This window comes from Paenibacillus xinjiangensis (genome assembly GCF_059686975.1).
Map to the genome: position 1 here is coordinate 115,343 of NZ_JCAALS010000011.1, position 57,671 is coordinate 173,013.

Genomic DNA, 57,671 nt, shown 5'->3' on the forward strand with positions numbered 1-57,671 from the left:
ACCTAAGAAGAGGCTGATGAACGACACGATGCCTGAACGGGATTGAGCTTTATCCATTACGCCTCCACCTCCATCTTCTTGCTGAAATACACTTGAAGCAGCGTAATTGTTGCGACGAGCAGGAACAATACGAAGGCTTCAGCTTGCCCCACACCATAATCTCTGGACAGAAAAGCCTTCTCATATACATGCATGGATACCATCTCTGTGCTCTTGAACGGTCCGCCTTTGGTCAGGGAAATGTTCAGGTCATAGACCATGAAACAGCGCTGCAGCGATAGGAAAATACAAACGATGAACGAAGGCACCATGAGCGGCAATACCATCTTTCTTAGTCTCGTCCATGCGTTAGCTCCATCAATGCTTGCGGCCTCTAAAATATCCTTAGGCACGTTCATGAGGCCAGCGACATAAATAACCATCATATAGCCTGCATACTGCCATACCGTTACAACAATGATGGACCAGAACGCTTTGCTTGGATCAGCAAGCCACGAAGTGCTGAACAACGGAATAGATAGCTGCTGCCCTACATAAACAAGCACATTGGAGAAAATAAACTGCCAGACAAAGCCTAATACGATACCACCGACAAGATTCGGAATGAAGAAGCCCGCACGGAAGAAGCTCTGACCTTTCAACCCTCTAGATAAAACATAGGCCAGTAAAAAAGCCGCAGCGTTAATTAAGAAGACACTGATGAATACATATTTAAGGGTCAAATAAAAGGATTGCCAGAATACTTTATCCTGAAAGACGGATATATAGTTCTGCAGGCCAACCAGACTGCTTGTCGTTGAAATGCCATCCCAATTCGTAAAGGTCAAATAAATGCCGTAGAGGAACGGAATAATCATGACAGACAAGAAAGCAAACAACGTAGGGCCTGTAAATAATAAGCGCAAGCGAAGCCGATTCCAAATTCCTTTTTCAGTTATCATCCATGATCCCTCGCTAACTTGATTGAAGACATACGATGAATCAGGCACGAAGCCTCATCCATCGTATATCGACTTTAATAACTGCTGATTACTTAACGGTTGTCCAATATTCTTGAATTTCCTTAGCCAGAACAGTACGATCGGCTACGCCAGCCAAATACTTCTGCATGGATGCGCCAAGCTTCGACCAGTGATCCGCTGGCAGCGTGCTGATTGAATCCTCAGTCTTACCATTGGAGATATATGATTGAATCGATTTGGACAGCGGGTCCTGCGCTTCCAGCGTAATGTTCTTAAATGCCGGAATAATGTTAGCCTTATTCACCAGAAAATCTTGACCCTTCTCGCTATATACCATCCATTCCAGGAAGGTTTTCGCTGCAGCCTGCTGTTCTGGGCTGTTCTTTTCTTTATCCAGAACAAGACGTTTGGACACCGCTGATGAAATTTGCGTATTACCGAAATCATCGGCGTTATTGCTTATCGGTACCGGCAGGAACCCGTACTGACCGCTTGCTGTATCAAAGCTGCTTATTTGCGGCCATGCCCAGTTCCCCTGGAACCAAATGCCTACTTCTCCTTTGCCAAGCACTTCTGGTCCTCTCTCATAGGTACCGGCAAGCGGTGAAGCTTTGTCGATGTTGTACTTCGCCATCACATCGAAGGTGTCCATTAAGCCATTAAATACTTGGTTAGCTCCGATATCGACCTGGCCGGATTTCAAATCTGCAATGAACTTGTCAACTGCTGCTGTATCTGAGGATTGGCCTGCATAGGCAAGCGGCAAATAATGCGCACCCAAGGACCAGTCCATAGGAGATACAATTAATGGTGCAGTACCGGATTCTTCAATCTTCTTGAAGAGGTCCTCTAATGCCTGCGTTGTCGTAATGGTAGCCGGGTCGAAGGTTCCTCCTACCGCTTTATCAACAACGACTTTATTGTAAATGAATCCGTAGCCTTCAATGGATAAAGGGAACGCGAAGTTTTTACCATCGAATGTCGTCAGATCCGTACTACGGTCTACCGCATCCGCCATCCACTTCTCGCCGCTTAAGTCTAGGATACGATCCTTAAACTTCTCTACATCACCGGTATCAAGCATTGTAATTGCTGCCGGATTTCCCGCTGCATACAAGGCAGATGCTTTCTCGAATGGCGATTGGCCCGCCGGCACAGGAATGATCTCAAGCGTGATATTCGGATAATCTTCTTTAAAGGCCTTTGCTGCTTCCTCTAGCTGTGATTGAATTTCACCTTTGGAGTTAAGAAGGGAAATTTTAACAGCCTTGCCTTCGCCGGATTCTGCGGAATCCCCACCTGTATTCGTACCGGAATTGCCGCATGCGGATACCACCATAACGATAACAACCGAAATAATTATTGTGTGAAGCGCTTTCCAAGATCTCATCTGTAAGTCCCCCGATTCATGAGAATATTGTTTAATCAACTGAATGTAAACCGCTTTCATTGCCTATTATAAGTGAGAGAAAATAGTATGTCAATCGTTTGACATGTTAAACGATTGACATACTTTTAAAAAATAAAAAATCCCCGCTTCTATAAGGGATTTCGCTGACTTAAGTTAAGTCGTTGCTCGCTCCACTAATTCCACTTTCAATATGTTGTCCTTATCAAAGGCCTCATTATTCATTTGCTTAATAATAAGATCGACAGCTGTTTTTCCGATCTCTGCTATCGGCTGTTTGATTGTTGTGATCGAGGGTGTAATCCATTGAGCCGCATTCACGTCATCATAACCGATAATCCGAACATCCTCAGGTATCCGTCTGCCGGTCTTGAAGCACTCCTTCACAGCAAACGCCGCGATAATATCGCTTGTCGCGAATACGCCATCAATATCCGGATGCTGCTCGAATAACCCTTCCATAATACGTTCATATTCCACCTGATCGAACACATTCCTATCTGTTTGGACGATAATATGTTCAATCTGGCTAGCATCCATAACCTCTTTGAACGCTACCGTACGATGGTTCGAAAGCATTTGAAGCTCCTGATTACCACATATATGTGCGACTTTGACACAGCCTTTGTCAACTAGCAATTGAGCTGCCATCCTGCCTCCACTATAGTTATCTGAAGAAATATAAGGGATATCTGGACTGATCTGCCTGTCGATAGTCACAATAGGCGAGTTCAAATTCATATACTCTTCCACCTGCAGCGTGTGGCTCCCCATAATAATGCCATCTACCCGATTACGCTTAAGCATCTCAACATAGTCCTTTTCCTTGATCGGGTCGAGCTGGGAATTGCACAGCAGCAATTTGTATCCAAGCTCGTAGGCATAGTTCTCCACATGGTTAGTGAGCTCGCTAAAAAAAGGATGAGATACATTAGGAATAATCAATCCAATAACATTGGATTGCTTTCTGAGCAGAGAGCGAGCAATTTCATTGGGCTGATAGTTCAACTCCGACATCGTCTTGAATACTTTGGCTTTTGTCGCTTCACTAATATAGCCTCTGTTGTTCAATACACGAGACACCGTTGTAACAGAGACATTCGCTTTCTTAGCCACATCATGTATCGTTGCCATAATAACTCCTTTACAAAGAAACTTTCATCTGTCTCATTATAGCGAAACCTCTCCAATAAACAAACAAAAACGTTGCGCTCGGCACAAGAAGAAACGGCTTCTCCATCCTCTGCAAGAGGAGGGTTTCCGTTTCTCGTAGAAATAGAAGACTCCTTCGTGTAGAACATATACAGTCTTATATTTTGAAAAGAACCTTTTCCCTTAAGCCAGTTAAGGCTTTAGGGAAAAGGTTCTTTTCTTCCGTTACATTTCCTAGACCTACGCCCAGGTTGGTTGAATTTTCAGTACAGCTACTTCCTTCTCACGCTTGTAGGAGCTTACTGGCTCTGGCTCAACAGCAGCAACTGCAATCGCTGGAGCTTCGCTTTCTACAGTCGCTTCTGACTCTGTCTCTACCCGGCTTACGATAGCTCCAAGAGAAGCAAGCTTGCCGGTAATATTAACATAGCCACGGTCTACGTGATGAATGCCCGAAATTTCTGTATCGCCGTCCGCACGCAGCGCTGCGCAGATAAGGGCTGCACCCGCACGCAGATCTGTTGCCGTTACTTTGGCGCCTGTAAGCGGTACGTTGCCACTCACGATTGCTGAACGCCCGTCGACCTTGATCTGAGCGTTCATCTTGTGGAATTCTTCCACATGCATGAAGCGGTTCTCAAATACGGTCTCCGTAACGACTGCTGTTCCTTCCGATACGAGCAGCAGAGCCATCATCTGGGACTGCATATCTGTAGGGAAGCCCGGGTGAGGCAAGGTTTTCACATCAACCGACTTCAGCGTCGTGTTCGCTATAACACGAATACCGTTATCCGATTCTGTAACCTCTACACCCATTTCCTGAAGCTTCGAGATCACAGGGGTCAAATGATCACCAATAGCACCTTCGATGAACACGTCGCCGCCTGTAATAGCTGCAGCAATCATGAACGTTCCGGCTTCAACACGGTCAGGAATAACATTGTGCGTAACGCCATGCATGCGTTCCACGCCTTCAATACGAATCATGCCTGTTCCGGCACCACGAACTTTGGCTCCCATTGCATTGAGATAGTTGGCTAAGTCAACGATCTCCGGCTCTTTGGCCGCGTTCTCGATCGTTGTTGTGCCTTCTGCCAATGCAGCAGCCATCATAATGTTCTCTGTCGCCCCGACGCTTGCCACGTCAAGATATATTTTGGCGCCTTTCAGACGCGTACTTGTACTAGCCTCAATAAAACCATGTCCAAGTGTAATCTCGGCTCCCATTGCCTCGAAGCCCTTCAAATGCTGGTCAATCGGTCTCGTGCCAATTGCACATCCACCTGGAAGAGAAATACGCACCTTGCCAATACGAGCCAATAGAGGTCCCATCACAAGGAAGGATGCCCGCATTTTGCGAACAAGCTCGTAAGGGGCTTCATAGGATGTAATGGCTCCCGCGGAAATCCGCATCGTTTCATTGTTGTAAGTTAGTGTAGCACCTAAAGAAGCCAATACCTTCTGAATGGTCATTACATCGTCGAGGAGGGGAACGTCACAGATGACGCTATCTCCTTCTGCCGCAAGTAATGAGGCTGCCAAAATGGGAAGTACTGCGTTTTTTGCACCACTGACACGAACCGTTCCCGACAGACGCTGGCCTCCGCGGACGATAATTTTGGTCATCTTATAGTTCCCTCCGCGAACTGAATTTCTTACAGCTCTATTCAAGCTATCTTTTTGAAAAAATTGGTTTCCGACTCTTTATCCAACCCTCATCTTAACATTCATTTACACGAATCGACAAGCGTTAAATTATTTCCATTTATTTCTCTTGCAACTGCCACATTTAAAAGTGTACTGATGAGGAATAATACCGTCGAATAGGGTCGTCAGATCACGTTTGCAAACGAAAAATGGCAGTAATATATACCTATTCGCAGCTGTTTTTTATTTTCGTACCGTATAGTACCCATTGTTGACTTATTTCACATTTGTTATTCGACAAACGTCTTCAGCATCCTGGACCAGTTCCAGTAATCTAATATAAATCCTGCAAATAAATGACCGATTGCAACGGCAATAACCATCTGGAGCATACGCGCCTTCGGACTCCGCGGAAATTTGAAGAATGCTTCGAGCTTCACTTCCTGAAGAAGATACCAGATAAAGACAATACTAAGCAAGGTGACGACGATGGAGAATAGTCCCGTCATCCCTGTAGCTGCTTGCAGATCACTAAACATTTGTTCACTTGAGCTCATCGCTTGTGTTGTTTCCTTTCCTTACTTATATACTCGGTACAGCAATGTGGTGAATTCGGCTCTGCTTGCTTTGCCGCTTGGCTCATAAGTACCGCTATCCGTACCGGACACGAGCCCCTTCTGCTTCATCGCGTACAGCATAGGAGCCGCCCAGTGCCTTCTTGGAACGTCTGCAAAAGGCTTCACCGAGGGCTGGAGCGGTCTAATCTCATCGGCGGAGCCGATAATGACTGCCATCTCTGCTCTCGTGATTGGCTGCTCCGGCTTAAAGGTGCCGTCTGGGAAGCCTTTGATCCATCCCTGCTGTACGGCTTTGTACACGGCGCTGTAAGCCCAATGCTTCGAGTTCATGTCTTTGAATTGAACCTGCTTAGGTATGTTGAAGCTGATCGGCTTATACGCCTTCACCGCCATCACAACCGCTTCTGCACGGGTAATCGACCGATTCGGTTCAAAAACATAACTGCCAGTGCCGCTTACAATTTGCTTCTGATTCATGGCGACGATTGCATCCTTCGCCCAATGTCCGCCAATATCACGGAAGCCTGCAATAAGCTCATCTGCCACAATTCGCAAGCGGTAATACTGTTTATCGAACGGTTCATCTGAAGTAAGTTTAACATAATAGACGCCAGCTTCAAAAACCTTGCCGGTAATCTGAAGCTGTCCTGAGCTCCCTGTTTTGTTCGTGAACAGCAGCTTCTGCTTTTTATCGTATGCCTCTAGCTTCATTACCTTTCCTGACGGAATATCAAACAGCTTCATATCAACGATGCTCTTCTTATCAATGCGTAGCTGGAACCAGTCTACATCAGATGCGCTCCCCATAACGCCGACATACTCCGTCCCTGAACTTACCCGAAGCGCCTCATAATACTTGTCGTTCGGTTCATTCGGATCCTCATATTTCGGTACATACGACAGCTTAAGCGTATAGGTCCCAACCGTCGGACTAGCTTCGGAAGAGACGGCATTATGCACCCTGATATAATATTTGCCCGGCCTAACGGAAATCTCGGGCGTCTGCTCGGTCTTCCCTTCCTGCTCATCATCATATGTGATTAAAGTCTGTCCTGCCCTCTGAATAGCAAGCCCCGGATCAATTCTAACGCTATTCGTACTTAAGCGAACATTCAACGTTCCGCTCTGCGTGAAGTTAATGACGAACCAGTCACGATCGGCAGTCTGATGGAAGGTGCCATTGATCGTCTGGCTCCGCGGCTCGAGCGTGAACGCCTCGTACGACTTGTCATTCGCCTCATAGGCATCAGCCGCTATCCTGAAAGTCGCGGTCAGCAAATAAGGCAGATCAAAATCAATATCCACATTCATATGCTGAATGAGAATGAATTGACGACCTTTTTTCACTTTAAATTCAACATTCCTGCTCCCAAGCTTCGTCTCTGCCGAGCTTTGCTGCTTATCTCCTGCATAGTGAGATAGTCGAACAGGCGGTGCGGAGCGGCCGGCGGGGGTTAGACCCTCGAAGTGTATCTGCAGAACGCCATCATAAGGAGCTTCAATTGCATACCAGTCTCGATCTCCATCCTCTCCAAGCACAGCAGATATTTGCTTCTCTAGGGGAAACCGAGTGGCTTGGCTCCGATTCTCATTAGGCTCAAAGTTATCTGCCTTCCATGAGGTCGTTACTGCTGTGTGGATCTGCAGAAGTCCGTAGCCGCTCTGTGAATCGAACCCTGCCGCTCCAATATTGCGGGCAGTCTGTCGCAGCAAATCACGAACCTGATAAGGCTTAAGCGCTGGATAACGCGCCCACACGAGGGCTGCTGCGGCTGCCACCTGCGGCGCGGCCATTGATGTACCTTCTTCTTTCTTGTACTTGCCCCCTATTGCAGTCGTATACACATTCCATGGTGCTACTATATCCAGCTCTGACCCTGGATTAGAACGAGGATCTTGCGTATTATCCGAACGTACGCCGCCCACAGCAATAACTGTCGGGTAGGCCGCCGGATACTTCACACTGGCTTTCTCGCCATTCGTTACGCCGTCATTGCCTGCGGCTGCAACAAGCAGCACGCCCTGGTTCTCCGCATACTGAACAATATCCTGCATGTAAGGGGATTGCCGGTGGAGTCCGACAGACAGCACGACAATCTTCGCTCCTTTGCGAACGGCATACAGAATGCCCTCTCCAAGATCCTGCTCTGTGCCATCTCCTCTGTAATCCAGAGCTTTGATCGGCATGAGCTTCGCTCTCCACAAAATGCCCGAGCCTCCGATGCCATTATTGCCTAGGGCAGCAATAACGCCGGCTACACTCGTGCCATGCCCATTATCATCGTCTGCCGATTCATTCGGATCTACCAGATTCGTGCCCGTCACTAGATTCTTCTGCAGATCAGGATGATCCAGATCAATCCCCGTATCCACAATCGCGATGGTCAGATTCGTCTGATCACGGACAGTGTTCCAAGCCTCAATAGCGCCAATCTGCTTAAGATGGGACTGCTTCGACAGCTCCGGGTCATTCGCCTCCGCCTTAGCCGTTGCCGTTGCAGCTATCCGCTGTACAGGCGCAGCCTCTGGTGCAGGAGTAGCGGCGGCGGCCCGGTCAGCCTCAGGCTGAGGGTCAAGAGCAGGGGCGGCAGCTTGCGGCGCTAGCTCGGTTGGGTGAGCAGCGACGGGGGCGGATACGGCAGCGGACGGCGCTGAGTGGGCTGCATCGGCAGCAGTAACGGCCGCGGACGACGCTAGCTCGGTTGAGTGAGTAGCGGCGAGTGGGGTGGGGGCGTCCGTTGGCTGTGCGGACGGCTCGCCCAAGATGTGCACCGAATAATTCGGGTGCACATATTCGATGCCCGGCGTGCTGCGCAGCCGGTGCAGCCATGAAGCGATGTCCGTGCCCGGGTCAGCGGGCTGGACGAGCTCTACCGCCGCCTCACTCTGGCGGCGGAGCACATGCGTCCCGCGCAGAGCGTGAGCTTGCGCGGGGTCGCTCCATTTGAGGAGCCAGCTGTGCGGCTCCTCTTCCATTGCGGCAGCTGCGGCTGCGGTACGCGCCGCCGTCGCCGCTGTGTTCTCGCCAGCGGGGGCGACAGCCCCGCAGGCGAAGGCCGCCAGAAGCATGATGGCGGCTATTCTTTTATGTATATGAAATAGGAATGGGCTCATTCTATTCTGCCTTTATCTTCATATTTGAATTGCCATGTTGAGCTTGCAATTGTATAGATGTGTATACGTTCCAATAACTAGTAAAGTTCTCTTCCAGATCCTATATTTCCTTGTTTTTGACAAACAAAGCGACAAAAGGCCTAGTCTATAAGACTAACCCTTATATTTATACTGTGAAACATATTTATCTATTAAAATTATCGGACGGTTAGCTTTGCCGCATTAGATTAGCGCCATCACTTTCCTTATTCGTGAACTCATTTGCGCTAATCGGACACTCATACTTGCTCATCCTCGAATTAGAGTAATCATTTTCGTTATTCGGGAGCCTGCTTTCGCTAATATGGTAATTGATTTCTCTATCCACCTGAATGTCCTCTAATTCCTCTCATATAGCGCAATCTCTTTCCTTATTCGTGAACTTCATTTCGCTATGATACACTGAGGGCTACCCGCGGTATGATAGAACACTATATTCACTTTTGCTAACAAGGAGATACGTCACTCTATTCAGCTGGCCTATCCACATTTCTCCCAACCATGTACAAGCCGTTAACAAACCAAACAACACAGGAGCCATCCCCGCAGAAGCCCTGTTGCGACTCCATTGGATCAGCTCCCTCCCTACACCCATCTGTATCCAAAAATCACTTTGCTCCTGCCCTTGGCCCTGCTCTTGCCCTGCTCCTGCTCCTGCTCCTGCTCCTGCTCCTGCTCCTGCTCCTGCTCCTGCTCTTGCCCTGCTCCTGCTCCTACGCTAGTAGATGAACAAATCGCCTTTAATCGTGAAGACCATATCGATCCATTCCATGAGCGGCCCAGGCAGGACGCCAAGCACCAGCGTGCCAAGCGCGCAAATCCAGATAACGACGCCAATGGTTCGCGGGATAGGAATGCCATCATCGCCGGCGTTTGCACGCATGAACATTTGCCTGATAAAGCCGAAGTAGAAATAATAGGAGATTACGCTGCTCACTACCATAATGGCAACAAGCCAATAAGCCTTCGCATTCGCCGCACCTATTAAGATAAAGAGCTTGCCGAGAAACCCACCCGAGATAGGCAGTCCCGCCAAGGATAAAATAAAGATGACCATCGCTGCCGCTGTCCATGGCGCACGGTAATATAGTCCGGCGAAGCCCTTCAGCTCCTCATGGCCAGCCGCTCGGCTTACCACCTGGAAGACAGCGAAGGCTCCAATATTCATGAACAGATACGCAATCAGATAATAGACAAATTCCGAGAAGTTATTGCTGTGCACCACCGTAATTGATAGAGCGATAGGGACTAGCAAGTAACCTGCATTAGCTACCCCTGATAGAGCCAGCAGCCTCTTCACCTGATATTGACTCAGTGCTGCTGTCGTACCGACCAGCATAGCAGCAGCCGCTAATACCAATAAAGCGAAGAATACATCATCGCCCGCCTCTGGTTCAGTACCGCCGCTGCCCGATACATAGAAAGCGCTGCTGTACAAGATCCGGAACACGGCTGCCAGCGCAGCCCCCTTCGATATAACAGCTAGAAAAGCAGATACCGGTGTCGGTGCTCCCTGATAAACATCCGGTGCCCAAGCGTGGAACGGTGCAGCTGCGATTTTAATGCCGAACCCTGCGATTAGGAAGAAGAAGCCTACATAGATCAGAGCAGAATAATTCGCCATAGCCTCAGGCAGCGCCGACGCGAAGTCCCCTAGATCAACAGAGCCTGTCACTCCATATAAGTAGGACATTCCGAATAGGATGAACGCGGAGGATATGCCGCCCGTCACCACATATTTGAATGCGGCCTCTGCCGACAACACGGAGCGCTTGCGCAAGCCAACGAGCACATAGCTCGTAATGCTCAGCAGCTCAAGACCAATGTACAGGGTGACGAGATTGCCAGAGGAGGCCATGATCATCGCACCTATCACCGCCGGCAGCAGCAGGTAAAAGAATTCTCCTTTGTCGGTTACCTCCGCATCCTGTTTAATCGAGCCTAGTCCCATAAGAACAATGAAAGAGGTGCCTAGCAGGAATACAATTTTGAGCAGGCTCCCGAAGTCATCTATGCGATAGCTCGAGCCAAGCAGACTGACAGCCTCCCCTGCCTGAGCGCCAGCAGCCGTTAGATGAGGGTTCATATCCAGTAATTGACTGATGACGAGGATTAGCGATAGCAGCAGCCCTCCTAATGTCAGCACGCCAATCCACCTGCGGCTTATTCGGCTAGGAAGCAGCAGATCTACGATAATCAGCAGCACGAATACTGCGGCAAGTGATAGCTCAGGAGAAAGATAGCCCATATCCGTCCAAGTCAGCGGTACAAATGATACTCCTTCGTACATGGCCTATCCCCCCATCCCACTCGTGATTAAAGGTCTGAACAGCTCTTCGATGCTATACTGCAGCGTATCCGTAAGAACCGATGGGAAGCAGCCGAGCAGCAGAATAAAAGCAAGCAGTACAATCATCGGCACTGCCTCGATTAGTCGAGCATCCCTTAAGGCCGCGAACCGTTCATGTATAGGCCCAAAAGTCACCTTCAGCACACTGCGCAGCACATAAGCTGCTGTCAGTATGACACCAAGCAGAGCAGAGCCAGCAAGCCAAGGCTGCGTATCGAACAAGCCCAGCAGAGCTAACAGCTCGCCTATGAAGCCAGACATTCCTGGCAGTCCCAGCAAGGCTGCCCCCGCAGCAAGCAAGACGCCGCTCATGAATGGCATGGCTCTTGCCAAGCCTCCAAGCTCGCTTAAAGCTGTCGATCTCGTCCGTTCATACAAGCTTCCTACAAGGAGGAACAGCAGCGCAGAGATTAGCCCATGGGAGATGAGCTGGAATACAGCTCCCTGCAAACCGATTACATTAAACGCTGCTATCCCCAGCAGCACGATTCCCATATGACTAATGGAGGAATAGGCCAGAACCAGCTTCAGATCGGATTGGCGATAAGCAAGAATAGCTCCATACAGCAGATTAACAAGCCCGATGGCAGCGAGTACGACTGCCCACTCCTGCGCCTGCTCAGGGAAGAGGAAGACACCGAAGCGGAGCAAGCCATATGCGCCCATTTTGAGCAGCACCCCGGAATGAATCATTACGACAGAGGGTGGAGCCTCTGTATGCACCTTAAGCATCCAAGTATGGAAGGGGAAGATGGGCAGCTTAATACCGAATGCCACTATCAGCAGCAGGAACAATGTCCACTGCATCGTATCTGATATGAAGAACGGATTATACCCCCCACCCATCTGCTCCGCCGTCACGTTCACCCAAGCCTGCGGATCAGCGAGATTGCGAATAATATCGGTATAGCTGCCGCTGTAGATGAACTGCAGCTGCTCTGCTGACTGCTCAATCCGGAAGCCTGCCGTATTCACCAGTATGACGAAGGCAATCAGCATAAGGGCTGAGCCTAGACCGTTGTAGAGCAGGAATTGATTCGCTGCCCGCTCCCGATTGTAATACCCCCAGATACCAATTAGGAAAAACATCGCAACAATCGTAATCTCGAAGCTTATAAAGAACAGCATTAAGTCCCGTGCCATAAAAACGCCAAGCATTCCTGCCTCCAGCAGCAGGAACCAGGCGTAGAATGCCTTCCAGCGTTTCTTCACGTGAATTGAAGCGAGTGCAGCCATTGCGGTTACAAGCGCCGTTAGAATAACAAGGGGCAGCGACAAGCCATCAATCCCTACCGCATATTCAAAAGAAAGCACATACTCTGTTACCCCGTTATTCGCTTGAGGCTCCTTATTAAGCGGAACCTCCATCCAGGAGGTCTTCTCCTCGTAGCTTGCGCCTCCTTGCTGGCTGTTGAAGTCCGTGTACAGCCACAGTGACAGCACAAGCGGGACTAGCGTTGTAAGAATAGCAGCTGTCTGAAGCCATCTATTGCGATGCTTCGGCAGCAGCAGAATAACAAGCAGACCAATAAGAGGGGATACTAGAATAAGAGATAGGATCGGGAGCTCAGTGAGGCTCATCATGACCAGAACCTCCTTCCGACTATTGCCACAATTAGAATAACTAATCCGATAACGACGGTCAGAGCATAGGTCTGCACCTGTCCGTTGCTTAATCGAACGCCAAGTCGCCCAACTGAGCTTATGCCGGCTCCTACTAACCTTACAGCCCCTTGAATCACGTATTCATCGAAGATAGACAGTAGTGTGCCAAGGCCTCTGAACGGCTTCACCACAAGGATGGAATACCATTCATTCACACCATATTGCCTCTCAAGCAGCTTCACCAGCCCTGGAGACAGCTCCGTCGTCCGAGCTGAATTGAGACTGCCTTTTCCATAGATCAGCCATCCCATATACAGGCCAAGTACGCCAACAGCAATAGAAGCTATGATGACTACACCGCTGCTATGCGCCTCCACCCCGTCGCCTCCGCTTATCCACTGACCCAGCCAGCCATTCCATGGTGTCTCGACGAAGCCTGAGACAGCTGCGAGCACGGCCAATACAAGAAGTGGAACAGTCATCACGAGCGGTGACTCTTTAACATCTGCATGCGCTGATCGGGGTTTGCCCCTGAATACGAGAAAATATAGCCGGGCCATATATAGAGCTGTTAAGAAGGCAGTTGCCAAGCCAACTATGAAGAGCAATGGATTCTCTTCCAGAGCGGCCGTCAATATAACATCCTTGGACCAAAAGCCCGAGAAAGGCGGGATGCCAGACAGCGATAACGCTCCGATTGCGAATGTCCAAGCTGTAATGCGCATTTTGGCGCCTAGGCCGCCCATTTCCCTAATGTTCTGTGTATGTAAGGCATGAATCACGCTGCCTGCGCCGAGAAACAACAGCGCTTTGAAGAAAGCATGAGTGAATAAGTGGAAAATCCCGCCTGTCATCGAGCCAAGTCCGATCGCCATGACCATATAGCCCAGTTGGCTTATCGTAGAGAAGGCTAAAATTCGCTTAATGTCATTTTGAACCCATGCAATCGTTGCTGCGAAGATCGCTGTGAAGCCTCCCACATAAGCCATCGTCTGCATGGCGAACTCTGAAGCTTCGAATATATCGAAGGTCCGTGCAAGAAGGAACACTCCTGCAGCTACCATCGTCGCGGCATGAATGAGTGCGCTGATGGGAGTTGGTCCCTCCATCGCATCGGGAAGCCATGCATGAAGGGGGAATTGTCCCGATTTGCCCATTGCCCCTAGAAAGATAAGCAAAGCAATGAAAGTTGTAATCCCAGAGCCGATTGCGCCGTACTGCCCTTCATTAAACACATTATGGATATTTGTGAAGTCCAGTGCATGGCCTGGCATATACCAGAATAGGAGGAGAATCGCCAGCAGCAGTCCCGCATCCCCAATTCTTGTAACGATGAACGCCTTCTTGGCTGCGGCGCGAGCTGCTGGCTTCGCATACCAGAATCCGATGAGTAGGAATGAGCACAGACCGACAAGCTCCCAGAACACATAGAGAGACAATAGATTGTCAGAGAGGACCAGTCCGAGCATCGAGAAGGTGAACAGGGATACATAACCATAATAAACGGTGATTCTCTCATCTGTTCTCATATAGCCAGCAGAATACACGTTGACGAGAAAGCTGACAACAGTGACTACAATCAGCATCAGCGTAGTTAAGTTCGTTACTTCGTAGCCGATATACAGAGAGAAATCACCAATAGCTATCCATTTGAAGCTATTGCTGTAATCTACTGCATCGGAGCTTAGCCTCCCAACGAGGACAAGCAGCGACATAATCAGAGCTGCAAGCGAGCCAAGAGAGCCAATTAGAACCGCTGCGATTCGGCTGCTCCTGCCTAGTGCTACTAATACGAGAAACGCCGCTAGCGGGAACAACGGGATGAGCCATGCTGTTTGTGCGTATATTTCCATATGCGGCGTTACCTCCTCATTTCGTTGTGTTCATCCACATTAACCGTACCACGCGCTCGGAAAAGAGCAATGACAATCGCTACTCCGACCGCTACTTCAGCAGCAGCCACTGCGATTGTGAACAATGCGAAGATTTGTCCGGTTAACGAAGGGATCGCTCCATATTTGGAGAAAGCGATTAAGTTCAGCGTAACCGAGCCCAGCATCAATTCAATAGACAGTAGAACGACGACAGCATTGCGTTTCACCAGCGCCCCATACAGACCGAAGCAGAACAGAATAGCCGCCATTGTCAAATAGGATGGAAGCATCGCTATGATTCCTCCTTCTGAAGTTTTTGCGAATGCAAAAACTCACTTCGTAAGCCTTCACTTGGTTTTTGCGAATGCAAAAACTCACTTCGTAAGCCTTCACCTGGTTTTTGCGAATGCAAAAACTCACTTCGTAAGCTCTCACTTGGTTGCTTCGCATGCAAGCTTTCTACACCCTCAGCCTGCGCTTGCGCACCCGCCGCCTCACCTTGCATGCCGTCATCCGACCCAGCCTTCGTCTGCTTGGCAATGGCTATCGCTCCGATGAATGCCACAGTCAGCAGAACGGATAGCAGCTCGAATGGCACAACATAGCCGGTGTACAGCAGCTGTCCAATGTTCAGCGTATTGTTCTCTCCGCCCTGGAATGGCTTCGGATCAGGGAACGTCGTGACCCGAATCGCATAGAACAGAATGCCGAACAAGCATAGCGCACCGATTGCGGCGAGGGTCTCGTGCAGCGGCTTCGCCGGCTCGGACTGCTCCTCATGATGCTTCGTCATCATAATGCCGAAGATCATGAGAATCGAGACGGCTCCAGCATAGATCAGCACTTGGACAAAAGCGATGAATTCTGCCTCCAGCAGCACATACATGCCTGCCAGCCCTAGAAATACCGCGGCCATGGAAATGACCATATGGACGACCTTTTGCAGGCTAATCATGAATACAGCACCGCAGATCATAATAGCAGACAAGATGAAAAAAGCGACGAATTCGCCTGTGAACTCGATTGTGAACAATTACTTGGCGCCTCCTCTCGCTGGGGCTCCGATGTTGTTATTGTCTTGACGGACGAGCGTATCGTTATTAGTCAGCCACTCGGCATCCTTGAACAGATCATCACGGCTGTACGCAGACAGCTCAAAATGATTGGTCATAACAATGGCCTCAGTCGGACACACCTCGGTACATAGATCGCATAGAATACAAATCTCGAAATTAATGTCGAACGTATCAATCACTTTCCCCTTTTTCTCTGGATCGGGGTTAGGCTTGCCTGTTAGCGTAATGCAATCCGTTGGACATATTCTCGCGCACTGATTGCAGACAATGCACAGATCAGGCTCAAAATGCTGAATGCCCCTGAACCGCTCGGGCATTAAGAAGGGCACATCGGGATAGGAAGTGGTCACTTTCTTGGCTGCCATCGCTTTGAGCGTAACACCAAGTCCTTGCAGAAGTCCATTCATTTCCTATTCCCCCTTATTAGCCTTTAATGAAGATTTCCATATACACAGCCGTTATGAACACATTAAGCAGCGATACTGGCAGCAGCACCTTCCACCCCAGGCCCATCAGCTGATCGACGCGAATACGCGGGAAGGTCGCCCTAATCCAGAACAAGAAGAAGACAATGAATACGAACTTCAGAACGAACCATACGAGCCCCGGCACAAAATCAAGAAAGGGCGCCGGTTCGTGCCAGCCGCCAAGGAACAAGACGGTGGTTAGTGCAGCAATCGCATACACGTACACATACTCGGTCAGCATGAAGAACGCGAAGCGAAAGCCGCTGTACTCCACATGATATCCCGCCACCAGCTCCGACTCTGCTTCAGGCAGATCGAATGGCGTCCGATTGAGCTCCGATACAGCAGCAATGATGAATACAACGAAGCCGATAATCTGCGGCAGGAAGTTCCAGCTCCAGAACCAGCCGCCTGCCTGCGCTTCCACAATAACGCGGAGATTCAGACTTCCGCTCAGCATAATGACACCGACAACTGAGATCACAAGCGGCACCTCGTAGCTGATCATCTGAGCGGCCGAGCGCATACCGCCAAGCAGGGCGTATTTATTGTTGGATGCCCAGCCGCCAAGCACAATCGCTAGTGTGGATATGCCGGACAGCGCGACATAATACAGCAAGCCAACATTCAGATCAGCGAAATATAGCTTCTGCGTATAAGGAATAACAGCAAGGACGGAGAATGCAGGCACGTAAGCAAGTACGGGGGCGAGAACGAACAATAGCCGATCCGCTTTTCGCGGAATCGTATCTTCTTTGATCAACAGCTTAAAGATGTCAGCTACGGTCTGGAGCAAGCCGAATGGTCCTACCCTGCTCGGCCCAACCCGAAGCTGCATCCACCCGATTACCTTGCGTTCGAAATAAATCGCATAGGTGACAAAGCCAAGCACGACGAATAAGAACACCACGCACCATAGAAAGGCGATGACCACATTGCCCCAGGTGAGTGCCCCATCCAGCCAAGCCCCCATCAGCAGTCAACCTCCCCCACTACGATATCGATGCCGCCTAATATCGTAATCAGGTTCGTCATCGTTTCACCGACTAGCAGCTCCGGCAATATTTGCAGGTTAACGAAGGAGGGTCTGCGGAATTTAAGCCGATAGGGCTCGGCCTTGCCCTTGGATACGATATGGCAGCCGATCTCGCCCCGCGGCGACTCGATTCGTACATACGCTTCTCCCGCAGGAGGACGGATCACACGAGGAACCTTGCCCATCGTCTCACCCCCGGATGGGATCTGCTCAAGCGCCTGCTTCAGAATTCGCAGGCTTTGGCTGATCTCGCCCAGCCTGACCAGATATCTATCATAGCAATCGCCATTCCTGCCAACAGGCACATCGAATTCGAAGCGATTATATAAGCAATAAGGCTCTGTTTTGCGCAAATCCCAATCTATGCCGGTACAACGCAGGTTCGCGCCGGACAGTCCGTAATCCACAGCCATAGCGGCGTCGTAGCGTCCTACCCCTTTGATGCGGGCTAAGAAGATTTCATTGCCGCTGACAAGCCGGTCATACTCCTGCAGCTTCCCTTCCATATAGGGGATGAAGTCGCGGACTTGGTCCAGCCAGCCGGGCGGCGCATCCCATTTCACCCCGCCGACTCTCATATAATTATAAGTTAATCGCGCACCGCATAGTTCATTAAATAAATGAATAATGATTTCTCGATCTCGAAACGCATATAAGAAAGGGCTCATGGCGCCAATGTCCAGCAGATAGGTGCCCCACCAGACCAAGTGGCTGGCCACACGCTGCAGCTCCATCACAATGAGGCGCATGAAGTCGGCCCGCTCCGGCACCTCAAGACCCATCATCGTCTCCACCGCATGAACGAGTACATAATTGTTCGTCATTGCTGAGACATAATCCATCCGATCGGTATATGGAATGATCTGTGTGTAATTCAGGTTCTCTGCAAGCTTCTCGGTGCCGCGATGCAGATAACCCATGACAGGTGTCGCTTCCGTTATGACTTCCCCATCCAGCTTCACAACGATACGAAATACACCATGCGTGCTCGGATGCTGGGGGCCTACATTCAACAGCAATTCCTCCGTACGAATCACGTGCGGCTACACCTCCGAATCGAGCGGTTCATAATCTTTGCGCAGCGGATGTCCAACCCAATCATCCGGCATCATAATACGGCGCATATCCGGATGCCCCAGGAAGGTTATGCCGAGCAAATCATAGATTTCACGCTCATTCCAATTCGCTGTCTTCCACACCGACGTCACAGAATGCACCTCAGCCCGCACACGATCAGCTTTTACTTTCACAGCCAGCTCTCGCTTGCTCTGCAGTGAGACAAGATGATAGACCACTTCAAGATGAGTCTCATAGTCGATGCCAGAGACATTGCGCAAATAAGAGAAATTCAGCTGCTCATGCGTTCTTAATAGCTCAGCTGCCCTTAGCAAATCTTGATTGCGAATGACGACAGTTGGCATATGTCCATTCAATTCATTAACGTATGCATCCTCTAGCGCAGCTGCCGAGACGAGATCCTTAAGGAATAATACAACAAGCTCAAGCTCCGGCTGCTTCGGAGAAGGCGCCGCTTGTGACTCCTCACCCCCTTGCCCCGCTTCGGCCCCAGCCGGCTCGGCCTGTGCCTTCGCTGCCGCGCGCGCAGCCCTCGCTTCAGCAGCTGCCTTCAGCTTAGCCTCCCGCTCCAGATCAGGTGCGGACTGCGTCATGGCACCTGCATCATTATCTGGCAGCGCTTTCTTTTCTTCCTTCTTATCCTCGCTCATCGTCCAGTCACCCGCTTCCCGGTCTTCGCTTCATAACGGATCTTCTCTTGCAGCTTGTTAATACCGTAGATAAGCGCAGCAGGATTGGGCGGACAGCCCGGTATATAGACATCCACAGGAACGATCTGATCGACACCCTTAATGACCGCATAGGATTTCACATAGGGGCCGCCTGCTGTCGCACAGGACCCCATCGCTATTACCCATTTGGGCTCAGGCATCTGATCATACAGCCGACGCAGCAGCGGTCCCATCTTCTTCGTTACGGTACCCGCTACAATCATTACGTCCGACTGCCGCGGAGACGTTCGGAACATCACTCCGAACCGATCGAGATCATAGTGGGATGCACCGGTTCCCATCATCTCAATGGCACAACAGGCTAGACCGAAGGTAAGCGGCCATAGCGAGTTGCTTCTTGCCCAAGCCTTCAATTGCTCCAATGTGCCCATAAAAACGTTGCGTTCCAGCTCTCGGCGTTCTTCCAGCGTGATCGATTCTAAACTGAATTCCATTTCAGCACCTTCTTCTTCCAGGCATATAGAAGTCCGATAAGCAGCATGCCGGCAAAGATCACCATTTCGACCAGCACAAAAAGGCCGAGCTTATTATACGCAACGGCCCAAGGATATAAGAATACGGTCTCAACATCAAAAATAACGAACATAAGAGCAAACATGTAGTAACGAATGTTGAAACGGACTTGCCCCTCGCCGACCGGCTCATTGCCGCTCTCATACGTGGTCCGTTTCGGGTCATTCGGCTTATGGGGCCTTAGCAGCCTTCCTGCAAATAGCGCCACCACAGGAAGCAGAATACCAAGCAAGATGAAAATAGCCACGATGACATACTGGTTGACGTAATAGTCCACGCAATCGCCTCCGTTATTAAGCGAATGAAGTACTCACCCACCTAAATTTTCCTTACAATTATAACAAATGCTTCCACAACCGTCTATGATGGAGTTGGCTCCTGCCGCTGCCCTGAGCGATTGCCATCTGATGATGCTCCCGCGCCTGCTTTCATCCTTGAATCAGCCTCCATCGAAGCTGGCATCGGCAGCTTCCCTGTCGCCCGTTTCCCCCTCACAACAGCCACTAGCAGCAATGCCAGTGGGATGAACAGACCTTGGGCTATGGAGTACATCGGCCATACATTCATAAGAACATATGCGGCATGCGGCACATTACGATACACCAGCATGGAGAGAGGCACGATAATAAAGCCAAAGGGCATAATAAGCGGTCTATAGCTCCGCAAGTGAAACACTTGAGCCGTTAGCAGCGATAAGGCATAGAAGCACATAATCAGCTTCATGAAAACGGTACCCACCCAAATGACTGCAACGATAATCTCTACGCGGACCAAAATTTGTTTAATATTAATGTTTTTGGTCATATCGTAGACAGCGAATGGACTACGAATCGTCTCATTTACCCCAAGCACCCCAATGAGCAGGATACAGATCATGACGCTGAATGATCCAATCATCACGACGGATATTTTCAGTGACTTCCTAAGCTTATGCCGATCCTCCTGCTTCACGAACGGGAGAATCATGCTCATCAGCACAAATTCACCTATGGGAAACCCCAGCACGGGATAAATGCCTTTGATTGGCCGCATCCAGCCCGCATACAAGAAAGGCTCGAATTGCTCGTAGCTGAATTCACTAATCAAGAACAGCGTGACAATGAGAATGAGGAATACACACCAGGAGAATAGAATTTCTCCCGTCCTCGCAATGGTCTCTATTCCAAGATAGAGGCCATAGATCACTACGACGATAAAGGTTGATCCAATGAACCACGTTGGTGTTGCGGGTAATACAGACGAGCTGAGAAAATCGGTAATATTGCGAAGAACAGCTGCTGCAAGGATCGTGAAGAACAGAATATAAGTGATGCTCACAAGCTTACCGAGCCATGTCCCTAGTATACGTTCCGAATACTGCGCTAATGACATATTAGGGAAACGATCCGCCAAGGCCAAATAGACCATCATAAAAAAATAATTAAAGGGAGCAACCAGCGCCATGGAAATCCACGCATCCTGCCTCGCAATAACGGTCACCGTAGTGGGAATGACCAGCGAAGAGCTTCCGAGCGCGAGCAAAAACAACATTTTGGCACATTGAGAAGAAGAAATCATCCCATTATTCATCCCAGATTCAGCTGTCATTCTGGCACATCCTTCATTATCCATGTCACAATCGGCCTACCTAGCGGTTCAAAGATCGTCTTAATTGCTTCCATAGGACTCGGTATCGGCAGCTTAAGCAACACACCTATTCCTATCAGAACACCAATCGTTAGAATGACCATCGCCCATACCGCTTCTCGAACCTGTCCCCGCTTTATTCGATAATGCGATACGAGAACAGCTACCAATACACCGAAAGCGATGAGGTATAGAACTGATACCATTAATAAACCCTCATTTCACGATGGAATCCGCACGAATACCCGCATCCTTAATATCCGTTCGGCATACGATTTCATAAGGCACCTCCGGGAATATCTGGTCCCAGTCTCGCTCAATGCGTTTCCACATGTTCGGTTCCTGCTTGTATACGATTCTAGCCCAGCCTAGCGTATCTACACGCAGCTCCTTCTGCAGCTTCGTAATCGCAGCATTCACTTCACCCTTCACTGCCTCGTTCACAAGCTCTTCTATCTGACTCATTACTGGCTCCTCAATCACATGTATACCCGGACACATAATTTCATTGATGCTGCCCACTGGACTAATCTCAATTTTTATCAGCGGCATCTCTGCCGATTTTTTCTTAACCTTGATTTCCGTGTCATTGCCCTTAATCTCGACGACCATAAAGCCCTTAGACTCAGGACAGGCTAGCTTGACTATGGTGCTTTTCACTTTATTCTGAATAAAAGATAAACCGCGTGATTCGTTTCGCTTCAAGTATTGGACGAGCTTGCCCTCGCGAAATACGGCCATCGTTCTCAAATTCGGCATAGATCTAGACTCGATACGCTCGATGTTGTCTGGTGTATTACCTGCCAGCTCATCCCCTTCAATACTAATGGAAGGCAGGGAAATCTCCTTTTTTCCATCGGAGGCCATTCGAGTGATATCGTGAACCACAACCTTATAGATCATCCCATATGCAGTCTGATCAATCGTGATCGCATCATAGATCTGATTAACAGGGATCGATTCCATCTGTGTCGTCACTTGCAATATTTCTTTAGCGGTAGAGCCTCGTGTAACTAGGACACCAATATCGGTGCGTATATCGGCGTTCCGTTCAACAAGATCCATTAGGGGATAGATGCCTTTGCGTGCGATCTGCTCCCCGATCACTAACAATTGTGTATGGGAGAAGAACAAACGCCTGGATGTCCTATTCGTCATTTTACGAATCGCTTCGAACAACGTATCGCCCGTCTCGGTCAACGTCATAACCGGCAAGCCAGAGCCTGAACCTTTGCTTGAATCCGCGACATTCTGAGGCAGTACAACCTGGACTGTTAATTGAAGCTGCTGCTTTTCCGACGGGTCCGAATCAATTCCGATTGCCATAACGACACCAAGCCTGTCCAAATATCGGAGATCCCAGCAGCCGCTCATCAGCACTAATCCGAATAAGAGGATAAAGACTGCCACCAGCTTCATTCCACTTCTCATGATGAACATAACGGCAGGCCTCCTCTCTTCATTGCAGCGGCTCTTGTCCTTCCAGCTCTTTCAGATTCATATCTTGCCTAGTTTCATTATCTGAAGCCAGCAGCTCCGGCCGCTTGGTCATCATCCATCGAGGCGCTCTCACTAGTGTGTCCGTCCAATCTCTACCGAACATTGGCGAGAATGGCTTAAGATAAGGCATGCCGAAGGATCTTAAGTTCGTTAGATGCAGCAGCAGCAGCAGCACGATCAAGGATATTCCATAGAACCCCAGCGTGGATGAGGCTCCAAGCAGAATAAACCGCAGTAAACGTGCTGTAATACCGAGATTATAGGCAGGAGATACGAAGCTTGCTATCGCTGTAAAGGATACGACGATGACGACAGCTGGCGACACAAAACCAGCTTCTACAACCGATTGACCAATGACGAGCGCTCCCACGATCGAGATCGTATTGCCAGCCGCGCTTGGCATCCGTACGACGGCTTCACGCAGAATTTCGAATACGAACTCCATAATGAAAGCCTCCAGATAAGCCGGGAACGGAACACCCTCCCGCTGTGCTGCCAGCTTAAGCAGGAGCTGTGTTGGAATCATCTCATGATGATAGCTGACAATAGCAACATAGATAGATGGCATCAAGAGCGACAAGACGAAGGATATGAATCGCAGCATCCTCAAAAAGGTAGAGACATCGAACCGCTGGTAATAGTCCTCAGCCGATTGAAAGAACATGTTCAGGGTGCTTGGAATGACTAGCACAAAGGGAGTCCCATCGACAAGAATCGCTATTCTGCCTTCAAGCAAGTCGGCCGCTACCGCATCCGGTCGTTCACTGCTCATTATGGTGGGGAATGGTGTCCATTTCTGATCTTCAATAAGCTCCTCGATATACCCCGACTCAAGAATACCGTCAATATCGATGGCATCCAGTCTGCCTCGCAAATCCTCCAGCACCTGCTCGCTAGCTAGTCCTTTGATATACATAATACCAACAGGCGTATGCGACAATCGTCCGATTGTTTTCTGCTCCAGCCATAGCTTAGGGCTTCTTATCTTCCGTCTAATCAAAGAGGTATTCACGCGAATGGATTCAACGAACCCTTCCCGCGGGCCGCGGATTAGCATCTCTGATTTGGGCTCATCGATTCCGCGCTTCATACCACCGATACAATTCGTTGTGAGCGCGATGTCCGTCCCGTCAACGAGAATGACAGCCTGTCCCAAGAACATCGCCTGATATAATTCTTTCCATGAACAGATTTCATCTACGTTACCTGTCGATAGCAGCCGGTTCTTCATCTCCTCAAGCGTCAGCTTAGTCTCCGAGACTGGATCGTTATTCAAAGGCTCGGATTGCAGGGCCTCAATGACAGATTCATTCAGCCTAATATCATCTACCAGACCTTGTACGAATACGACTGCGATCTTAACGCGATATACGCCTGACAGCTCCATAGCTCGAATCACGATATCCTCGCTGTTCCCAAGCTCTTGCTCGATTCCCTCCACCGTATCATTCAAGCTCACGAATAGCTTCTGCTTATCGTAAGCAGCCAGCTGCTCCTGCTCGATCTCTTTTTCTCTGGCAGAGCTCTTCTTGTCCTTCCCACGGCTTCGACTTCGCATATAATCACTGAACATCATGCTATCGTCCTCCCCGCTGCCCATGTCGTTACCGCTTAGGATAACTCTTCCATGGGACGATTATGCATATCACGTATGAACTCATCGTAATGACCCATAACAAAAAACCGCAAGACCACTGTTGCCAGTGATTCTTGCGGCCTGCCTTACCATGCTACCTGAGACGGGAGTCCGTCAGCTTGAATTGTCCGACTAATTGCTGGAGGAATTTCGTAATAGATTCGACATTCTCAGACGTATGCCTCACATTGCCAACCTCACTAATAAGCTCTTGGACATTGCCTTCTACATCTGAAGAAGCTTTGCGGTTCTCCATGCTCACTAATGCAACTTTCTCCATCAAGGACACTACTTCATCGACGATCTGTGTCTTACGCTGATCTTCGCTTTGCGCAGACCGGAGTGTGCTGACTGCGGCTGCAACAAGCTGTGTTCCTTCCTCGACCACCCTAGTCCCCTCATCCATAGAGGCATAAGCCTGCTTCGCCTCTTCGTAGATCTGGTGGGTTATGCCATGCACCTCTTCTGTCGATTTGCGGGTCAACTCAGCAAGCTTCCTGATTTCTACTGCTACGACGGCGAAGCCTTTGCCTTGCTCGCCTACTCGAGCCGCTTCAATGGAAGCGTTCAGTGCGAGCAGGTTGGTCTGAGAGGAGATTTGCTCGATAACCTGCAGAACATCTCGAATCTCATCAACGGTATGCATGAACCTGCGGATCGTATCATTCGTATCCTCTACTTTAGAGGAAATATGGAACATTTTATCACCAATTCGGTCTACCTCGGTCTGCGCCACCGCAATTTGCTCCGCAGCTTGCTGCTCTAGTAAACGAAGGGTATGTCTCATCTCTCCTGCAGCATCCTTGGCCCTATCAATATCCTTCAGCTGAAGGCGAATACTGCCGATCATATCTCCAATCTTATCGCTGACTCGTTCTGTAGACTGGGCTGTAATGGACGCTGATTCATTCATGACATGCTGACTGGAGAGAACATCGGACGCCGCGAGCTTCACTTGAAGCATAATGCCTTCCAAGGAATCAATCATGTTGTTAATCCACTTGGCCAATTCTCTCGTCTCATCATTGTCGAATTCGGCTGGCTTAAGCCGCTGGGTCAAATCTCCTTTACCCTCTGCGTTAATTCGAATGAATCGATTGATTCGCTCTAGATGACTAACGATACGAGTAGACTCCTTCTGCTGGAACATACCTGTGAATACTAAGCCATAAAGCAAGCTAAATGTACCTGCTGCAGATGCTAGAAGCCATGGAGACGCTTGCCTTGCAATAAGTAAGATTAGAGCAGCTACTAGCACGGATTGAATGATGGTCTGCCAGATTTGCAGCTTGCGCTGCCTCCAGCCTATGCTTCGAATCCGATAGACTTCCTCTAGATCACCTTCACACATCATCCCCCACAGATCAGGACAATGCGGCAGCTGGAACGTCACCCCTTTGCCAATGACAGGAATATGCCGATAATCGGAGTAGCCTGGGAATTCGACGAACAAGTTGCTGCCCTTGTGAATCGTATTGGCTACCCCAGGATGCAGCTGCCCGGTTGCAGGATCAGTGAATACGATCTCGAATTCGGTATGCTCTTGAATCGAAACGGTTCCCCAATCGGTTGTAACTCCGTCCTTCAAATTCTCGCCATGAGTAAAGGTACGATCCTCGAATCGGCTGCGGGATAGAGCTGCGCCAAGGGTTATGTGCGTATTGAGTTGTGGCTTAGCCATAAATATATAATTGTCACCGGAGTCTGGATACACATGTCCTGATTCTCTCTGAATTAAATCCCCTAGGACATCATTAGGTACGCGACCGCATAAGGTACCTTGATAGACTTCATTTACTAGAAGAGGGTACATAAAACACAACGTAACCGCATCGTGAAAAGACGATGATCTTGGACCGAGTGTGAGAGTAACAGCATCCTTATACGGACCGAACAAGCATGGACGAGACTGCCCACCTGCTTGCACATAACGGAGTCCTGGATACAGAATACTGCCTTCCGTGTAAGAAATCCCGACATGCTTCTCATAAGTCGACTCTATGACTTGATCGTCACTGTCAATCAGGAATAGCTCTGTGAAGTCATTCCCTCTTGCATAAGTCCTCTCCAGCAATCGTTTGGCTTGCTGTCGCTGTTCACTCAGCTCGCTTTTCTCCTGGGGTGTCAGTACAGCGGTGATTTGCTCCGCAAGCCTTCCCATATGACCCCAGTATTCCTTAGCCCATGAGTCCAGCAGCTCTTTACGCGTCTCCGCGATGCCTTCAAAAATCTGCTCAACATCTTCCTTCATCCCACGATTAAGCCGCCAAGACACCCAGAGCGGCATTCCCTTCTTCGTACCAAGCCAATCAAACATGCGCTCTCCCCCGAATCCAGTTTATCTATCTCTTATGTAAATTATAGTAACATACAATTTACAATAATTTTATATAGGACGTTGGTCGGATACGATCATTTTATTTATGTATAATTATGTATTTAATAAAAAAAATCAATCAATACACAGTTTAAAAACTGTATAAATGATTGATTTAATCATTATTATGATGTTTTATACCATTACTTTCAAATTATTGAATGATATATCTAGTTCTAATGGCATTCTTGGTCTACGATCTGCTGAACAAGGATTTCAATCTGCTCCAGCCGCTTGTCCCCTTCACTTGTGCTGTTGCAGGCAGAATTGCATCAAGCTCCGTATTATTCAATAAGCACCTTGCATTATGCTCGTAATAAGCTGCAAAGTCTGCGCCAAGCACAGCCGTCACCCGTTCATAGGCTTCCTTCAGACGGAAGCTCCGCCATTCCAGATGATGAGCATCCGAGGCTATGAAATGAATAAGTCCGCGGCGGCACAGCGTCCAGCTCGCGCGTTCAACTCCACGTCCGAAGCCGCCAATGAGCGAATGGCTGGTTACCTGTGCATAGGCACCAAGCTCAACCAGCTCCGCGAGTCGATCAGGGTTCTGAACGACCGCTGCATTCCGTTCTGGATGTGCAATAACAGGCTGAACACCCATCAATCTCAACTCATATATAAGCTCTTCCATTGATTTAGGAATATGGGACGAAGGCATCTCGAGCAGTGCATAGGACGAATCTGCCATTGGAAGCAGCTCTCTCTTCTTCCAATTCATCAACAGCTCGTTATGAATATGTATTTCTTGTCCGCTATGAATGTTCAACGGGATATCCAGCTCTTGCAATCTTTCATTAAGCGTATTCGTAAGGTTAATAACGAGATCTGGAGCATTACTGTATTTCCCATCGTAATGATGAGGTGTGGCAACCAAATCTGTTATGCCATCCGCTACAGCTGCTCGGGCAAGAGCAATCGAATGCTCCATCGTTGCGGCGCCATCGTCGATACCGGGTAGTATATGCGAATGAATATCTATCATAACAGCAGCTCCTTTCCTAACTACCGCCATTATAACAAGCACAGCTTGATTTGTCGTCCCTGCCTCTATGAAAAAAGCACCGCCAACGTTCTATTCGAACGTTAACGGTGCTTATATAAGTCGATTAACGCTGTTTGACGTTAATCCTGTTGAGTGCGCGCTGCAGAGAAAGCTCTGCACGGCGGTAGTCAACCTCGTCACGCTTAGCAGCAAGGCGTTGCTCTGCACGCTCTTTGGCTGCTTGAGCACGATTGACATCAATATCAGTGGAGACTTCTGCGCTCTCAGCGAGAATTACAATCTTGTCCTTACGGACCTCGATGAATCCACCGCCAACTGCGATAATGTCCACTTTACCATCACGCTTGATGATGACAGGGGCAATACGAAGCGGTGTTACAAGTGGAATATGATTAGGTAGAATACCCAGCTCACCTTCAATACCCGTTACACTTACCATATTAGCCGTTTCCGCATACACTTTGCGCTCCGGTGTTACTATTTCTACTAAAAAGGTACTCATGCAGATTCCTCCCGCCTTTCGCTATTACAGCGTTTTGGCTTTCTCCACGGCCTCTTCAATCGCACCTACATACCGGAAAGCTTCTTCCGGAAGGTCGTCATGTTTGCCTTCGAGAATTTCTTTGAAGCTGCGAACAGATTCTTTAACCGGTACATATTTACCTTTGATACCAGTGAAAGGCTCCGCAACGTGGAACGGTTGGGACAAGAAGAGTTGAATTTTCCGTGCGCGAGCAACAGTCAATTTATCTTCTTCGCTAAGCTCATCCATACCAAGGATTGCGATAATATCTTGAAGCTCTTTGTAGCGTTGAAGAATTTTCTTAACGCCTTGAGCGACAGCGTAATGCTCTTCGCCCAGAATGTCTGGGTTCAGAAGACGGGATGACGATGCAAGTGGATCAACCGCTGGGAAGATACCCATCTCGGAGATTTTACGCTCCAAGTTCGTTGTAGCATCCAAGTGGGCGAACGTCGTTGCTGGAGCCGGATCCGTATAGTCATCGGCTGGTACGTAGATCGCTTGGATCGAAGTAACCGAGCCTTTTTTCGTTGACGTGATACGCTCTTGCAGCTGACCCATTTCAGTTGCCAGCGTTGGCTGGTAACCTACTGCGGAAGGCATACGGCCTAGAAGGGCCGAAACCTCGGAGCCTGCTTGTGTGAAACGGAAGATGTTATCGACGAACAATAGAACGTCTTTGCCTTCTTCGTCACGGAAATACTCAGCCATAGTCAGACCAGTCAAAGCTACGCGTTGACGTGCGCCTGGCGGCTCATTCATTTGTCCGAATACCATCGCAGTTTTGCTAAGTACGCCGGAATCTTTCATCTCGTGGTACAAGTCGTTACCTTCACGAGTACGCTCACCTACACCGGCGAACACGGAGATACCGCCATGCTCTTGTGCGATGTTGTTGATCAGCTCTTGAATTGTAACGGTTTTACCTACGCCCGCGCCGCCGAAGAGGCCGATTTTACCACCCTTAGCGTATGGAGCGAGCAAGTCGATAACTTTGATACCTGTTTCGAGAATTTCCGATTGCGTGGACAATTCGTCGAATGCTGGTGCTTCACGGTGAATCGGAAGGTTAATCTCCGATACCGCTTCTCCTGCTTGGTCAATCGGCTCGCCGAGTACGTTAAATACGCGGCCGAGTGTTGGTGCTCCAACTGGAATCGTAATAGGCGCACCAGTATCAATAACTTCCATGCCACGTACAAGACCGTCAGTCGTACTCATAGCAACTGCGCGCACTTTGTTGTCTCCAAGATGTGTAGCTACTTCAAGCGTAAGGTTGATATCAACTCCGCCAGCTTCACCTTTTTGTTGGATTTTGACAGCGTTATAAATTTGCGGCAGGCTGTCACGTTCGAACTCTAAGTCGACGACCGGACCCATGACGGATACAACTTTCCCTTTTTTCATGGTTTTTCCTCCTGGTTCCTTCTTGTTACTGCGTGACTAATCCGCTAAATGCTACACGGTTAGCCGCTGCAGTGTAAGTGCTTTATGATTGTGCGTTCGCTCCTGCAACGATCTCCGAAATTTCTTGAGTAATCGCTGCTTGACGCGCGCGGTTATAGGTCAGCGTCAGCTGATTGATCATTTTGTTCGCATTCTTCGTCGCACTGCCCATTGCAGTCATACGAGCTCCGAATTCACTTGCCTTACCATCCAGAACGGCACTGTAGATCAGTGTCTCCGCATATTTAGGAAGCAGAACCTCCAATACACCCTCTGGTGATGGCTCGTATTCATAAGTTGCAACAGTCGTATTGCCGCTTATTTCTTCAAGTGGTAGCAGACGAATATCAGTAGGAACCTGAGTAATCGCGTTTACGAACTCATTATAATAAATGTACAGCTCATCATAGTCACCTTCAGCGAATTTCTTCACCGCTGTGTTAGCGATCGATTTAATATCCGCGAATGTAGGTGCATCTGACAATCCGATAACTTCTTCGACGATCGGCATATTGCGTCGACGGAGGAAATCACGGCCTTTACGTCCGATAACGAATAAGGAATACTCATCATCTGACTTATGCTTCGCACGAATATCCTGCGTCAGCTTACGAAGAATGTTCGCATTATAACCGCCTGCAAGACCACGGTCAGATGTAATAACGAGATAACCCGTTTTTTTGATCGGACGTGTCTCCAGCATCGGATGCTTCACATCAGTCGTACCTGCTGCAATGCTCGCAACAACTTCCTTCAGCTTCTCCGCATAAGGACGGGACGATTGCGCTGCTTCCTGTGCTCTTCTGAGCTTGGAGGCTGCAACCATCTCCATCGCTTTCGTAATCTGCTTCGTACTTTGTTTACTCTTGATTTCGCGTTTAATATCGCGCATGCCTTTTGCCATTTCATTTCACCCGCCTTTGTTGCTCAGCTGCGTCACCGCATGCAGAGCCTGGTGTTGGTAGGAGTAAGGAGCCTACGCCCGTACTTGCTTAAGGACGGGCGTGAGCATTTATTCTTTAAGCCGTTACGGCAAAGCTTTTCTTAAATGTATTGATCGCTTCAACAAGAGCTTTCTCGTTGTCAGCAACCAAATCTTTGGTTGTGCGGATCGATTCGCCGATCTCCGGGTGGTTCGAGTCAAGGAATGACAGGAACTCTTTCTCGAAGCGAAGAATGTCTGCAACTGGAATTTCATCCAAGTGGCCTTTAACCGCGGAGTAAATCGAGATAACTTGCTTCTCAACTGGCATCGGTTGGTTAACGCCTTGCTTCAGAATTTCCATTGTACGAGCACCGCGGTTAAGACGGGCAAGTGTAGATTTATCAAGATCAGAGCCGAATTGCGAGAACGCTTGAAGCTCACGGTATGCCGCAAGATCCAGACGGAGCGTACCGGCTACTTTTTTCATCGCTTTAATCTGAGCAGAGCCGCCTACACGGGATACAGAGATACCGACGTTAACTGCCGGACGTTGACCGGAGTAGAACAGGTCGGATTCAAGGAAGATCTGACCGTCCGTAATCGAGATTACGTTCGTCGGAATATATGCCGATACGTCAGATGCTTGTGTCTCAATGAATGGCAATGCAGTCAATGAACCGCCGCCGAGCTCATCGCTCAGCTTAGCTGCACGCTCAAGAAGACGGGAGTGAAGATAGAAGACGTCACCTGGGTAAGCTTCCCGACCCGGTGGACGGCGAAGCAGCAAGGAAAGCTCACGGTATGCTGCCGCTTGTTTGGACAAGTCATCATAAACAACTAGAACGTGCTCGCCTTTGTACATGAAGTACTCACCCATCGAGCAGCCCGCATAAGGAGCCAGGAAGAGCAATGGAGCTGGCTCAGAAGCGCCTGCTGTTACGATGATTGTGTATTCGAGTGCACCGTGACGACGAAGTGTTTCTACTACGCCAGCAACAGTGGATTGTTTTTGACCAACAGCAACATAGATACATTTAACGCCATTGCCTTTTTGGTTAATAATCGCATCGATTGCGATTGCCGTTTTACCTGTTTGACGGTCACCGATAATAAGCTCACGTTGACCGCGACCTACTGGTACCATCGCGTCGATTGCTTTAATACCTGTCTGCATAGGCTCATGAACCGATTTACGGTCGATAACGCCTGGAGCTGGGGATTCAATCGCACGGAATTCTGTCGTGTTGATTGGTCCTTTGCCATCAAGTGGTTGACCCAGCGGGTTAACTACACGGCCCAGCAGCGCTTCGCCAACTGGAACTTCCATAATACGACCAGTACGTTTCACTTGGTCGCCTTCGCGAATGTCTGTGTATGGTCCGAGGATTACGACACCGACATTGCTTTCTTCCAAGTTCAAAGCCATACCCACAACACCGTTAGCGAATTCGAGCAGCTCGCCTTGCATCGCATTCTCCAAACCGTGTACGCGGGCGATACCGTCGCCGACATTAATGACGGTGCCGACATCTACGACTTGAATTTCGGATTTATATTGTTCGATCTGTTGTTTAATCAGCGTGCTGATTTCATCAGGTCTGATACTCAATTCGTTCACCCCTATCTACAGTGCTTTAGATTTTAAACGATTTCTGTAAACGCTCCAGCTTGCCTGACAAGCTGCCATCATAGACACGATCACCAATGCGTACACGTACGCCACCAAGCAGATCAGTGTCAAGAACTTGTTGAGCAATAATTTTCTTCCCTGTAAGCTGGCTGAACTGAGCAACAACTTCTGTAAACTCGGATTCAGACAGTTGGTTTGCCGTAAATACAGTTGCATAAGCTTGACCCAATGCATCACCGGCGATTTTAGTGTAAGCCTCGTATACTCCAGCAATCGAAGCTTGTCGACCGCGAACGACAATCAGTTCAATCGTATTCAATACGAGTGAAGATACGCGATCCCCGAATGCCGATTTCAGGACGGCCATTTTCTTGCTTGCGTCGATGCTTGGAAATGACAGAAACTTGACGATTTCTTGATCCTGTTCCAAGGTTTGAACGATTAGCTTCAGCTGTCCTTCTACCTCGGACACGATATTATCCTGCTGAGCAAGCTCGAACAACGCTTTGGCGTAGCGCTTCGCTACGACTGCATCCCGGCTCATTTGCTTCCAACCTCTTTGAGGTATTGGTTAACCAGTTGCTCTTGGGATTTCTCATCGATTTGTTTCTCGATAATTTTGGAAGCGATCTGCACGGAAATGCCGCCAACTTCAGAACGAAGAGCTGCAATTGCCTTGTTTTTCTCGCTTTCGATATCTTTAAGCGCGTCGTCCTTCAGACGTGTTGCTTCTGACTTAGCAGAAAGAACGATATCATCCGCTTCTTTGTTGCTAGTTGTTCTTGCTTGCTCAATAATTGCGTAAGCTTCCTTGCGTGCTTGATCAAGCGCCGCTTTCTGCTCAGACATAGCTTGCTCAGCCTGTTTACGACTGGAATCCGCCGTATTCATTTGCTCGAGCACCAGCTGTCTACGCTTCTCCATCACACCAAATAACGGTCCAAATGCATATTTGTTCAAACCCCAGTATAAAAGCAGGAATGCAAGGATCGTAATCACTGTAGATGTCCATACAAAATCCATAGCTGCCACTCCTTTCTTAACCCAATAAGACTATTAATCAAAAACAAAGGCGAAGAGGGCTAGGCCTTCCCCGCCAGTTGCAGATGTTGTATTATGCGCTGAAGAAAGCAAGGAAACCGATAACTACGCCGATGATAGGTACAACTTCGACGATACCAGCACCAATAAACATCGTAGTTTGAAGAGCTGATTTTTGCTCTGGTTGACGAGCAATACCTTCTACCGTTTTACTTACGATCATACCATTACCGATACCTGCGCCGATCGCGCCTAAACCTACTGCAATTGCTGCTGCCAATACTTCCATTTGAAAATCCTCCTCAGAACTAATTGTTTTTTTTTGTTCTTCTATCTCAATTCAGCTCCGAATCAACAAATGATCAAGCTATTCGTCAAATTCAGAGATAATGCGTTACTTCATTTAGTGTTCTTCATCATGCACGGTTGACTGTGAGATATATACCATGGTGAGAACCGTGAACAAGAATGCTTGAATCGCACCGACGAAAATACTGAAGCCTTGCCATGCAATCATGAACGGTATACCTGCCCAATGAAGCATTAGTATCGTACTAATCAAAACCTCACCCGCATAAATATTAGCGAATAGACGGAGAGCCAGCGTTACCGGCTTAGCAATCGTCTCAATGAGATTGATTGGGAAGAATACTGGGTAAGGATGCAGATAATGCTTCCAGTAATGCTTGTTGTTCATCTTAACTCCAAGGACATGAATAAGCACGAACACGACTGCTGCTAGTCCAGCTGTCACGGCCAAATCCGCAGTTGGCGATTTCCACCAGGCCACATGAGCAGCGCCGCCATGAGAATCAAGATACTCTTGTGTAATCCCGATAGCAGGAAAGGCCTCGTGCACATCCGTTACGATGAAAAGAGGTAAGCCCAAAAGGTTAGAGATAAAAATGAACATGATGAGTGTCATTCCTAGTACCAAGAAAGGTCTAACTCTGTGGATAGGCATTGAGCTTGCAATCGTATTATGCATGAACTCTACAGCCCATTCCATAAAATTCTGCATCTTAGTCGGGTTCTCGACCGACAAATTGCGAACAGCCAATCGAGCGACTACGAAAGTAATAATAACGGAAACAACAATCGTAATAATCGCAGCGAGATCAAAGCTGAGCCCATTCCACTCCACTATGGGAAACAAATGCATATAACTTTTTCACCCCTTTCCGCTATTCATTTTCTTTGGCATTGTGAATAATTGCCACAATTAGAATCACAAACGGCATGACCATGCTCCCCAATAATGCAGCAGGCATATTCAGCGTTTCTGGATAGCGGTAAGCCAGCATCGCTACCAGCAGAACCATCGCTACGCGATTGCCAAACCCCAGACCACGGCGTTTCTTAGACGTTTCCCCGAGAGCAATTTGACCTATTATGTCCACTCTGCGCTTCAAAAAAAACGCATTCATAGAACTTGCGGCCAAGCCCACGAGTAAGCCCAGCGTTACCGTTTGCCAGTTGGGAAGAGCCACCCACAGAATGAGACAAGCAAGGATCATGTAGCCCATTGCAAGTATTGCCGTCTTCATTATTTTATCCATCGGCTTCCTCCATAACCTTCTTAACAAGCAGAATGGCTGAGAGTAGACCGACAGCCAGACCGACCAGTATGCCACCGACTGTCCATCCATTCTCGTCGCCGAAGCGAGCGCCCGCAGATGAACCAATCCAATAGCCTAAAAAGATACATACAGCGACCTGAAGTCCGAGTGCACCGACCAGAGCGGCGGCGAGAAGCGGATTGTCTCTTCTGTTCTTTTTATTCATGGTTTCATACCCCTGTCAATCCTCATTTATTTTATCGAAGCGGCGCAAGGTTTGTCAATTGATATAACTTCAAACTTTTAGTAACGAAATGCCCAAAAGCCTTGATACAACAAGCATTTACCATTCTCAAAACCGTACAGTACCACTGTATGCTGTACATTGCGCCTATAAGAGTACCTCTAACACAAAACTATGAACGTTGTGTGAACGATTCAGGACGCTCTGAAATTTTTCCAAAATGATGTAAAATGGCCTGAACGATACGAACAGATGCTTGTCCGTCGCCATATGGATTGGCTGCTTGGCTCATCCGCTCATAGAGGGCACCGTCGTTCAGAAGCGCACGTGCACGACTGTAGACCAGCTCCTCATCCGTCCCTACAAGCTCAAGCGTTCCGGCTTCTATCCCCTCAGGACGCTCTGTCGTATCCCGCAGAACCAGTGTAGGAACACCATAGGATGGCGCTTCCTCCTGCAAACCGCCAGAATCCGTCAGAATCATATACGCATGCGGGTAGAAGTTATGGAATTCGAATACATCCAGCGGATCTATCAATTGAATACGCGGATGATCACCGAGAATCTCCATTGCAGGCTCTTTAACCGCAGGATTCGGGTGAACAGCATAGACGATAGCTACATCCTCATGCTCGTCAGCGATCCGTTTCACAGCACGGAAAATGTTGCGATGCGGCTCGCCAAGCGATTCGCGGCGATGTGCTGTCATCAGGATCATCCGTTTGCCCTTCGCCCATTCAATGACAGGGTGAGAGAAAGAAGGATCAACCGTATACTGGAACACATCTGTTGCTGTGTTGCCTGTTACATAGATCGTCGAATCGTTCTTGTTCTCCTTACGCAGATTGCCTGCTGACCATTCCGTCGGGGCAAAATGCACATCGGACAGAACGCCAGCAAGCTGGCGGTTCATTTCCTCTGGGTAAGGTGACAGCTTGTTCCATGTACGAAGACCTGCCTCGACATGACCAACCTGAATCTGCTTCAGAAAAGCAGCATAGCTTGCAAGGAATGTCGTCTGCGTGTCGCCATGTACGAGCACGATATCCGGCTTCGCTTCGGCAAGCACCGGATCAAGACCCTCCAGAACCCGGACAGTCGTCTCTGTCAGCGTCTGACGATCCTTCATCACATTCAAGTCATAGTGCGGCTGAATTTCAAAAAACTCCAAAACTTGATCGAGCATATGCCGATGCTGCGCCGTTACACAAACAATTGATTCGATCTGATCCGAATGCTTGTTAAGCTCAAGCACGAGGGGTGCCATCTTAACCGCTTCCGGACGTGTACCGAAAATCGTCATTACCTTCAGTTTAGACAAAACCATTCACTCCTAATATTAACTCGCGCCAATTCAGCGCTAATTTGTGCCAAACATGCGATCCCCGGCATCTCCAAGACCCGGAATGATATAACCCTTCTCGTTCAGACGCTCGTCCAGTGCAGCAAGATAAATATCGACGTCCGGATGAGCCTCCTGCACAGCCTTCAGACCCTCTGGTGCAGCAATGAGGCACATCAGCTTGATTTGATCACAGTTACGCTTCTTAAGGGCATTGATCGCAGCAATAACCGATCCGCCTGTCGCTAGCATAGGATCAATGACGATCAGCAAGCGGTCTGGCGCATCGGTTGGAAGATTAATGTAATATTCTGTCGGCTGAAGCGTTTCGTGATCGCGGAACAAGCCAATATGACCAACCTTAGCGGCTGGAATCAGCTTCAATATCCCTTCCACCATACCAAGACCAGCACGTAGAATAGGCACTAGCCCAAGCATGCGGCCTGAGATGACCTTCGCTTCTGTCTCTGCTACCGGTGTATTCACCGTTATCGTGTCGAGCGGGATGTCTCTTGTAATTTCGTAAGCCATTAACGTTGCAACTTCATCAACCAATTCCCGAAAATCCTTTGTATTCGTTTCTTTGTTCCGAATAAAAGTCAGCTTGTGCTGAATTAACGGATGGTCGCATATTACCAATTTGCTCATGGAGCGTAATTCCTCCTGTGTGGATATGTTCTACTTGGGCACAATCCCGTTTATTATATCATTGTAAACAGGTCGTTGCATCCTGTGATTTCATACGATAATCATTGTGACAAGAAAAGTCTTCTTTTTCCAAAAAAGCCCCAAGCACGGCTGATGCAGCCAAGCTCAGGGCATTCAATCGATTGTTTATACGGAAGCGTAGTGGCAGGAAGCGTAATGTCCTTTCCTTACTTCCACAAGCGCAGGTTCAACTTCTTTGCAATGCTGCGTTGCCATCGGGCAGCGCGTATGGAACTGGCATCCGCTTGGCGGATTGATTGGACTAGGAAGATCTCCCGTCAGCACGATGCGCTCACGGTTCTCCTCCACCTCTGGATCAGGGATCGGAATCGCCGACAGTAGAGCACGCGTGTATGGATGCGCTGGGCTTGCATACAGCTCACTGCTCTCTGCGAGCTCAACGATTTTACCCAAATACATAACGGCAACCCGGTCACTGATATGCTTAACCATAGACAGGTCATGGGCAATGAACAAGTAAGTCAGACCCATTTTACGCTGCAAATCCTGCAAGAGATTGACCACTTGCGCCTGAATAGACACATCAAGCGCTGAGATTGGCTCATCCGCAATAATAAATTTCGGGTCTACTGCGAGTGCGCGAGCAATACCGATACGTTGACGCTGACCACCAGAGAACTCATGCGGGTAACGCGTTGCATGATCGGGGTTAAGGCCAACGATATCGAGCAGATGCTCAACTCTCAGCTTCCGCTCTTTCCTGCTGCTCACGAGATTATGAATATCCAGCGCTTCGCCGATGATGTCCATAACGGTCATCCGCGGGTTCAAGGAAGCATACGGGTCCTGGAAGATCATCTGCATATCACGACGCAGAGCCTTTAGCTTCGCGCCTTTCATCTTGTAGATGTCTTGCCCGTCGAATGTAACGCCACCGCCAGTAGGCTCATAGAGGCGCATGATCGTGCGTCCAGCCGTTGATTTGCCGCAGCCGGATTCTCCAACCACACCAACGGTTTCCCCTTTTTGAATAGAGAAGGTTATATCATTAACGGCGCGGAGCGTGTCTCCACCGCCGAGATTGAAAAACTTGCGCAATTGATTAATTTCTATGAATGGCGCACTCATACCGACACCTCCTTGTTAGCGTTAGCATAAGGATGTGCAAGCCAGCAAGCGGAAGCATGCGATTCATTGCCGTCTACAGCCAGTAATTCAGGGTCGTTGTCCACGCATACCTTCATCGCATAATCACAACGAGCACAGAAGCTGCAGCCTGCAGGAGGCTTGATCAGATCTGGCGGCATACCGTAGATCGGAACGAGCGGCTCATCCTTCCTCTGGTCCAGGCGAGGCAGCGAGCGCAGCAGCCCTTTCGTATAAGGATGCTTCGGATTTTTGAATATCTCCCACTTCGTGCCTGTTTCCACTACTTTACCGGCATACATAACGATGACTCGATCACACATATCCGCTACAACACCAAGGTCATGAGTAATAAGAATAATAGAAGTGCCAAGCTTAACCTGCAGATCCTTCATTACGCGCATAATTTGTGCTTGGATCGTTACGTCGAGTGCCGTTGTCGGCTCATCCGCAATCAGCAGCGATGGGTTACACGCCAGAGCAATCGCAATCATCGCCCGTTGACGCATACCGCCGGAGAACTGATGCGGATATTGATCCACACGTGAGGAAGCATTCGGGATACCAACGAGATTGAGCATTTCAATGGCCCGCTCACGCGCTTTGGCTCCACTAACCCCTTGGTGCTTGACCAGACCCTCTGTAATTTGGCGTCCAACCGTCAAGGTCGGATTGAGTGAGGTCATTGGATCTTGGAAGATCATGCCCATCTCTTTGCCGCGTATATCTTCCATCTGACCATTGGTCAGCCCTAGTATTTCTCTATCCTTGAACATAATTGATCCAGTGGTCTCCGCGGGAGGCGATGGAATCAAACGCATGAGCGATTGTGCAGTTACGCTCTTGCCGCAGCCCGATTCCCCAACAATGGCTACTGCCTCTCCTTTATTGACGTGAAAATTGACGCCGCGAACCGCCTTGACGACACCACCGCGAACTTTGAAATTAACACGAAGATCTTTTACTTCAAGTAACTTCTCCATCATTATCCACCTCCTACTTCTTCATCTTCGGATCAAGCGCATCTCTCAGACCATCGCCAAAAATATTAAAGCACAGCATCGTAATACTGATTACTGCCGCTGGGAAAATCATTCTCCAAGGATACAGATTCCATGCTTTGAGAGCATCGTTAATCATCGTTCCCAAGGAAGCTGCTGGCGACTGAACGCCAAGACCCAAGAAGCTTAGGAAGGCTTCTGAGAAAATAGCGCTCGGCACTGTAAGTGTCAGCGTCACGATAATAGGTCCCATCGCATTAGGAATAAGGTGACGGAACAAAATACGCGGTGTGCTGGCGCCTAGTGCTTGAGCAGCTAAGACATATTCCTGATTTTTGAGCTGCATAATCTGTCCGCGCACGATCCAGGCCATACTTACCCAGCCGGTTATACTGAGAGCCAATACAATGGTGAACATGCTCGGCTCTAGAATGACAATCAACAATATAATGATAAGCATGCTTGGAATAGAGTATATAATTTCACAGAAGCGGTTCAGAATCTCATCCACGCGTCCGCCGAAATAACCCATAATCCCGCCAATAATAACGCCAAGTACCAAGTCGGCTAGCGCCGCATAGATACCCACTTGAAGGGAAATTCCAGCACCCATCCAAGTCCGTGTGAATAAGTCGCGGCCAAGATCATCTGTACCGAACCAGTAAGTAGAGTTCGGATCAAGGTTTTTCTCCTTCAGATGATTGGTCTGGAAGTCCTGCTCGGAGATAATAGGACCAAAGATCGACATAAGAGTTACCAAGACCAGAACAACCAAGCTGAACATGGCTACTTTGTTCGACCTGAGACGAAGCCAAGCATCTTTCCATGCCGATATACTCTCGCGCACGACTACTTCTGTGACTTTCTCGTCCTTGCTAAGCTTGGCGAATTGATCTGGTGTGAAGGAGTCCTTCATTATTTTCCTCCTCCTCTGGACAGCTTAATACGCGGATCGACTAAGCCGTAAGCAATGTCAGTCAGGAACCGCGCAACCATTAGAATAATGCCATAGAATAAAGTAAGCCCCATTATGAGCGTATAGTCACGGTTAGTAATACTTTGAACAAAATATTTCCCTATTCCGCCAATACCGAAGATCTGCTCAACTACGACGGATCCGGTAATAATATTTGCTGTCATTGGGCCGATATAAGTGACAACCGGCAATATAGCATTACGTAGAGCATGTCTTACCAGTATGATACGGCCGCTGAGTCCCTTGGAACGCGCAGTCTTAATATAATCCGCAGACAAGACCTCCAGCATCGTTGAACGGGTCAAACGAGCGATAAAGGCTGCCGGAAGGAAGGATAGAGCAAGCACCGGCATGATGAAATCGGTCGGTTCATTCAGACCTGATACATTGAGCCAGCGTAATTTGCTTCCCAATACATATTGCAAGATAGAAGCTGCAAGAAAGTTAGGTATAGATACTCCTAGAACGGCTATAACGATTGTCGCGCTGTCCAGCCACTTGCGGTGATTGAGTGCAGCAATAATACCTAGAATTAGACCAGCCGCTAACGAAACGATGACAGCGAACAGGCCGATTTGTGCAGAATAAATAAAGCTTTCTTTGATAATACGAGAAACCGACATATACTGCTGCTTCATTGACATCCCGAGATCTCCATGAAGCAAGTTGTTCAGATACATGAGATACTGCTTCCACACCGGCTGGTCAAGGCCGTACATGGCCATCAGATTCTCTCTGATCTTCTCAGGGATAGCCTTCTCTCTGATAAAAGGATCGCCTGGAATGATTTTCATAAGGAAGAATGTTGCCGACGCCAGAACAAACAACGAAGCGATCATGGACAGAAACTTCTTTGATACATATTTTACCAACGGAATGGACACCTCCTTACAGAATATAAACAAGAAGAAATGTATCAGCTAAGGGCTTAAATTAGTCAATAAGAAAGGGATATATGCGGGCAATCCGCATATATCCCATCCCTAGCTTTAATTGCTGGAAGGACGACTATTCCGCTTCGTAATAACCTCTTGTATAGTCAATGTCGCCTTTATAGTCCAAGAATACGTTCTTGAATCCTGGTTTCAGCATATAAACGTTGCTGTAATAGTAGATCGGCATGATTGGCATGTAATCCATCAGAATTTGCTCTGCTTCTGTCATAGCCGCAATACGCTCAGCTTGATCACCGCTCGCGTATGCTTTTTTGATCAGTGCATCATATTCTGGTGAAGCAAAGCCAGTGTTGTTCTGGCTTCCGCCAGTTACGAACATATCCAAGTAAGTCATTGGATCGTTGTAGTCAGCTCCCCAGCCTGCGCGGGAGATTTGGTAGTTCATCGCTGTACGGTTTTTGAGCAATACAGCAAACTCTTGGTTCTCGATACCTACTGTAATACCGAGGTTTTGACGCCACATTTCAACGATTGCTTCAGCAATTTTCTTGTGGCCATCGCTTGTATTGAACACAACAGTTACATCAGGGAACTTGTCAAGCTTGAGCTCAGACAGACCTTCAGCTAGCAATTTCTTAGCTTCTTCAACATCTTCAGTGAAGAAATCATCTTTCACTTCTGTACGGTAGTCTTCTTTCAAGCCAATGATTCCTGGTGGTACGAAGCCGAAGGAAGGAACTTCGCCAGCCATCGTTACATCCTCAACGATCGATTGACGATCGATTGCCATCGCAAGTGCTTTACGAACTTTCACGTTGTTGAATGGAGCTTCTTCTGTATTGAATTGGTAGTAGTATGAGCTTGCGATACCTTTAGTAACGAACTCATCACCTTTTGTTTCTTTAAGAGTAGGAATTTGCTCAGCTGGAATCTCACCAGTTGGCTTACCTGTGTAGTCCAGCATGTCTGTCTCATAGTTCGCTAGCTCTGTTGCAGATTCAGCGATCATAGAGAAGTCAACGCCTGCGAATTTCACTTGATCTTTGTCATAGTAGTTTTCGTTAGGCACCAATTTGATGGAGATGTTATGTTTCCACTCACCCATTTTAAAAGGACCGTTACCGATGATTGTCTCAGCATCTGCTGCCCAAGCAGCGTTCTCCTTAGCGGATTGATGCGTTGGAAGATAGACATAGAAAGAAGTCAGACCCAAGAAGTAAGGAGTTGGAGCAGCTAGTTTAACTTCAAGCGTTTGAGCATCAAGTGCTTTGACGCCTACGCCGTCTGCATTAGCAGCTTTACCTTCGTTATAATCTTGTGCGCCAGCGATGTAGTAGAATTGGTAGGCATACGTCGATCCTGTAGCAGGGTCAAGCGTACGTTTCCAAGAGTATTCAAAGTCATTAGCCGTAACCGGATCACCATTGCTCCACTTCGCATCCTTACGGATTGTGAAAGTGTAAGTAAGTCCGTCTTCGGATACTTCCCATTTTTCTGCAGTAGCAGGAACGCTTTCGCCGCTCTCGTCTTTACGAGTTAGGCCTTCATAAATACCAGTAGCAATTGTGCCGGATACGTTATCTTCCATTAGTGCTGGGTCAAGTGTCGAAGGCTCTGAATGAAGGTTCATTCGGAATACTTTCGCACCAGTTGATCCCTCGCCATTTGCAGCGCCGTTGTTGCTTGTTTCTTCTTTAGGCGTACAACCAACCGCTACAATTGCAAGAATGAGTAGTGCTGAAATAAAGGATAGAGCAGACTTTCTTGTTCTCATTGTAATCCTCCCATTTGTTTTCTTCACTCTGTTCAATGCGGACAGATCCTTCTCCTTCACTCGCCTAAAAGACCCACTTTCGTATCTATGTAACGACACAAATGTACGCACCCCATTGAGCAAAAGTTTAAATATTCATCCCATTCAAACATTGAGCTTGAAGTTTACTAATAATTTTCACTATACATAAATGTTAATTATTTATCAACAATATGTAAGCTGTAAATTTATGTTTATAGATACTATTTTAGTGTATTCTTTAGCACATTACCGCGTTATTACAATTAATTAATTTGTTGCTTTAATGCTGTACAGCGTTTATACATACTAATAATTCATTACATTAACGCTTCGAAGCAATTACAGTAATTTTTTACCTTTTATAGTTTTAATTATAAAAAATATACTATAGTTCGAATTTTCAATTTTTTTACAGAAAAATCGTATTATTAACCACATACCACTCTAATCAACGCGGAATCTTCGTATTAGTTGACAGATATACCTGCTATTGTTCAATTTCCAAAATATTATATATACCTCATATATCTGATGTATTTTTGTTCATTCACTGTAAGAAAATGTTCACAAACAGCTAATCTTCCCCTTTTCATTAGAGATATTATGGTATGAACTCCATCTTATTATGCGGCTGGCAGGCAACAAAAAAAGATCTATGCGGCGCCTAGGCACCGCATAGATCTTTTTGAATGAATTGTGAACAAATTAATAAGTTGTGCTTGGGTACAGTGGATATTGTGCCGTAAGGTCACGAACTCTGCCGCGAGCTTCCGCCAGAATAGCCTCATCCTTCGGATTTTTGAGCGTGAGTGCGATCACTTCACCAATAATTCTCATCGCATTCTCGTCCATGCCGCGGGAAGTTGCAGCAGGAGTTCCCAAACGAATACCGCTTGTTACGAATGGACTTGTTGGATCGAATGGAATGGCATTCTTGTTCGCCGTAATACCCACTTCGTCAAGCACATGCTCTGCTTCTTTACCTGTGATGTTCAGGCTGCGAGTATCAACAAGCATCAAGTGATTGTCTGTACCGCCAGAGACGATATTAATGCCTTCTGCAATCAAGGTGTCCGCCAATACTTTGGCATTGTTGATAACTTGTTGTGCATATTCTTTCCAAGACGGCTGTAGAACTTCACCGAATGCAACCGCTTTGGCAGCGATGATATGCATGAGTGGACCGCCTTGGGAGCCTGGGAATACGGCTTTATCAATAGCTGCTGCCCAAGGCTGACGGCATAGAATCATACCACCGCGAGGACCGCGAAGCGTTTTGTGTGTTGTCGTTGTAACAAAGTGTGCATGAGGCACTGGGTTCGGGTGAAGACCAGCAGCAACAAGTCCAGCGATATGAGCCATATCAACCATGAACAATGCGCCTACATCTTCAGCGATTTTGCCCAATTTCTCGAAATCGATTGTACGCGGGTAAGCACTTGCTCCAGCTACGATAAGACGAGGACGGTGCTTGAATGCCGCTTTGCGAACTTCTTCATAATCAATAGTGAAAGTGTCTTCGTTAACACCATAAGCTACGAAATTATAGAGCAAGCCGGAAGCGTTAACTGGGCTGCCGTGCGTCAAGTGACCACCATGCGCCAGGTTCATGCCGAGTACAGTGTCACCAGGCTTCAGAACTGCCAAGTAAACAGCCATGTTCGCTTGAGCACCGGAGTGAGGCTGAACGTTCGCGTGCTCCGCTCCGAAAATTTCTTTGGCACGGCCCCGTGCGATATCTTCTACGATGTCAACATGCTCGCAGCCGCCGTAGAAGCGCTTGCCTGGGTAGCCCTCTGCATACTTGTTCGTCAATACGGAACCCATAGCTTCAAGAACCGCTTCGCTGACAATATTCTCAGAAGCGATCAACTCGATGTTATCGCGTTGGCGCTGCAGTTCAAGGCCCATAGCCTTTAGTACTTCAGGATCTTGCTTACGTAGATTTTCCATAATGAATTGCCTCCTCGAATTCGTATAAGTATAGGAATGTATAACCAAATCAAGCACTTGCTAATCGCATGTCCCCGAGTTCTCTGCAAGGCTCGGAGCCGCTGCTCCCTCAAGCTCATATACAGCACGTACTCCGCCAATCAGCTTCGGCCTTGTTACTGCCATCGTCACATGGGCTGCCCCAATGCTGCGAATCGATGGTCTTACAGGAACAGCCACCCGGCGAAGATGCATGCCAATGAACGTATCACCGATGTCGATGCCCGCATGAGCCGATATCGTCTCAACGAGACAGGCATTGTTCAAATGACGATAAGCATAAGCGGCCATAGAGCCGCCCGCCTTCGGCACTGGTACAGCAGCCACCTGCTCAAGCCCGAGCTTGTCTGCTACAGCCTGTTCAACAACCAGAGCCCGGTTCAAATGCTCACAGCACTGGTATACGGGATGAAAACCGATCTCGCGGCGAACCGCTTCAACACCTGCGAATATTTGAGCTGCTGCTTCTACCGTTCCGGATGTTCCAATTCGGTGTCCCAGCACTTCACTCGTGCTTGTTCCGATAACGAGCAGCTGCCCTGAAGACAGCCCTCCGGCTGCTGCCAATTCGCGAACAATCTGTTCCACGTCCCTTGCAATGTGCGGATTGCTATCGATTGTACTCATGCTGACCGATCTCCTTTATCCAGTTGCTTAAGGGTGTACGGCATACTGCTCCTCAATTTGTTTCACTTTATTAACCCGCGCTACGTGACGCTCTCCTTGAGTGAATGGCGTCTCCAGCCATACCCGAATAATTTCTTGAGCAACGCCTGGACCAATAACGCGTTCACCCATCGCGAGTACGTTGGAATCATTGTGCTCTCTTGTAGCTTTGGCAGAGAACAAGTCATGTACGAGCGCGCATCTTATGCCAGGAATCTTATTCGCAGCAATCGACATTCCGATGCCAGTACCGCAAATCAGAATACCGCGATCTGATTGACCGCTTGCTACTCTGTCGGCCACAGGCAAGGCATAATCGGGATAATCCACGGACACTGTGCAATCACAGCCCAAGTCCTCGATTTCATGGCCTAGTGATAAAATAAACGGGACGATTTCGTCTTTCAGTCGGTAACCACCATGATCAGCACCAATTGCAATTTTCAACGTTGACCCTCCTAAAGGTTTTTGCGAAGCAAAAACCAACTTCGTAAGCTTTGACTTAGGTTTTTGCGAAGCAAACTTCGTAAGCATATGCTTAGGTTTTTGCGAAGCAAACTTCGTAAGCATATGCTTAGGTTTTTGCGAAGCAAACTTCGTAAGCTTTGACTTGGGTTTTTGCGAAGCAAACTTCGTAAGCTTGTGCTTAGGTTTTTGCGAAAGCCAGCCAAGCTGTACTAGCGTAGGCTTATGCTTTTGCATTGCAAAATTCACTCAGGTAGCAGCTGCTTAGGCTAAGCACCCTCGATTCGACTTCACAAGCTTAGCTGTGTCGAATCATACGGTCTTATTATACCTAATTCCGTCGAAAAAGACGAAAAAAAGAGCATGACATGCTCTTCAGCATGCTGCTCTTTGCCCAGGCGACCGGCCGTATGTTCCGATGCTCCACCGTGGTTACCCACTTCCGTCGCCAGTCACATCGGAAACCGTCTTTGTTCCTTTATCATAGCCGATACCTAATCGGAAATCAATCCTATTATGTCTTCCAACTAGCGGAATTTTATCACTGCTCCAGCTTATCCAACAAACGGTTTATTCCATCCTCAATCTCATCTGCACACAGCCGATACATCTCAAGCGTACCACCGAACGGATCACCAATATCAAAGCTAGGGATACGCCGTTCCAATTCCAGCAGCTGCGACCGTTCTGCCGCAGAAAGCTGCTGACCCAGCGCTTGCTTCATATGCATCTCGGTATACAGCCTCTCGAGCTCTTGAATATCAGCTAGAACAGAGGTATCTTGATTAGCGAACTCCTTTAACGTGTAGGTTTTATCCACCACCTCAGGGAACCACTGCAGAAGACCTCTTTTATGTCCAGATGTCATTGTTAGAATTAAATCCGCCCAACCTATAAATTCACTGCTAATCGCACGCGATGAGCTGTTGTGTTCTATATCACGAGCACGCAGCGTTTCAGCAGCATTCGACGAGATCGCTAGGCCATCTACTGTTGATACACCAGCAGACCGGACTTCGACAGCTATACCACGCTGTCTCGCCAGCTTCCTGAGCAGCGCCTCGGCCATTGGTGAACGGCATGTATTGCCGGTACAAACGAACAAAATACGCATGAAGTCGCAGGCCCCTCTCTTGATTATTGTAATTAAGCATACCAGTGTTTCCTATATAATAAACAATATCCCGAAAACAAGTAAGACCGCTCCGCCAATTGCCTCACCGTATTCGCCGAGATTACGACTTACCCTACGGCCAAGCATCAAGCCTAGAATGGACATAACCCCACCAGCTAATCCGAACAAGAGAATTGTCAGTAACAGATCTGCGGCGAACATGCCAAGCGTAATGCCAACGGAGAAGGAGTCAATACTCACACTTAACGCGAACAGAAGGGTACCCCATGTACTTCGATAATTAAAGGATTGCACAGCTTCTCCGCGCAGAGAGCTATAGATCATATGCCCGCCGAGAAGCACTAATAATAAGCCAGCAACTATTGTCGCCACATCACCGAGCAATCCGCTCACGAATTGACCAGTGAACATTCCAGCAAGGGGCATGACTATATGAAAAAGCGCAATAATACTGCTCAGCTTCACAATATCCCGCAGACGTATTCCTTTTAGCCCAATACCGATACCAAGCGAAAAAGCATCCATTCCGAGCGCAATCGCCAAAATGAATAACGTTACAAACTGTCCGGTATGCACTGTAGCTTCCATCACCGTATATCGCCCCCATGTCCACATGCATTCTTAATCAACTTATGCGGACAAGCGGAGAAACAGAATACAGCTTGTTTAACTAATTAGATACGAACGATTCGATTGCCTGCCGCCTTCGATAATCGATTCATTAACGCGGCACCGATGCCTTCCTCTGAGCAGCCCTCTGCCCAGATTAGCTCAACACCTTCTGAATCGAACTTACGTAAAGCTGCATACAGCAGCTTCGCTGCTTGCTCAAGCTGTAGCTCGCTCCCATAGCTTAGAACTAGATCAGCATGATAGCGAGATATACGCTCTTCGAATGCGAGAACACCAGTCTTACGACCCTTCTGACTCTCCTCCATAACCTTCGCCTCAATGTAAGCAGATACCTTCTCTTCTTGGCCTTGAACAATCTGCATCATGCCGCGCGGAGCGTAATGCGTATATTTCATGCCTGGTGAACGAGGTGCTTCCAGCTGCTCTGCCGCAGCTTCGGAAGGAGCATCGATTGCAGCATTTGGAGCCGCTTGCTCGAGCTGCTCCCGTGTTACTCCGCCGGGACGAAGTATTCGTATGGTCTGGGAATTCGTTAGCTCAATTACGGTTGATTCCAGCCCCACTCCTGTAGGTCCTCCATCGACTATGCCGCTAATCCTTCCTTCTAGATCCTCAATAACATGCTCTGCTAATGTTGGACTTGGTCGCCCTGACCGATTGGCACTGGGTGCTGCAACTGGACAGCCCGACTGACTGATTAGAGCTAGTGCTATCGAATGGTCCGGCATACGGACACCTACCGTACTGAGTCCAGCTGTTACGAGTGGCGACACTGCCCCTTGGCGAACCGGCAGCACAATAGTAAGCGGGCCTGGCCACAGCCGTTCCATCAACTGACTGGCTAGTTCCGGATATGGCAGAACGAGCTCCTCAAGCTGCTTCTCCTCTGATATATGCACAATGAGAGGATTATCGGAGGGTCTGCCTTTTGCCGCAAAAATCTGCTCCACAGCCTGTGTATTCCTCGCATCCGCACCCAAGCCGTACACCGTCTCTGTCGGAAAAGCAACCAGTTCACCTGCCCGAAGCAGCTCTGCAGCCTCAGTCAGCTGCTCAGAGGTCTGTTCATCCTTATCCTCAGCGTCAATTCGCCACACCTTCGTTGTTATCATCTCTATCCTTCAATCCCTGCTATTGTATGTTCTCTGACTGCCCCCATTATACCATAGGCCGTTGTTCTTGCGGAGAGTGTGCGGCATGCTCGAATCAGCCGCAGCAAGCTCAATAGCCGCCTTAGTTCGACTGATACTAGCTAGTCCTTGCTCGGTAACGCCCCAGTAAGTTCAAAAACGACCTTAGATGCTCCTTAAGCGGCTTATCCAGCTCCAATAAGCCCAATAATGGCCTTAGTTCGACTATACTAGCTAGTCTTTGCTCGGTAACACCCCAATAAGTTCAAAAACGATCTTAGATGCTCCATAAGCCGCTTATCCAGCTCCAATAAGCTCAATAACGGCCTTAGTTCGACTGATACTAGCTAGTCTTTGCTTGATATCGCCCCAGTAAGCTCAAAAACGACCTTAGATGCTCCATAAGCCGCTTATCCAGCTCCAATAAGCCCAATAACGGCCTTAGTTCGACTGATACTAGCTAGTCTTTGCTTGATATCGCCCCAGTAAGCTCAAAAACGACCTTAGATGCTCCATAAGCGGCTTATCCAGCTCCAACAAGCTCAATAACGGCCTTAGTTCGACTGATACTAGCTAGTCTTTGCTCGGTAGACCTCAATAAAAAAGCCCAATACGTTTAATACGTACGGGCGAGTGCTCTGCTCATGCTAGGAAAAAAGGTTCTTGAGCCAGCCAAAAAGGTTTTGGAGCATTTCCCAAATGAAAAACTTCGCTTCTGGAGCTTCGCCTTCATTAGCAGAATCAGATGCATGCTCTACAGATGCTTTCTCAGACTTGGACACTTTCACTGAACTCTCTTCCATATCCTTTTGATCAGCAGGCGCGGCTTTCGCATCAACCGGAGCAGCAGCTTCTGCAGCAGATGCTTCTCCTGTTGCCGCATCAATGAAGCATAATGGCGGGAACAGCACGCACCACCAGTTCTGACCTTTGCCTTCACCTAATGTAATCAACAGCGCTTCATAATCTCCAGCTGGATATACTTCACTGCCATATATTTTCGTAGGGAATGGAACTTGGTCAAGCTGAGCGTTATACGAGTAATCGAACCCGCGGGCACTCAAAACCTCGCCTACAATCTGCTCCACTTCTCCCATATGCGCTTGCAGCGTAATCCGTGCTTCATCAATCGTCTGCGGCCCTGTTACCCAGCCGTTCATTGCTTCTACTACTGCGTCTCGAACGACACGTTTAACTGCCTGATCGGCAGGAGCATCCGAATTGGCTAATATACGGAGTCTTATGGACTCCTGTGGAATTTGTCCACTGGCTACAGCTGCATCGTTATGCTGAAGCTCCCAGCTCATAATCAAGATAAGAAAGGCAAACAACATGAACCCATACGATGGACGAAAAGAAAAACGGGAATAATGGCGGGACATACACACAAGCTCCTCTCGTGCACCCGTCGGTGCTTCAGCTTGCGTTCCGGAACGTATCTATCCGTAAGTATGTCCGCTATTCCCGTTCTATAAACCTCGTACCCTAGTTAAATATCCAACAATAGTAGATTCATATTTTACTAGTGTTTGATCGCCATAACGTGACGCTCAATGCCAGCATAATCCGTAATGATGCGCACTTCATCCCAAGCGCCGAATTCACGCAGCAGCGCAGCAACGTCCTGAGCTTGGCCCATGCCGAGCTCGAAGGCGACAATGCGCGGGATCTGCAGCAGATCCGGCAGCTGCAGGATCATTCTGCGGTACGGGTCCAGCCCGTCCGCACCGCCATCCAGCGCGAGGCGCGGCTCATAGTCGCGCACTTCGCGCTGCAAGCCCGCAAGCTCATCCGCCGGAATATACGGCGGATTCGACACAAGCACGTCGACGCGCACAGCTTCCGCCGCGTCAAGTGCCTCGGCGCCGCGCTTCGCGAACGGCGCCAGCAGGTCGCCCTGCACGAACGCCATGCGGCCCGCCGCCTCATGGCGGCCCGCATTCGTGCGGGCGACAGCCAGCGCGTCCTCCGACAAGTCGGACGCGCACACGCGCCAGCCCGGACGCTGCACAGCAAGCGTCACGGCGATGGCGCCGCTGCCAGTGCCGACGTCAACGACCGTCGGCACCTCACCCACAGGCGGCCACAGACTATCGGCGGCCTCCAGCACGGCCTCGACGAGCAGCTCCGTCTCGGGCCGTGGAATAAGCACGGCCGGCGTCACGAAGAACGGCCGCCCGTAGAACCACTGCTCGCCGATAATGTATTGTACCGGCTCGCCCGCCGCTTTGCGGCGAACAACCTCCTCCCACCTGTCCACAAGTCCAGCTGGGAACGGCTCATTCCAATCGCGCAGCAGAGCCATGCGCTCAATCTCCAGTACATGCATGAGCAGCAGCTCCGCATTCGAGCGTGACTCCTCTACTCCCTGCTCTGCAAAAAAGGAGGAAGCCTGCATGCAGGCTTCCCTAATGGTGAACGGCAGAATGAACAGCCGTTCCTCTCTATATTCGCTCATCTAGCCAACGTCCTTCCTTTCACTCCAACTGGAGTGTAACGTTAGTTCAGCTCTATTTACTAATCAAGCCAACACTCTCTCGCTCCAACCGAAGCGAAACGTTAGTTAAGCTTTCTATTTATCATTAAGCCAACGCCCTTTCACTCCAACCAGAGTGTAAAGTTAGTTCAGCTCTCTCTCCATCAAATCTGCTTGCTCAGCAATCGTCAGTGACGAGATAATTTCTGTAATATCACCGTTCATAACGGAATCCAGCTTATGCAGCGTCAAGCCGATACGGTGATCAGTTACGCGGCTCTGCGGGAAGTTGTACGTACGGATACGCTCACTGCGGTCGCCAGTACCAACCTTGCTCTTACGCTCGCCTGCGTACTTCGCTTCTTCCTCTTGACGACGGATATCAGCAATACGGGCACGCAATACTTGCAAAGCCTTCGCTTTGTTCTCATTCTGCGATTTGCCGTCCTGACAAGTCGCCATAATGCCTGTCGGCACATGCAATACGCGGACAGCGGATTTCGTCGTATTAACCGACTGACCGCCCGCTCCGCTGGAGCAGAACGTATCGATACGAATATCCTTGTCAAAAATCTCAACGTCTACCTCTTCAACCTCCGGCATAACCGAAACCGTCGAAGTTGACGTATGAATACGGCCGCCTGATTCCGTTACCGGAATACGCTGTACCCGGTGCGCGCCGCTCTCGAACTTCAGCTTGCTGTAAGCACCTTTGCCGTTAATCATGAAGATAACCTCTTTGAAGCCGCCGAGATCATTCTCATTGAAATCCATCAGCTCTACACGCCAGCCTTGTGTATCTGCGAACTTCGTATACATCCGATACAGCTCGTAAGCGAACAAAGCCGCTTCGTCGCCGCCTGCTGCGCCGCGGATTTCCACGATAACGTTCTTGTCGTCATTCGGGTCCTTCGGCAGAAGCAGAATATGAATCTTCTCATCCAGCTCTTCCTTGCGTGAAGACAGCTCATCAATCTCCATCTTCACCATTTCACGCATTTCATCATCCAGCTTCTCGCCCTGCATGACCTTAGCGTCAGCTAATTGCTCTGATACTTGCTTATATTCCGAATAGGCTTCATAAGCCTCTTGTAAATCCGACTGTTCCTTGGAGTATTCCCGTAGACGCTTCGGATCACTTGCTACATCCGGATCGCACAACAGTTCACTTAACTTCTCATAACGGTCGGCTAGCGCTTGTAAACGGTCCAACACAATTAGTCACCTCTGTTATTCCTCTTTGATACCCTCCATTATAACATAACACTTGCATTCTTTCGACTGGTGTATTTGCCTAAACCGCAAACATACTTTCTCATACAACCTTTGCATCCAATCACCTAGGTGGTCTTATGCATATCCTATGAGCATGAGCCCTTCCAATTGCCTAATATACGCTATAAAAAAAACCCGCGAACCAAAGTCCGGTCCGCAGGCTACCCCTCTTATTTCTTACGTTTAGCGAGCGCTGTTCCAAGCGCCGCTGCGCCAAGCACTACAGCGATAATAGATAGAATGAGCGGCAGATTAGATTCTGACGTATCCGTCTCTTCTGCTTCTACAGCAGTCGCTGCTCCGTGACCATCGCTGCTAGCTACCGCTGCAGTCACCGTCGTCACCGAAGCTGGCTTATCTGAACCATCAGCGCCTACCCACTCCACGACGCTGTTGTCACTGTAGCTCTGGTACGCTTTCCACACGAGCTCCTGTGCATCCTCATTGACTTTGCCGCTCATGCGGAATTCCGTGAATTCCGTTTCGCTTAGACCAGCGCCTTCAGTCGTCCAAGTAATACCAACGATCGCATCGTTCGCATCCTTCTCCAGCTCATACGTCCAGCCCTGCTTCGGTTCTACCCGAGTTACAGCGGCACCTTCAGCCACCTTGACCTCGACTTTGACCGTATTAACCCCTTTAGATTCGCTAGGTACCCGAACGGTGAACACCTGGTAAGAGTTAGCCGGCGCCTCCTTCGGCTGAACCGTAACATGCGCGCTGGCAAGGCCCGCGAACAAGAATAAGCTAAGGCATACTGAAGCAGTAACCATCCATTTTTGCAAAGCTTTCATTCCTCTACATCCCCTTCTTATGATCGAATAGACGTCCATCTGTTGACTCGTTTCCAAGTATACGCACTCACATGAGCTATGACATGACTCGATAGAGCTATGAAACCATGAATATTTTGTGGCAGTTGAGAATCGCATGTACACACATTAAAGGGCATCGCCTGATCAGTCAGGCAATGCCCTTATGTTCTCGCTTAATAATTGTTGAAGGATGTCTCCCTGACGACCTCGTTATCCTCTTGGTCCATCACACGAATCTCCGCCGTCCACTTGCCGGCATAAGGCAGGAACGGCCCCTTTGCTTGATAGGTGGTTCTAATGAACCCTGGGAACGAATTATACGACGTATCATCAATGATCTCGAGAGGCACATCAATCGGAACATCCTTGCGCTCCTCAGAACGCAGCCTGAGCACCACGGATTTGGCTTCCCCAAGCTGCTCCGGCAGCCATATCTGGAGATTGAACGTATTGTCGCTGCCCGGCACATTCGGTGACACGTCAAGTGTCAGATGCAGATCCTCACCCATCTGATGATAGTTGTACGGTTCATTATCAGGAAGCGGACTAATATAGGTGAATATAGCCGCCATAATAACTATGCTGACCATGAAGATCGCATCTGCCTGAAGCAGCTTGCCATCCGGCATGCCATTAGTCCGCATCCTCCTGCGCAGCAGCATTCCCGTCACAAGCACAACGACGACAAGCACGGTTTTGACAACAAGCAAGCCACCCCATGTCGTTAGCCATAAGTAAGAGAGCTTGGGCAGGAAGAGGAGCGTCATAACGACTCCACTGATGACCAATGCTATCAGCGAGATCAGCGCCCCTTGGGAGAAGCTCGCCCCGAACCTGCCCGCTTCCTTCCGGTCCGTGAACCACAATACAAGAAGGATGACGAGCCCGCCTGCCCATACAGCCGCGGCGAGCAGATGAACGAAGTCGAAGGCAATCGTCAGCAGCTTCGGATCATTGGCTGCCGGATGCCCGATCAAGCTCTCAACCGCAACGATAAGGACAACCCATAGAAGCTGAACATATTTGCCGAGCTTCGGTAAAACGAACCCGGCCAGAGCAAGCACGATCAGCTCAAGCCAAGCTCTGCCAATTGAAGTACCGGTGAACAAAGTCCCCCACTTGCCCAGCGGCTGCCCCGCCATAATTTCTCTCGCTTGCAGGAACACGAGAACCAGGACAGACAACAACAGCGCACGCATCGAAATGATGGTCAGACGACTGAATACCTTGCGAACAGACTCCTCTGACCGATGGAATAACGCAGACCACGTCATGACTCCTGCCGCAAGCAGGAGCGAGCTGTAGTACAACACCCTTACCACATGCATCAGCCAGCTGCTTGCCTGACCGCTACCACTGTTCGATCCGCTGGTCTCCGATAACCCTTCGAAGGTCGAGCCGTCCTTCCACTCTGGCGGGCTGCCAATCACGAACACATAAGAACCGCTAACCGGATGACCATCCTCAGACACAATTCGATAAGAGACCGTGTAGACACCATCCTCAAGTGCCGGAAGCGGCAGCTTAAGCTCCGTTCCATTCCCGCTGAGCTCCGGCTCTGTACTCGTCACCTTGCGAGACTTGGAATCCAGCACCTCTAATGAGCCTACTCCTGGATCAATCGGTTCATTGAAGGTGAGCGTGACGAATGGCGGAGCCTGCTCCAGCCTTGCATTCGCCTCCGGCACCCGCTGCTCAAGCGAGGCATGCGCGGATACCGTTGATATCGCAGCCCCCATCATCCAGACCATCATCATCCCTATAACAAGAAGCCTTAGACAGCTGACTGTATGGCTTCGTTGGAATCGATTATATCGATTGCCTCTGTGTGTTCCCTGAATTGCATCCACCTTCATGCCTTGTATCGCTTCCTTTCAGACAGCCCGTCTCACCGTAATATAGGAAAAAACGACCTCATAAGGTCGTCTCTCCCATTCTATTGTGTATATAACGCTAAGCGGCTCATTTTCTGTTCACTCACTCTCAAGTATACAGCTCCCGTCTGGCGAGAGGCATGACTCGAAAGAGCTATACAGACGTGAATCTTGTGTGAAAGTAACCGCTCAGAGCCATCCACAGCCTTGGACTTCGAGAAAAAGAAGACCCCGTAAGGTCTTCTTTTGTCATCTTGCCTTATAGACTATACGTTGAAACGGAAATGCATAATGTCTCCGTCTTTGACCAAATACTCTTTGCCCTCAAGGCGAAGCTGACCCTTCTCCTTGGCTGCGTTCATCGAACCAGCTGCAACGAGATCATCATAGGATACAACCTCTGCACGGATGAAGCCGCGCTCGAAGTCTGTATGAATAACGCCTGCCGCTTGCGGAGCTTTCATGCCTTGACGGATCGTCCAAGCACGAACCTCTTGTACGCCTGCTGTGAAGTATGTGTACAGACCTAGAAGCTTGTACGCCGCTCTAATCAGACGATTAAGACCAGACTCATCAAGCCCCAGCTCCTCCAGGAACATCGCTTTGTCTTCACCCTCAAGCTCAGCGATCTCCTCTTCCACTCTAGCGCTGATTGGCACCACTTCTGCATTCTCAGCTTTAGCGAAATCACGAACGATCTGAACATAAGGATTGTTGTCAGCGTCAGCCACTTCTGCTTCACTCACGTTAGCTGCATACAGCACAGGCTTCATCGTGAGCAGGTGAAGATCACGAATGAGCAGCTTCTCGTCATCGCTCAGCTCGATACTGCGCGCTGGCATATCGTTATAGAGAGCTTCTTTCACGCGCTCCAGCACCTCAACCTCTTGAGCAACCTTTTTGTCGCCGCCCTTCAGGTTCTTGCGGGAGCGTTCGATCTTCTTGTCGACAGAGTCGATGTCAGCTAGAACAAGCTCCAGATTGATCGTCTGAATATCGCCCAGCGGGTCGATCTTGCCGTTGACATGCGTAATGTTCTCGTCAACGAAGCAGCGAACAACGTGAACGATCGCATCTACCTCGCGGATATGAGCGAGGAACTTGTTGCCAAGCCCTTCCCCTTTGCTCGCGCCAGCTACAAGACCAGCGATGTCGACAAATTCGAAGGCAGTAGGCACGATGCTTTTGGGAACAACGAGCTCCACCAATTTATCTAGACGATAATCAGGAACCTCTACTACTCCAACGTTAGGATCAATCGTACAGAAAGGATAGTTAGCGGATTCTGCACCCGCCTGCGTAATTGCATTAAATAAAGTGGACTTGCCGACGTTCGGCAATCCAACAATTCCAGCTTTCAAAGCCATGCGTTAAGACACCCCATTTTCCGAAGTAACAATCTCACGTCATTATACCCGAAGCCCACTAACAATAAAAGCCTGTAGCCGTATTAGTTTAGAATTAGAGTTGTGACGCGCCGCCCCGGAAGCTGGTAAGCGCTAATAGGCTTATGTGTCATTGAACGCACCGTACTTGTATCCCTTAGCTCCTCAGCTTCGGGCAGTTAGAGCAGTATTCTTGAGCGCTGGAGACCTCATAGTAGAAGCAGCAGGTTTTGCGAACCCGCATAGCTGTATTAGAATCAATTGAGCATGTCGATTTGCCATAAAAGCGGCTTAGCGGATTTTGTTGTTCCCCGAATAAAGCACCAGGAGCCTGATGAATCAGATATTGAAAGTCTGCTTGTGCTCGTGACTTCTCTTGCTGTTCACCCGTTTCCCCGATTCGTTTCTCGTATAGTGAGAACACACGAACCGCAACATTCTCCCATAATATTGGTTTTGGCACGTTGGCCACTCTAGACATGACCGCTATTAATTTCCCTAAATTTCCGGCAAAAAGAGCTGAAATGACCGTATTGCGCCAAGCATCCCGTTCACTAGCTTCTGGGATTGCAGCATCCATAGCGGCTAGACTGACATGCTCCAGCCAGGATTCACCTTGTGATGATTCAATAAAGCAATTTTCTAGTGATAAATCTAGTCCCTTGTCGTACACGGTCATGGCATACAGCAGCGGAACAGTAGTTAAGAAGGCGTACCTTTTAAAAAACTGCGAGGCTGTGGTCATCCTCGATGGGGACTGTAGAAGTACTGTCAGCCTGTCCAAATAATCGGAGCACATCTCCATGTCGAGCAAGTCCACAGCTTTTACCGAATGAACAGGATGGGTTGCACCATATT

Annotated in this window: 54 protein-coding genes and 1 riboswitch (2 of these 55 running past the window's edge); all 54 genes read right to left on the reverse strand. The window is 48.8% G+C overall.

The window, feature by feature from the left end; genetic code table 11:
* Positions 1 to 57: the beginning of a carbohydrate ABC transporter permease gene (locus AC6ESP_RS13025; protein ID WP_497097163.1), read on the reverse strand. 771 nt of this gene lie to the left of the window's left edge; the window shows 57 of its 828 coding nt (coding positions 1–57); its start codon is at positions 55 to 57; its stop codon lies beyond the left edge, outside the window.
* On the reverse strand, positions 57 to 941 hold the full coding sequence (locus tag AC6ESP_RS13030; RefSeq protein WP_497097164.1) for a carbohydrate ABC transporter permease: 885 nt from the start codon (positions 939 to 941) through the stop codon (positions 57 to 59). The genes AC6ESP_RS13025 and AC6ESP_RS13030 overlap by 1 nt, the downstream gene beginning before the upstream one ends.
* An 88-nt stretch (positions 942 to 1,029) precedes the next feature.
* Entirely contained in the window at positions 1,030 to 2,352 is a 1,323-nt protein-coding gene (locus tag AC6ESP_RS13035; RefSeq protein ID WP_497097165.1) for an ABC transporter substrate-binding protein, read from the reverse strand.
* A 174-nt stretch (positions 2,353 to 2,526) separates the two neighbouring features.
* The gene (locus tag AC6ESP_RS13040; protein WP_497097166.1) at positions 2,527 to 3,504 is read right to left on the reverse strand and encodes a LacI family DNA-binding transcriptional regulator; all 978 of its coding nucleotides are present in this window, start codon (positions 3,502 to 3,504) and stop codon (positions 2,527 to 2,529) included.
* A 258-nt stretch (positions 3,505 to 3,762) separates the two neighbouring features.
* Entirely contained in the window at positions 3,763 to 5,148 is a 1,386-nt protein-coding gene (murA, locus tag AC6ESP_RS13045) for a UDP-N-acetylglucosamine 1-carboxyvinyltransferase (RefSeq protein WP_497097167.1), read from the reverse strand.
* A 311-nt stretch (positions 5,149 to 5,459) separates the two neighbouring features.
* On the reverse strand, positions 5,460 to 5,708 hold the full coding sequence (locus AC6ESP_RS13050) for a DUF1146 domain-containing protein (RefSeq protein ID WP_497097168.1): 249 nt from the start codon (positions 5,706 to 5,708) through the stop codon (positions 5,460 to 5,462).
* Between the two features lie 39 nt (positions 5,709 to 5,747).
* Positions 5,748 to 8,816 (reverse strand): S8 family serine peptidase, encoded by a 3,069-nt coding sequence (locus AC6ESP_RS13055; protein WP_497097169.1) that lies wholly within the window; start codon positions 8,814 to 8,816, stop codon positions 5,748 to 5,750.
* Positions 8,817 to 9,618: 802 nt separating this feature from the next.
* Entirely contained in the window at positions 9,619 to 11,190 is a 1,572-nt protein-coding gene (locus tag AC6ESP_RS13060; protein ID WP_497097170.1) for an NADH-quinone oxidoreductase subunit N, read from the reverse strand.
* A 3-nt stretch (positions 11,191 to 11,193) separates the two neighbouring features.
* A complete protein-coding gene (locus AC6ESP_RS13065; RefSeq protein ID WP_497097171.1) occupies positions 11,194 to 12,834 on the reverse strand; it encodes a complex I subunit 4 family protein in 1,641 nt (546 codons plus the stop codon).
* Positions 12,831 to 14,708: an NADH-quinone oxidoreductase subunit L gene (gene nuoL / locus AC6ESP_RS13070; protein ID WP_497097172.1), complete on the reverse strand. Its 1,878-nt coding sequence runs from the start codon at positions 14,706 to 14,708 to the stop codon at positions 12,831 to 12,833. The genes AC6ESP_RS13065 and nuoL overlap by 4 nt, the downstream gene beginning before the upstream one ends.
* Before the next feature lie 8 nt (positions 14,709 to 14,716).
* Positions 14,717 to 15,019, reverse strand: coding sequence for an NADH-quinone oxidoreductase subunit NuoK (gene nuoK / locus AC6ESP_RS13075; RefSeq protein ID WP_497097173.1), 303 nt, complete (start codon positions 15,017 to 15,019; stop codon positions 14,717 to 14,719).
* 2 nt (positions 15,020 to 15,021) lie between these two features.
* Complete coding sequence (locus tag AC6ESP_RS13080; protein ID WP_497097174.1) at positions 15,022 to 15,762, reverse strand: NADH-quinone oxidoreductase subunit J; 741 nt, start codon at positions 15,760 to 15,762, stop codon at positions 15,022 to 15,024.
* Positions 15,763 to 16,212, reverse strand: a complete 450-nt coding sequence (gene nuoI / locus AC6ESP_RS13085; protein WP_497097175.1) for an NADH-quinone oxidoreductase subunit NuoI — start codon at positions 16,210 to 16,212, stop codon at positions 15,763 to 15,765.
* Positions 16,213 to 16,228: 16 nt separating this feature from the next.
* Entirely contained in the window at positions 16,229 to 17,245 is a 1,017-nt protein-coding gene (nuoH, locus tag AC6ESP_RS13090; protein WP_497097176.1) for an NADH-quinone oxidoreductase subunit NuoH, read from the reverse strand.
* Positions 17,245 to 18,345: an NADH-quinone oxidoreductase subunit D gene (locus tag AC6ESP_RS13095; RefSeq protein ID WP_497097177.1), complete on the reverse strand. Its 1,101-nt coding sequence runs from the start codon at positions 18,343 to 18,345 to the stop codon at positions 17,245 to 17,247. The genes nuoH and AC6ESP_RS13095 overlap by 1 nt, the downstream gene beginning before the upstream one ends.
* Positions 18,346 to 18,351: 6 nt before the next feature.
* Entirely contained in the window at positions 18,352 to 19,035 is a 684-nt protein-coding gene (locus AC6ESP_RS13100; RefSeq protein ID WP_497097178.1) for an NADH-quinone oxidoreductase subunit C, read from the reverse strand.
* Positions 19,032 to 19,550, reverse strand: a complete 519-nt coding sequence (locus tag AC6ESP_RS13105; RefSeq protein ID WP_497097179.1) for a NuoB/complex I 20 kDa subunit family protein — start codon at positions 19,548 to 19,550, stop codon at positions 19,032 to 19,034. The genes AC6ESP_RS13100 and AC6ESP_RS13105 overlap by 4 nt, the downstream gene beginning before the upstream one ends.
* On the reverse strand, positions 19,535 to 19,906 hold the full coding sequence (locus AC6ESP_RS13110; protein WP_497097180.1) for an NADH-quinone oxidoreductase subunit A: 372 nt from the start codon (positions 19,904 to 19,906) through the stop codon (positions 19,535 to 19,537). Before AC6ESP_RS13110 ends, AC6ESP_RS13105 begins: the two co-directional genes overlap by 16 nt.
* An 83-nt stretch (positions 19,907 to 19,989) precedes the next feature.
* Positions 19,990 to 21,216, reverse strand: coding sequence for a GerAB/ArcD/ProY family transporter (locus AC6ESP_RS13115; RefSeq protein WP_497097181.1), 1,227 nt, complete (start codon positions 21,214 to 21,216; stop codon positions 19,990 to 19,992).
* Complete coding sequence (locus AC6ESP_RS13120) at positions 21,213 to 21,461, reverse strand: hypothetical protein (RefSeq protein ID WP_497097182.1); 249 nt, start codon at positions 21,459 to 21,461, stop codon at positions 21,213 to 21,215. Before AC6ESP_RS13120 ends, AC6ESP_RS13115 begins: the two co-directional genes overlap by 4 nt.
* A gap of 10 nt (positions 21,462 to 21,471) precedes the next feature.
* Positions 21,472 to 22,695: a Ger(x)C family spore germination protein gene (locus AC6ESP_RS13125; RefSeq protein WP_497097183.1), complete on the reverse strand. Its 1,224-nt coding sequence runs from the start codon at positions 22,693 to 22,695 to the stop codon at positions 21,472 to 21,474.
* A 19-nt stretch (positions 22,696 to 22,714) separates the two neighbouring features.
* On the reverse strand, positions 22,715 to 24,331 hold the full coding sequence (locus tag AC6ESP_RS13130) for a spore germination protein (RefSeq protein WP_497097184.1): 1,617 nt from the start codon (positions 24,329 to 24,331) through the stop codon (positions 22,715 to 22,717).
* A 154-nt stretch (positions 24,332 to 24,485) separates the two neighbouring features.
* On the reverse strand, positions 24,486 to 26,708 hold the full coding sequence (locus tag AC6ESP_RS13135; RefSeq protein WP_497097185.1) for a methyl-accepting chemotaxis protein: 2,223 nt from the start codon (positions 26,706 to 26,708) through the stop codon (positions 24,486 to 24,488).
* 253 nt (positions 26,709 to 26,961) lie between these two features.
* Complete coding sequence (locus AC6ESP_RS13140; RefSeq protein ID WP_497097186.1) at positions 26,962 to 27,753, reverse strand: tyrosine-protein phosphatase; 792 nt, start codon at positions 27,751 to 27,753, stop codon at positions 26,962 to 26,964.
* 124 nt (positions 27,754 to 27,877) lie between these two features.
* On the reverse strand, positions 27,878 to 28,276 hold the full coding sequence (locus AC6ESP_RS13145; protein WP_497097187.1) for a F0F1 ATP synthase subunit epsilon: 399 nt from the start codon (positions 28,274 to 28,276) through the stop codon (positions 27,878 to 27,880).
* A 24-nt stretch (positions 28,277 to 28,300) separates the two neighbouring features.
* Positions 28,301 to 29,704 carry a F0F1 ATP synthase subunit beta gene (atpD, locus tag AC6ESP_RS13150; RefSeq protein WP_497097188.1) on the reverse strand — a complete coding sequence of 468 codons (1,404 nt, stop codon included), beginning with the start codon at positions 29,702 to 29,704 and terminating at the stop codon, positions 28,301 to 28,303.
* Between the two features lie 82 nt (positions 29,705 to 29,786).
* Complete coding sequence (gene atpG, locus AC6ESP_RS13155) at positions 29,787 to 30,647, reverse strand: ATP synthase F1 subunit gamma (protein ID WP_497097189.1); 861 nt, start codon at positions 30,645 to 30,647, stop codon at positions 29,787 to 29,789.
* 115 nt (positions 30,648 to 30,762) lie between these two features.
* The gene (gene atpA, locus AC6ESP_RS13160; protein ID WP_497097190.1) at positions 30,763 to 32,277 is read right to left on the reverse strand and encodes a F0F1 ATP synthase subunit alpha; all 1,515 of its coding nucleotides are present in this window, start codon (positions 32,275 to 32,277) and stop codon (positions 30,763 to 30,765) included.
* 25 nt (positions 32,278 to 32,302) lie between these two features.
* Positions 32,303 to 32,842: a F0F1 ATP synthase subunit delta gene (locus AC6ESP_RS13165; protein ID WP_497097191.1), complete on the reverse strand. Its 540-nt coding sequence runs from the start codon at positions 32,840 to 32,842 to the stop codon at positions 32,303 to 32,305.
* A complete protein-coding gene (atpF, locus tag AC6ESP_RS13170) occupies positions 32,839 to 33,321 on the reverse strand; it encodes a F0F1 ATP synthase subunit B (RefSeq protein WP_497097192.1) in 483 nt (160 codons plus the stop codon). Before atpF ends, AC6ESP_RS13165 begins: the two co-directional genes overlap by 4 nt.
* 91 nt (positions 33,322 to 33,412) lie before the next feature.
* Positions 33,413 to 33,628 (reverse strand): F0F1 ATP synthase subunit C, encoded by a 216-nt coding sequence (gene atpE / locus AC6ESP_RS13175; RefSeq protein WP_497097193.1) that lies wholly within the window; start codon positions 33,626 to 33,628, stop codon positions 33,413 to 33,415.
* A gap of 114 nt (positions 33,629 to 33,742) precedes the next feature.
* On the reverse strand, positions 33,743 to 34,501 hold the full coding sequence (gene atpB, locus AC6ESP_RS13180; RefSeq protein WP_497097194.1) for a F0F1 ATP synthase subunit A: 759 nt from the start codon (positions 34,499 to 34,501) through the stop codon (positions 33,743 to 33,745).
* Between the two features lie 22 nt (positions 34,502 to 34,523).
* Complete coding sequence (locus AC6ESP_RS13185) at positions 34,524 to 34,898, reverse strand: ATP synthase subunit I (protein ID WP_497097195.1); 375 nt, start codon at positions 34,896 to 34,898, stop codon at positions 34,524 to 34,526.
* Positions 34,891 to 35,124, reverse strand: coding sequence for an AtpZ/AtpI family protein (locus AC6ESP_RS13190; protein ID WP_497097196.1), 234 nt, complete (start codon positions 35,122 to 35,124; stop codon positions 34,891 to 34,893). Before AC6ESP_RS13190 ends, AC6ESP_RS13185 begins: the two co-directional genes overlap by 8 nt.
* 190 nt (positions 35,125 to 35,314) lie before the next feature.
* A complete protein-coding gene (wecB, locus tag AC6ESP_RS13195; protein ID WP_497097197.1) occupies positions 35,315 to 36,463 on the reverse strand; it encodes a non-hydrolyzing UDP-N-acetylglucosamine 2-epimerase in 1,149 nt (382 codons plus the stop codon).
* Positions 36,464 to 36,502: 39 nt separating this feature from the next.
* Positions 36,503 to 37,132, reverse strand: coding sequence for a uracil phosphoribosyltransferase (gene upp / locus AC6ESP_RS13200; RefSeq protein ID WP_497097198.1), 630 nt, complete (start codon positions 37,130 to 37,132; stop codon positions 36,503 to 36,505).
* A gap of 186 nt (positions 37,133 to 37,318) precedes the next feature.
* The gene (locus AC6ESP_RS13205; protein WP_497097199.1) at positions 37,319 to 38,281 is read right to left on the reverse strand and encodes an ABC transporter ATP-binding protein; all 963 of its coding nucleotides are present in this window, start codon (positions 38,279 to 38,281) and stop codon (positions 37,319 to 37,321) included.
* On the reverse strand, positions 38,278 to 39,282 hold the full coding sequence (locus AC6ESP_RS13210) for an ABC transporter ATP-binding protein (protein WP_497097200.1): 1,005 nt from the start codon (positions 39,280 to 39,282) through the stop codon (positions 38,278 to 38,280). The genes AC6ESP_RS13205 and AC6ESP_RS13210 overlap by 4 nt, the downstream gene beginning before the upstream one ends.
* Positions 39,283 to 39,295: 13 nt before the next feature.
* A complete protein-coding gene (locus tag AC6ESP_RS13215) occupies positions 39,296 to 40,216 on the reverse strand; it encodes an ABC transporter permease (RefSeq protein ID WP_497097201.1) in 921 nt (306 codons plus the stop codon).
* Positions 40,216 to 41,148, reverse strand: a complete 933-nt coding sequence (locus AC6ESP_RS13220; RefSeq protein ID WP_497097202.1) for an ABC transporter permease — start codon at positions 41,146 to 41,148, stop codon at positions 40,216 to 40,218. Before AC6ESP_RS13220 ends, AC6ESP_RS13215 begins: the two co-directional genes overlap by 1 nt.
* Positions 41,149 to 41,284: 136 nt before the next feature.
* Positions 41,285 to 42,946 carry a peptide ABC transporter substrate-binding protein gene (locus AC6ESP_RS13225; protein WP_497097203.1) on the reverse strand — a complete coding sequence of 554 codons (1,662 nt, stop codon included), beginning with the start codon at positions 42,944 to 42,946 and terminating at the stop codon, positions 41,285 to 41,287.
* 726 nt (positions 42,947 to 43,672) lie between these two features.
* Positions 43,673 to 44,920, reverse strand: a complete 1,248-nt coding sequence (glyA, locus tag AC6ESP_RS13230; RefSeq protein ID WP_497097204.1) for a serine hydroxymethyltransferase — start codon at positions 44,918 to 44,920, stop codon at positions 43,673 to 43,675.
* A gap of 60 nt (positions 44,921 to 44,980) precedes the next feature.
* Positions 44,981 to 45,586 (reverse strand): TIGR01440 family protein, encoded by a 606-nt coding sequence (locus AC6ESP_RS13235; RefSeq protein ID WP_497097205.1) that lies wholly within the window; start codon positions 45,584 to 45,586, stop codon positions 44,981 to 44,983.
* 27 nt (positions 45,587 to 45,613) lie between these two features.
* Complete coding sequence (rpiB, locus tag AC6ESP_RS13240; RefSeq protein WP_497097206.1) at positions 45,614 to 46,072, reverse strand: ribose 5-phosphate isomerase B; 459 nt, start codon at positions 46,070 to 46,072, stop codon at positions 45,614 to 45,616.
* A gap of 403 nt (positions 46,073 to 46,475) precedes the next feature.
* Positions 46,476 to 46,556, reverse strand: a riboswitch (ZMP/ZTP riboswitch).
* 75 nt (positions 46,557 to 46,631) lie between these two features.
* Complete coding sequence (locus tag AC6ESP_RS13245) at positions 46,632 to 47,204, reverse strand: low molecular weight protein arginine phosphatase (protein WP_497097207.1); 573 nt, start codon at positions 47,202 to 47,204, stop codon at positions 46,632 to 46,634.
* 51 nt (positions 47,205 to 47,255) lie between these two features.
* On the reverse strand, positions 47,256 to 47,816 hold the full coding sequence (locus AC6ESP_RS13250; protein WP_497097208.1) for a manganese efflux pump MntP: 561 nt from the start codon (positions 47,814 to 47,816) through the stop codon (positions 47,256 to 47,258).
* Positions 47,817 to 47,899: 83 nt separating this feature from the next.
* Complete coding sequence (locus AC6ESP_RS13255; RefSeq protein WP_497097209.1) at positions 47,900 to 48,970, reverse strand: L-threonylcarbamoyladenylate synthase; 1,071 nt, start codon at positions 48,968 to 48,970, stop codon at positions 47,900 to 47,902.
* A 665-nt stretch (positions 48,971 to 49,635) separates the two neighbouring features.
* On the reverse strand, positions 49,636 to 50,370 hold the full coding sequence (spoIIR, locus tag AC6ESP_RS13260; RefSeq protein WP_497097210.1) for a stage II sporulation protein R: 735 nt from the start codon (positions 50,368 to 50,370) through the stop codon (positions 49,636 to 49,638).
* A 140-nt stretch (positions 50,371 to 50,510) separates the two neighbouring features.
* Positions 50,511 to 51,446, reverse strand: a complete 936-nt coding sequence (prmC, locus tag AC6ESP_RS13265; RefSeq protein ID WP_497097211.1) for a peptide chain release factor N(5)-glutamine methyltransferase — start codon at positions 51,444 to 51,446, stop codon at positions 50,511 to 50,513.
* 162 nt (positions 51,447 to 51,608) lie between these two features.
* Positions 51,609 to 52,679: a peptide chain release factor 1 gene (prfA, locus tag AC6ESP_RS13270; protein ID WP_497097212.1), complete on the reverse strand. Its 1,071-nt coding sequence runs from the start codon at positions 52,677 to 52,679 to the stop codon at positions 51,609 to 51,611.
* Between the two features lie 230 nt (positions 52,680 to 52,909).
* A complete protein-coding gene (locus AC6ESP_RS13275) occupies positions 52,910 to 53,533 on the reverse strand; it encodes a YcnI family copper-binding membrane protein (protein ID WP_497097213.1) in 624 nt (207 codons plus the stop codon).
* A 194-nt stretch (positions 53,534 to 53,727) separates the two neighbouring features.
* Complete coding sequence (locus AC6ESP_RS13280) at positions 53,728 to 55,410, reverse strand: copper resistance CopC/CopD family protein (protein ID WP_497097214.1); 1,683 nt, start codon at positions 55,408 to 55,410, stop codon at positions 53,728 to 53,730.
* Between the two features lie 284 nt (positions 55,411 to 55,694).
* Positions 55,695 to 56,795: a redox-regulated ATPase YchF gene (gene ychF / locus AC6ESP_RS13285; protein ID WP_497097215.1), complete on the reverse strand. Its 1,101-nt coding sequence runs from the start codon at positions 56,793 to 56,795 to the stop codon at positions 55,695 to 55,697.
* A 175-nt stretch (positions 56,796 to 56,970) separates the two neighbouring features.
* Positions 56,971 to 57,671 carry the 3' portion of an IucA/IucC family C-terminal-domain containing protein gene (locus AC6ESP_RS13290; protein WP_497097216.1) on the reverse strand. Its footprint extends 67 nt past the window's final position, so 701 of the gene's 768 nt are visible here — the last part of the coding sequence; the start codon falls outside the window, past its right edge; its stop codon occupies positions 56,971 to 56,973.

Bases quoted from the DNA above. Each gene is read 5' to 3' on its own strand.
- nuoK (WP_497097173.1), bottom strand. From the start codon at position 15,019: ATGCTTCCATCCTATTTGACAATGGCGGCTATTCTGTTCTGCTTCGGT.
- AC6ESP_RS13135 (WP_497097185.1), bottom strand. From the start codon at position 26,708: ATGTTTGATTGGCTTGGTACGAAGAAGGGAATGCCGCTCTGGGTGTCT.
- AC6ESP_RS13040 (WP_497097166.1), bottom strand. From the start codon at position 3,504: ATGGCAACGATACATGATGTGGCTAAGAAAGCGAATGTCTCTGTTACA.
- AC6ESP_RS13145 (WP_497097187.1), bottom strand. From the start codon at position 28,276: ATGAGTACCTTTTTAGTAGAAATAGTAACACCGGAGCGCAAAGTGTAT.
- atpE (WP_497097193.1), bottom strand. From the start codon at position 33,628: ATGGAAGTATTGGCAGCAGCAATTGCAGTAGGTTTAGGCGCGATCGGC.
- AC6ESP_RS13125 (WP_497097183.1), bottom strand. From the start codon at position 22,695: ATGTTCATCATGAGAAGTGGAATGAAGCTGGTGGCAGTCTTTATCCTC.
- AC6ESP_RS13105 (WP_497097179.1), bottom strand. From the start codon at position 19,550: ATGGAATTCAGTTTAGAATCGATCACGCTGGAAGAACGCCGAGAGCTG.
- atpB (WP_497097194.1), bottom strand. From the start codon at position 34,501: ATGCATTTGTTTCCCATAGTGGAGTGGAATGGGCTCAGCTTTGATCTC.
- upp (WP_497097198.1), bottom strand. From the start codon at position 37,132: ATGAGCAAATTGGTAATATGCGACCATCCGTTAATTCAGCACAAGCTG.
- AC6ESP_RS13055 (WP_497097169.1), bottom strand. From the start codon at position 8,816: ATGCTTCTGGCGGCCTTCGCCTGCGGGGCTGTCGCCCCCGCTGGCGAG.
- AC6ESP_RS13035 (WP_497097165.1), bottom strand. From the start codon at position 2,352: ATGAGATCTTGGAAAGCGCTTCACACAATAATTATTTCGGTTGTTATC.
- AC6ESP_RS13245 (WP_497097207.1), bottom strand. From the start codon at position 47,204: ATGCGTATTTTGTTCGTTTGTACCGGCAATACATGCCGTTCACCAATG.
- AC6ESP_RS13115 (WP_497097181.1), bottom strand. From the start codon at position 21,216: ATGACAGCTGAATCTGGGATGAATAATGGGATGATTTCTTCTTCTCAA.
- AC6ESP_RS13275 (WP_497097213.1), bottom strand. From the start codon at position 53,533: ATGAAAGCTTTGCAAAAATGGATGGTTACTGCTTCAGTATGCCTTAGC.
- murA (WP_497097167.1), bottom strand. From the start codon at position 5,148: ATGACCAAAATTATCGTCCGCGGAGGCCAGCGTCTGTCGGGAACGGTT.
- atpD (WP_497097188.1), bottom strand. From the start codon at position 29,704: ATGAAAAAAGGGAAAGTTGTATCCGTCATGGGTCCGGTCGTCGACTTA.
- AC6ESP_RS13100 (WP_497097178.1), bottom strand. From the start codon at position 19,035: ATGAGCGAGGATAAGAAGGAAGAAAAGAAAGCGCTGCCAGATAATGAT.
- AC6ESP_RS13165 (WP_497097191.1), bottom strand. From the start codon at position 32,842: ATGAGCCGGGATGCAGTCGTAGCGAAGCGCTACGCCAAAGCGTTGTTC.
- atpG (WP_497097189.1), bottom strand. From the start codon at position 30,647: ATGGCAAAAGGCATGCGCGATATTAAACGCGAAATCAAGAGTAAACAA.
- ychF (WP_497097215.1), bottom strand. From the start codon at position 56,795: ATGGCTTTGAAAGCTGGAATTGTTGGATTGCCGAACGTCGGCAAGTCC.
- AC6ESP_RS13060 (WP_497097170.1), bottom strand. From the start codon at position 11,190: ATGTACGAAGGAGTATCATTTGTACCGCTGACTTGGACGGATATGGGC.
- AC6ESP_RS13140 (WP_497097186.1), bottom strand. From the start codon at position 27,753: ATGATAGATATTCATTCGCATATACTACCCGGTATCGACGATGGCGCC.
- AC6ESP_RS13190 (WP_497097196.1), bottom strand. From the start codon at position 35,124: ATGAATAAAAAGAACAGAAGAGACAATCCGCTTCTCGCCGCCGCTCTG.
- AC6ESP_RS13255 (WP_497097209.1), bottom strand. From the start codon at position 48,970: ATGATAACAACGAAGGTGTGGCGAATTGACGCTGAGGATAAGGATGAA.
- spoIIR (WP_497097210.1), bottom strand. From the start codon at position 50,370: ATGTCCCGCCATTATTCCCGTTTTTCTTTTCGTCCATCGTATGGGTTC.
- AC6ESP_RS13120 (WP_497097182.1), bottom strand. From the start codon at position 21,461: ATGGTATCAGTTCTATACCTCATCGCTTTCGGTGTATTGGTAGCTGTT.
- AC6ESP_RS13205 (WP_497097199.1), bottom strand. From the start codon at position 38,281: ATGAGTGCGCCATTCATAGAAATTAATCAATTGCGCAAGTTTTTCAAT.
- nuoI (WP_497097175.1), bottom strand. From the start codon at position 16,212: ATGAATGGACTTCTGCAAGGACTTGGTGTTACGCTCAAAGCGATGGCA.
- AC6ESP_RS13235 (WP_497097205.1), bottom strand. From the start codon at position 45,586: ATGAGTACAATCGATAGCAATCCGCACATTGCAAGGGACGTGGAACAG.
- AC6ESP_RS13130 (WP_497097184.1), bottom strand. From the start codon at position 24,331: ATGATGTTCAGTGATTATATGCGAAGTCGAAGCCGTGGGAAGGACAAG.
- AC6ESP_RS13050 (WP_497097168.1), bottom strand. From the start codon at position 5,708: ATGTTTAGTGATCTGCAAGCAGCTACAGGGATGACGGGACTATTCTCC.
- AC6ESP_RS13225 (WP_497097203.1), bottom strand. From the start codon at position 42,946: ATGAGAACAAGAAAGTCTGCTCTATCCTTTATTTCAGCACTACTCATT.
- AC6ESP_RS13210 (WP_497097200.1), bottom strand. From the start codon at position 39,282: ATGGAGAAGTTACTTGAAGTAAAAGATCTTCGTGTTAATTTCAAAGTT.
- AC6ESP_RS13280 (WP_497097214.1), bottom strand. From the start codon at position 55,410: ATGAAGGTGGATGCAATTCAGGGAACACACAGAGGCAATCGATATAAT.
- AC6ESP_RS13065 (WP_497097171.1), bottom strand. From the start codon at position 12,834: ATGATGAGCCTCACTGAGCTCCCGATCCTATCTCTTATTCTAGTATCC.
- glyA (WP_497097204.1), bottom strand. From the start codon at position 44,920: ATGGAAAATCTACGTAAGCAAGATCCTGAAGTACTAAAGGCTATGGGC.
- AC6ESP_RS13215 (WP_497097201.1), bottom strand. From the start codon at position 40,216: ATGAAGGACTCCTTCACACCAGATCAATTCGCCAAGCTTAGCAAGGAC.
- AC6ESP_RS13030 (WP_497097164.1), bottom strand. From the start codon at position 941: ATGATAACTGAAAAAGGAATTTGGAATCGGCTTCGCTTGCGCTTATTA.
- AC6ESP_RS13185 (WP_497097195.1), bottom strand. From the start codon at position 34,898: ATGGATAAAATAATGAAGACGGCAATACTTGCAATGGGCTACATGATC.
- atpF (WP_497097192.1), bottom strand. From the start codon at position 33,321: ATGGATTTTGTATGGACATCTACAGTGATTACGATCCTTGCATTCCTG.
- prmC (WP_497097211.1), bottom strand. From the start codon at position 51,446: ATGAGCGAATATAGAGAGGAACGGCTGTTCATTCTGCCGTTCACCATT.
- nuoL (WP_497097172.1), bottom strand. From the start codon at position 14,708: ATGGAAATATACGCACAAACAGCATGGCTCATCCCGTTGTTCCCGCTA.
- nuoH (WP_497097176.1), bottom strand. From the start codon at position 17,245: ATGGGGGCTTGGCTGGATGGGGCACTCACCTGGGGCAATGTGGTCATC.